65 protein-coding genes, 1 tRNA gene and 2 riboswitches (2 of these 68 cut by a window edge) are annotated in these 57671 nt (G+C 37.8%); of the genes, 27 read left to right on the top strand and 39 right to left on the bottom strand.

The features are described 5' to 3' along the window. The 14 genes from TEL01S_RS06645 to ftcD all read right to left on the bottom strand — a co-directional run. Positions 1-1669, bottom strand: the 5' portion of a protein-coding gene (locus TEL01S_RS06645; protein ID WP_012003329.1) for an amylo-alpha-1,6-glucosidase. Its footprint begins 41 nt before the window's first position; only the first 1669 of its 1710 coding nucleotides appear in the window; it begins with the start codon at positions 1667-1669; the stop codon falls past the left edge of the window. After that, complete coding sequence (locus tag TEL01S_RS06640) at positions 1666-2721, bottom strand: LacI family DNA-binding transcriptional regulator (RefSeq protein ID WP_028843947.1); 1056 nt, start codon at positions 2719-2721, stop codon at positions 1666-1668. Before TEL01S_RS06640 ends, TEL01S_RS06645 begins: the two co-directional genes overlap by 4 nt. Positions 2722-2800: 79 nt before the next feature. Continuing rightward, positions 2801-3616: a carbohydrate ABC transporter permease gene (locus TEL01S_RS06635; protein WP_028843948.1), complete on the bottom strand. Its 816-nt coding sequence runs from the start codon at positions 3614-3616 to the stop codon at positions 2801-2803. Between the two features lie 4 nt (positions 3617-3620). Then, positions 3621-4529: a carbohydrate ABC transporter permease gene (locus tag TEL01S_RS06630; RefSeq protein WP_028843949.1), complete on the bottom strand. Its 909-nt coding sequence runs from the start codon at positions 4527-4529 to the stop codon at positions 3621-3623. 51 nt (positions 4530-4580) lie between these two features. Then, positions 4581-5825: an ABC transporter substrate-binding protein gene (locus tag TEL01S_RS06625; protein WP_028843950.1), complete on the bottom strand. Its 1245-nt coding sequence runs from the start codon at positions 5823-5825 to the stop codon at positions 4581-4583. Between the two features lie 290 nt (positions 5826-6115). Next, positions 6116-6274, bottom strand: a complete 159-nt coding sequence (locus TEL01S_RS11040) for a hypothetical protein (RefSeq protein WP_012003324.1) — start codon at positions 6272-6274, stop codon at positions 6116-6118. A gap of 5 nt (positions 6275-6279) precedes the next feature. Continuing rightward, positions 6280-7650, bottom strand: a complete 1371-nt coding sequence (gene uxaC, locus TEL01S_RS06620) for a glucuronate isomerase (protein ID WP_028843951.1) — start codon at positions 7648-7650, stop codon at positions 6280-6282. Between the two features lie 2 nt (positions 7651-7652). Continuing rightward, entirely contained in the window at positions 7653-8723 is a 1071-nt protein-coding gene (locus TEL01S_RS06615; protein WP_012003322.1) for an alanine/ornithine racemase family PLP-dependent enzyme, read from the bottom strand. Positions 8724-8733: 10 nt separating this feature from the next. Continuing rightward, the gene (era, locus tag TEL01S_RS06610) at positions 8734-9624 is read right to left on the bottom strand and encodes a GTPase Era (RefSeq protein WP_028843952.1); all 891 of its coding nucleotides are present in this window, start codon (positions 9622-9624) and stop codon (positions 8734-8736) included. Between the two features lie 2 nt (positions 9625-9626). Further along, positions 9627-10016, bottom strand: a complete 390-nt coding sequence (gene cdd, locus TEL01S_RS06605; RefSeq protein ID WP_038051590.1) for a cytidine deaminase — start codon at positions 10014-10016, stop codon at positions 9627-9629. Then, positions 9997-11286 carry a hemolysin family protein gene (locus tag TEL01S_RS06600; protein WP_012003319.1) on the bottom strand — a complete coding sequence of 430 codons (1290 nt, stop codon included), beginning with the start codon at positions 11284-11286 and terminating at the stop codon, positions 9997-9999. The genes cdd and TEL01S_RS06600 overlap by 20 nt, the downstream gene beginning before the upstream one ends. Before the next feature lie 14 nt (positions 11287-11300). Next, entirely contained in the window at positions 11301-11759 is a 459-nt protein-coding gene (locus TEL01S_RS06595) for a 23S rRNA (pseudouridine(1915)-N(3))-methyltransferase RlmH (RefSeq protein ID WP_012003318.1), read from the bottom strand. Continuing rightward, positions 11749-12948, bottom strand: a complete 1200-nt coding sequence (hutI, locus tag TEL01S_RS06590; protein WP_012003317.1) for an imidazolonepropionase — start codon at positions 12946-12948, stop codon at positions 11749-11751. The genes TEL01S_RS06595 and hutI overlap by 11 nt, the downstream gene beginning before the upstream one ends. Then, complete coding sequence (ftcD, locus tag TEL01S_RS06585; protein ID WP_012003316.1) at positions 12941-13867, bottom strand: glutamate formimidoyltransferase; 927 nt, start codon at positions 13865-13867, stop codon at positions 12941-12943. Before ftcD ends, hutI begins: the two co-directional genes overlap by 8 nt. A 111-nt stretch (positions 13868-13978) precedes the next feature. On the opposite strand from ftcD, the gene TEL01S_RS06580 reads away from it, so the two are divergent. From TEL01S_RS06580 to TEL01S_RS06535, 10 genes are all read left to right on the top strand, one after another. Then, entirely contained in the window at positions 13979-14248 is a 270-nt protein-coding gene (locus tag TEL01S_RS06580; protein ID WP_038051591.1) for a type II toxin-antitoxin system prevent-host-death family antitoxin, read from the top strand. A 2-nt stretch (positions 14249-14250) separates the two neighbouring features. Then, on the top strand, positions 14251-15354 hold the full coding sequence (locus TEL01S_RS06575; RefSeq protein WP_028843953.1) for an ABC transporter ATP-binding protein: 1104 nt from the start codon (positions 14251-14253) through the stop codon (positions 15352-15354). A 91-nt stretch (positions 15355-15445) separates the two neighbouring features. Next, a complete protein-coding gene (locus tag TEL01S_RS06570; RefSeq protein WP_038051592.1) occupies positions 15446-16312 on the top strand; it encodes a decaprenyl-phosphate phosphoribosyltransferase in 867 nt (288 codons plus the stop codon). Continuing rightward, positions 16313-16657: a DMT family transporter gene (locus TEL01S_RS06565; protein ID WP_012003312.1), complete on the top strand. Its 345-nt coding sequence runs from the start codon at positions 16313-16315 to the stop codon at positions 16655-16657. A gap of 9 nt (positions 16658-16666) precedes the next feature. Next, the gene (locus tag TEL01S_RS06560; protein WP_028843955.1) at positions 16667-17749 is read left to right on the top strand and encodes a DUF362 domain-containing protein; all 1083 of its coding nucleotides are present in this window, start codon (positions 16667-16669) and stop codon (positions 17747-17749) included. After that, positions 17746-18987: a hypothetical protein gene (locus TEL01S_RS06555; protein ID WP_028843956.1), complete on the top strand. Its 1242-nt coding sequence runs from the start codon at positions 17746-17748 to the stop codon at positions 18985-18987. The genes TEL01S_RS06560 and TEL01S_RS06555 overlap by 4 nt, the downstream gene beginning before the upstream one ends. Further along, a riboswitch (cobalamin riboswitch) is annotated at positions 18986-19162 on the top strand. Its footprint overlaps the gene before it by 2 nt. Before the next feature lie 56 nt (positions 19163-19218). After that, a complete protein-coding gene (locus tag TEL01S_RS06550; RefSeq protein ID WP_012003309.1) occupies positions 19219-20112 on the top strand; it encodes an ABC transporter substrate-binding protein in 894 nt (297 codons plus the stop codon). Positions 20113-20114: 2 nt separating this feature from the next. After that, positions 20115-21101 (top strand): FecCD family ABC transporter permease, encoded by a 987-nt coding sequence (locus TEL01S_RS06545; protein ID WP_012003308.1) that lies wholly within the window; start codon positions 20115-20117, stop codon positions 21099-21101. Continuing rightward, positions 21094-21870: an ABC transporter ATP-binding protein gene (locus tag TEL01S_RS06540; protein WP_028843958.1), complete on the top strand. Its 777-nt coding sequence runs from the start codon at positions 21094-21096 to the stop codon at positions 21868-21870. The genes TEL01S_RS06545 and TEL01S_RS06540 overlap by 8 nt, the downstream gene beginning before the upstream one ends. A 78-nt stretch (positions 21871-21948) precedes the next feature. Continuing rightward, entirely contained in the window at positions 21949-23337 is a 1389-nt protein-coding gene (locus TEL01S_RS06535; RefSeq protein ID WP_028843959.1) for an MATE family efflux transporter, read from the top strand. On the opposite strand, the gene TEL01S_RS06530 is transcribed toward TEL01S_RS06535, so the two are convergent. From TEL01S_RS06530 to TEL01S_RS06520, 3 genes are all read right to left on the bottom strand, one after another. Continuing rightward, on the bottom strand, positions 23326-23652 hold the full coding sequence (locus TEL01S_RS06530) for a hypothetical protein (RefSeq protein ID WP_012003305.1): 327 nt from the start codon (positions 23650-23652) through the stop codon (positions 23326-23328). The genes TEL01S_RS06535 and TEL01S_RS06530 overlap by 12 nt on opposite strands. A 112-nt stretch (positions 23653-23764) precedes the next feature. Then, positions 23765-24739, bottom strand: a complete 975-nt coding sequence (locus TEL01S_RS06525) for an AfsR/SARP family transcriptional regulator (RefSeq protein WP_012003304.1) — start codon at positions 24737-24739, stop codon at positions 23765-23767. Positions 24740-24879: 140 nt separating this feature from the next. Continuing rightward, positions 24880-24967 (bottom strand) — tRNA-Leu (locus tag TEL01S_RS06520). 77 nt (positions 24968-25044) lie between these two features. On the opposite strand from TEL01S_RS06520, the gene TEL01S_RS06515 reads away from it, so the two are divergent. From TEL01S_RS06515 to lysA, 5 genes are all read left to right on the top strand, one after another. Further along, a complete protein-coding gene (locus TEL01S_RS06515) occupies positions 25045-25380 on the top strand; it encodes a carboxymuconolactone decarboxylase family protein (RefSeq protein ID WP_012003303.1) in 336 nt (111 codons plus the stop codon). Between the two features lie 311 nt (positions 25381-25691). Beyond that, positions 25692-26663 carry an ABC transporter substrate-binding protein gene (locus TEL01S_RS06510; RefSeq protein ID WP_012003302.1) on the top strand — a complete coding sequence of 324 codons (972 nt, stop codon included), beginning with the start codon at positions 25692-25694 and terminating at the stop codon, positions 26661-26663. Further along, entirely contained in the window at positions 26660-27622 is a 963-nt protein-coding gene (locus tag TEL01S_RS06505) for an ABC transporter permease (RefSeq protein ID WP_012003301.1), read from the top strand. The genes TEL01S_RS06510 and TEL01S_RS06505 overlap by 4 nt, the downstream gene beginning before the upstream one ends. Next, complete coding sequence (locus TEL01S_RS06500) at positions 27619-28368, top strand: ATP-binding cassette domain-containing protein (protein ID WP_012003300.1); 750 nt, start codon at positions 27619-27621, stop codon at positions 28366-28368. The genes TEL01S_RS06505 and TEL01S_RS06500 overlap by 4 nt, the downstream gene beginning before the upstream one ends. 11 nt (positions 28369-28379) lie before the next feature. Then, positions 28380-29528, top strand: coding sequence for a diaminopimelate decarboxylase (gene lysA, locus TEL01S_RS06495; RefSeq protein ID WP_012003299.1), 1149 nt, complete (start codon positions 28380-28382; stop codon positions 29526-29528). On the opposite strand, the gene TEL01S_RS06490 is transcribed toward lysA, so the two are convergent. Both TEL01S_RS06490 and TEL01S_RS06485 read right to left on the bottom strand, forming a co-directional pair. Continuing rightward, a complete protein-coding gene (locus TEL01S_RS06490; RefSeq protein WP_012003298.1) occupies positions 29515-29835 on the bottom strand; it encodes a YbjQ family protein in 321 nt (106 codons plus the stop codon). The two genes, lysA and TEL01S_RS06490, sit on opposite strands and share 14 nt — an antisense overlap. 20 nt (positions 29836-29855) lie before the next feature. Continuing rightward, complete coding sequence (locus tag TEL01S_RS06485; RefSeq protein ID WP_012003297.1) at positions 29856-30821, bottom strand: phospholipase C/P1 nuclease family protein; 966 nt, start codon at positions 30819-30821, stop codon at positions 29856-29858. Positions 30822-31398: 577 nt separating this feature from the next. Between TEL01S_RS06485 and pulA the strand changes: the two genes are divergently transcribed. Next, entirely contained in the window at positions 31399-33927 is a 2529-nt protein-coding gene (pulA, locus tag TEL01S_RS06480; RefSeq protein WP_028843960.1) for a type I pullulanase, read from the top strand. A 76-nt stretch (positions 33928-34003) separates the two neighbouring features. Further along, complete coding sequence (locus TEL01S_RS06475; RefSeq protein WP_012003295.1) at positions 34004-34609, top strand: HAD family hydrolase; 606 nt, start codon at positions 34004-34006, stop codon at positions 34607-34609. A gap of 14 nt (positions 34610-34623) precedes the next feature. On the opposite strand, the gene TEL01S_RS06470 is transcribed toward TEL01S_RS06475, so the two are convergent. The 5 genes from TEL01S_RS06470 to TEL01S_RS11160 are packed head-to-tail and all read right to left on the bottom strand — an operon-like array spanning position 34624 to position 37382. Further along, positions 34624-34866: a thioredoxin family protein gene (locus TEL01S_RS06470; RefSeq protein WP_012003294.1), complete on the bottom strand. Its 243-nt coding sequence runs from the start codon at positions 34864-34866 to the stop codon at positions 34624-34626. A 21-nt stretch (positions 34867-34887) separates the two neighbouring features. Then, positions 34888-35958, bottom strand: coding sequence for an ACR3 family arsenite efflux transporter (gene arsB / locus TEL01S_RS06465; protein WP_012003293.1), 1071 nt, complete (start codon positions 35956-35958; stop codon positions 34888-34890). Positions 35959-35975: 17 nt separating this feature from the next. Further along, complete coding sequence (locus tag TEL01S_RS06460) at positions 35976-37064, bottom strand: permease (protein ID WP_028843961.1); 1089 nt, start codon at positions 37062-37064, stop codon at positions 35976-35978. 16 nt (positions 37065-37080) lie between these two features. Beyond that, positions 37081-37284, bottom strand: a complete 204-nt coding sequence (locus tag TEL01S_RS10900) for an ArsR/SmtB family transcription factor (RefSeq protein ID WP_232504384.1) — start codon at positions 37282-37284, stop codon at positions 37081-37083. Then, complete coding sequence (locus TEL01S_RS11160; RefSeq protein ID WP_232504348.1) at positions 37245-37382, bottom strand: hypothetical protein; 138 nt, start codon at positions 37380-37382, stop codon at positions 37245-37247. The genes TEL01S_RS10900 and TEL01S_RS11160 overlap by 40 nt, the downstream gene beginning before the upstream one ends. A gap of 104 nt (positions 37383-37486) precedes the next feature. Here TEL01S_RS11160 and TEL01S_RS06455 point away from each other — a divergent pair, with 104 nt between their 5' ends. Further along, positions 37487-38155, top strand: coding sequence for a pyroglutamyl-peptidase I (locus tag TEL01S_RS06455; protein WP_028843962.1), 669 nt, complete (start codon positions 37487-37489; stop codon positions 38153-38155). A gap of 12 nt (positions 38156-38167) precedes the next feature. On the opposite strand, the gene TEL01S_RS10895 is transcribed toward TEL01S_RS06455, so the two are convergent. Beyond that, a complete protein-coding gene (locus TEL01S_RS10895; RefSeq protein ID WP_081706826.1) occupies positions 38168-39757 on the bottom strand; it encodes a sensor domain-containing diguanylate cyclase in 1590 nt (529 codons plus the stop codon). Between the two features lie 133 nt (positions 39758-39890). On the opposite strand from TEL01S_RS10895, the gene TEL01S_RS06440 reads away from it, so the two are divergent. After that, on the top strand, positions 39891-41270 hold the full coding sequence (locus TEL01S_RS06440) for a S41 family peptidase (protein ID WP_028843963.1): 1380 nt from the start codon (positions 39891-39893) through the stop codon (positions 41268-41270). A 5-nt stretch (positions 41271-41275) separates the two neighbouring features. Here TEL01S_RS06440 and TEL01S_RS06435 read toward each other — a convergent pair whose 3' ends face one another. Further along, a complete protein-coding gene (locus tag TEL01S_RS06435) occupies positions 41276-42145 on the bottom strand; it encodes a DMT family transporter (RefSeq protein WP_028843964.1) in 870 nt (289 codons plus the stop codon). 308 nt (positions 42146-42453) lie between these two features. Here TEL01S_RS06435 and isdE point away from each other — a divergent pair, with 308 nt between their 5' ends. The 8 genes from isdE (at position 42454) to TEL01S_RS06395 (ending at position 49300) form a co-directional block, all read left to right on the top strand. Beyond that, entirely contained in the window at positions 42454-43320 is an 867-nt protein-coding gene (gene isdE / locus TEL01S_RS06430; RefSeq protein ID WP_012003286.1) for a heme ABC transporter substrate-binding protein IsdE, read from the top strand. A gap of 9 nt (positions 43321-43329) precedes the next feature. After that, positions 43330-44304 (top strand): FecCD family ABC transporter permease, encoded by a 975-nt coding sequence (locus TEL01S_RS06425; RefSeq protein WP_012003285.1) that lies wholly within the window; start codon positions 43330-43332, stop codon positions 44302-44304. Continuing rightward, complete coding sequence (locus TEL01S_RS06420; protein WP_012003284.1) at positions 44301-45095, top strand: ABC transporter ATP-binding protein; 795 nt, start codon at positions 44301-44303, stop codon at positions 45093-45095. Before TEL01S_RS06425 ends, TEL01S_RS06420 begins: the two co-directional genes overlap by 4 nt. A 1-nt stretch (position 45096) precedes the next feature. Further along, a complete protein-coding gene (locus TEL01S_RS06415; RefSeq protein ID WP_012003283.1) occupies positions 45097-45624 on the top strand; it encodes a flavodoxin family protein in 528 nt (175 codons plus the stop codon). Next, positions 45614-46843 carry a coproporphyrinogen-III oxidase family protein gene (locus TEL01S_RS06410; RefSeq protein ID WP_051366200.1) on the top strand — a complete coding sequence of 410 codons (1230 nt, stop codon included), beginning with the start codon at positions 45614-45616 and terminating at the stop codon, positions 46841-46843. The genes TEL01S_RS06415 and TEL01S_RS06410 overlap by 11 nt, the downstream gene beginning before the upstream one ends. A 61-nt stretch (positions 46844-46904) precedes the next feature. Beyond that, on the top strand, positions 46905-47843 hold the full coding sequence (locus TEL01S_RS06405) for an L-lactate dehydrogenase (protein WP_028843966.1): 939 nt from the start codon (positions 46905-46907) through the stop codon (positions 47841-47843). Then, positions 47815-48540, top strand: coding sequence for an SDR family oxidoreductase (locus TEL01S_RS06400; RefSeq protein WP_028843967.1), 726 nt, complete (start codon positions 47815-47817; stop codon positions 48538-48540). Before TEL01S_RS06405 ends, TEL01S_RS06400 begins: the two co-directional genes overlap by 29 nt. Positions 48541-48553: 13 nt before the next feature. Beyond that, a complete protein-coding gene (locus TEL01S_RS06395; protein WP_051366199.1) occupies positions 48554-49300 on the top strand; it encodes a helical backbone metal receptor in 747 nt (248 codons plus the stop codon). A 17-nt stretch (positions 49301-49317) separates the two neighbouring features. Here TEL01S_RS06395 and TEL01S_RS06390 read toward each other — a convergent pair whose 3' ends face one another. The 13 genes from TEL01S_RS06390 to TEL01S_RS06335 all read right to left on the bottom strand — a co-directional run. After that, entirely contained in the window at positions 49318-49926 is a 609-nt protein-coding gene (locus tag TEL01S_RS06390; RefSeq protein ID WP_051366198.1) for a Dph6-related ATP pyrophosphatase, read from the bottom strand. A gap of 2 nt (positions 49927-49928) precedes the next feature. Next, positions 49929-50438, bottom strand: a complete 510-nt coding sequence (locus TEL01S_RS06385; protein ID WP_012003278.1) for a cob(I)yrinic acid a,c-diamide adenosyltransferase — start codon at positions 50436-50438, stop codon at positions 49929-49931. Next, the gene (locus tag TEL01S_RS06380; protein ID WP_051366196.1) at positions 50410-51459 is read right to left on the bottom strand and encodes an aminotransferase class I/II-fold pyridoxal phosphate-dependent enzyme; all 1050 of its coding nucleotides are present in this window, start codon (positions 51457-51459) and stop codon (positions 50410-50412) included. The genes TEL01S_RS06385 and TEL01S_RS06380 overlap by 29 nt, the downstream gene beginning before the upstream one ends. Then, the gene (gene cbiB, locus TEL01S_RS06375; RefSeq protein ID WP_228368999.1) at positions 51456-52352 is read right to left on the bottom strand and encodes an adenosylcobinamide-phosphate synthase CbiB; all 897 of its coding nucleotides are present in this window, start codon (positions 52350-52352) and stop codon (positions 51456-51458) included. Before cbiB ends, TEL01S_RS06380 begins: the two co-directional genes overlap by 4 nt. Next, a complete protein-coding gene (locus TEL01S_RS06370) occupies positions 52349-53062 on the bottom strand; it encodes an adenosylcobinamide-GDP ribazoletransferase (protein ID WP_012003275.1) in 714 nt (237 codons plus the stop codon). Before TEL01S_RS06370 ends, cbiB begins: the two co-directional genes overlap by 4 nt. Further along, positions 53059-53700 carry a cobamide remodeling phosphodiesterase CbiR gene (cbiR, locus tag TEL01S_RS06365; RefSeq protein ID WP_012003274.1) on the bottom strand — a complete coding sequence of 214 codons (642 nt, stop codon included), beginning with the start codon at positions 53698-53700 and terminating at the stop codon, positions 53059-53061. Before cbiR ends, TEL01S_RS06370 begins: the two co-directional genes overlap by 4 nt. After that, positions 53697-54203 carry a bifunctional adenosylcobinamide kinase/adenosylcobinamide-phosphate guanylyltransferase gene (locus TEL01S_RS06360; protein ID WP_012003273.1) on the bottom strand — a complete coding sequence of 169 codons (507 nt, stop codon included), beginning with the start codon at positions 54201-54203 and terminating at the stop codon, positions 53697-53699. The genes cbiR and TEL01S_RS06360 overlap by 4 nt, the downstream gene beginning before the upstream one ends. Beyond that, positions 54200-55243: a nicotinate-nucleotide--dimethylbenzimidazole phosphoribosyltransferase gene (gene cobT, locus TEL01S_RS06355; protein ID WP_028843968.1), complete on the bottom strand. Its 1044-nt coding sequence runs from the start codon at positions 55241-55243 to the stop codon at positions 54200-54202. Before cobT ends, TEL01S_RS06360 begins: the two co-directional genes overlap by 4 nt. Positions 55244-55642: 399 nt before the next feature. Beyond that, positions 55643-55810: riboswitch (cobalamin riboswitch) on the bottom strand. A 36-nt stretch (positions 55811-55846) separates the two neighbouring features. Further along, positions 55847-56251: an ABC transporter permease gene (locus tag TEL01S_RS11195; RefSeq protein WP_198407828.1), complete on the bottom strand. Its 405-nt coding sequence runs from the start codon at positions 56249-56251 to the stop codon at positions 55847-55849. Then, positions 56251-56601 carry an ABC transporter permease gene (locus TEL01S_RS11190; RefSeq protein ID WP_198407816.1) on the bottom strand — a complete coding sequence of 117 codons (351 nt, stop codon included), beginning with the start codon at positions 56599-56601 and terminating at the stop codon, positions 56251-56253. Before TEL01S_RS11190 ends, TEL01S_RS11195 begins: the two co-directional genes overlap by 1 nt. Continuing rightward, complete coding sequence (locus tag TEL01S_RS06345) at positions 56598-57329, bottom strand: ABC transporter ATP-binding protein (protein WP_028843969.1); 732 nt, start codon at positions 57327-57329, stop codon at positions 56598-56600. The genes TEL01S_RS11190 and TEL01S_RS06345 overlap by 4 nt, the downstream gene beginning before the upstream one ends. Further along, complete coding sequence (locus TEL01S_RS06340) at positions 57326-57553, bottom strand: AbrB/MazE/SpoVT family DNA-binding domain-containing protein (protein ID WP_012003269.1); 228 nt, start codon at positions 57551-57553, stop codon at positions 57326-57328. Before TEL01S_RS06340 ends, TEL01S_RS06345 begins: the two co-directional genes overlap by 4 nt. Before the next feature lie 58 nt (positions 57554-57611). Then, positions 57612-57671 carry the 3' portion of a radical SAM protein gene (locus TEL01S_RS06335; protein WP_028843970.1) on the bottom strand. It continues 1002 nt past the right edge of the window, so the window shows 60 of its 1062 coding nt (coding positions 1003-1062); the start codon falls outside the window, past its right edge; its stop codon occupies positions 57612-57614.

Genomic DNA, 57671 nt, shown 5'->3' with positions numbered 1-57671 from the left:
GAATAAGAAACACACTGGCAGTCCAGGTATGTGCTGGATCCCTAAGAGCTTTGCCGTTGAGAGCATCGAAGTTTTCTGCGAAACCTTCCTTTGCAACTAATTTTACGAACCGGCTTGATATTTGTTGGGCCAGGTGATGTTGCCCTATTCTTTCAAGACTATCGACAATAATCATCACAACTGGAGCCCATACTGGCCCACGCCAGTATCCATCACTTGTATAAAATGGACTATCTGGTTCTTCTGTTGAAAGCCCGTATGGAGTCATAAATTTCTTTATCCTTTGAATCATTTTCCCAAGAACTTTTCCTGGAAGTTTGTCTCCAATAACTATAGAAATCATGGGGAGTAAACTCATTGATTCGATTACCTTGTGGCTTCCAGAGGTCATAGGCATTAATTCGAAATCTCTCAGTGAATGATTCAACAATTTGCCGAGGAATCTTGAAGCATCTTCTTTCCATTTTATTGTTAGATCATCCCTGCCGATCTTTTCAGCCAGTTTTGATAAAACTTCCATTTGTTTTATCAAGAAAGCTGATAGATCTGGAGATTCAATTGGTGGTCTTTCAAGAAACACCGTGCTGTTATCCCAACCTGAATCGTTACCGTGGTTATATTGGGGAATGCCATCGTTGTCATAATCTCTGTAATTTAACCACCAACCGGTCCATTTTTCTAAGAACAGATAAATATCCTCAATTTTTAGTGAGAAATTTGATGGCAAGTTCGTCAAAAGTTTTTCAATTGTCCAACCATGTACAGGCGGTTTACTGAAATTCCAGTAACTTTCATGGTCGTTCACGAAATCAGGAAGGGCTCCTGACGAACTTTGGAAATCAAACATAAGTGCAAACTGATCCCACGAAAGTTCTGGATTCTTGTAACTGAGCGCTAAAGCATTAAAACAGTGATCCCAGCTCCAGATATCTGTCATCCAATTTTTTGACATGAGCATTGCTGGCCGTTTCAAATAACCATTTGGTTTAACAAAACTGGACCATAATATATAACCGGCAGTTTCGAAATGATCGCTTAATTCGGAAGGTAAGCTTGGCAATTTTTGTAAGAAAAGTTCAAATTCCTTCTTTACGACATCAGGCGAACATGATTTGCTGTGCTCCAGAATATCATTAATTATTTCTCTTTCGGCGGCTTCAAACAGAATTATCCTGAATTTACCATATTTCGGTGATACTTCTAAAATCACGTTTTCGCACTTTATCCCATTCCAGGGAGCATTGATTTTTATATTGCCGTGCTGTACTAATATCGAGATTTGAATTCCTTCATCGTAATAATTAAATAGCCACTCATTTTTTCCAACCGGTATTAAGAAATGGCCGCTTCCTTTTGCGGAGAACCTCACACCTGTTCCAAACCCTTCTATTAACAAAAACTCTGGCTTCGGCATAGATATTTTTGCGGTTCCTTTGTCATTCTGCACAAGAAGAATTTCTGGTGATGCCTGAATCTGAGACGGAATAACGTTTCCTCTGCTGTCAATTGTTTCTATTAAAAATAATTCCTTTTTTTTAAGCCGCCCGTGGAGGGACCTCAAGTAAAGTCCTTCTTCATAATTGTTTCCCCAGATTTTTTTTGTTATATAAGAGATTGAAAAATACGAACCAAATCTACTGAATGGTATACGAGTTAGATCGAGATTCATCTTATACCTCCTTTTATACCTCCTTTAGAACTTTCTCTCACGACAATTTTTACGTCAATGAGTTCTATTCTTGGATTCAGCTCTGGATGATTAATCCTCTCTAAAAGCATTTCAACAGCTTTGTAGCCGAGTTTATATTTGTCGAAAGTTATTGATGTAAGCTGTGGGGAAATCATTCGGGAAAACTCCAGATTGTCGTATCCAACAACAGCTATATCTTCCGGGATTCTAAGTCCACTTTCTTTTATAGCTTCTATAGCACCGTAAGCAGTCTCGTCATTATAACAAAAAAGTCCGTCAAATTGCGTTGTTTTCAATTTCTCTTTCAAAATCTCATAAGCAGATTGAGTACCGTATGATTTACTCATAAATTGTTTTTGTATAAATAACAATTCTTGCGAAAATTCAATATTATGATCTTGCAGGGCCCTTAGATAACCCTTAAATCTTTCATTGAGATTTTTTTCTATTTCGAAATTTGATGAGTGAAGCATAGCTATTTTTTTGCAACCAGATTCTATAAGATGTTTTGTTGCTATATATCCTCCTTTAAAATTGTTTGGAGAGACCACATCAAATTCTTCCGGTGGAAAAACTGTTCCGAATGCCACACAAAATTCTCTTATTTTGTACTTTCTCAAATCTTGGTGATTCAGGGCTAACATATTTGCTGCTATTATTAAGCCGTCTATTCTTTTTTTCATGAGAATCTCTATACTTCTTACCAGATCGTCACGTGAATCATTAATTAGATTTGTTATAAGCAACATGTAACCGAAATCTTCGGCAGCTTGATTCATTCCTTTGATAACTTGTTCATAAAACGGGTTAGATATATTCGAGCTTATAAAAGCGATAGTATTGGAGCCGGAAGTTCTCAAATTAGAAGCTGTTTCATTTTTTATATAACCAAGTTTTTCAGTGACTTCAAGAACTCTTTTTCTTGTTTCTTCACTGACATCAGGATGCCCATTAAGTGCCTTATGGACAGTAGTAACAGAAACTCCCAGCGCTTTAGCTATATCCTTTAGAGTTGCGTATCTTTTTTTCATGTTTGCACCTTCCTCATATATAGATTTCTGATTTCAATTCTATCGCTGATACTGCTTTATTCTGCAGAAAGAATAAGTATTAAGATTTCATACCAGTAATTGTTATTCCACCTATTATATGTTTCTGCCCAAGTGCAAAGACTATTAGCGAAGGTATTGTGACCATACATGTTGCTGCCATGAGATAATGCCAGGATGTGTAATACATACCTCTAAATGCATTCAACCCCAGAACGAGGGTGTATTTTTCTTCGGATTGGAGATATATCAACGGTCCAAAGAAATCTCCCCACGCTGACATAAATTGCAATATTACAACTGTTATGACAGCTGGTTTTGCAAGAGGAAAATAGATTTTGTAGAATATCTGAAAAATACTACAACCATCTATTTTAGCTGCTTCAAATAATTCTTTCGGGATACTTTTGAAAAATTGCCTGAGGAGAAATATAAAATAAGCTGATCCAAAAAATGAGGGAACCCATAAAGGTTTTAGTGTGTCTATCCATCCCAGTTTGCTGAACAGTATATATTGTGGAATCAATGTTGTGTAATATGGAACCATCATGGTTGATATCACTAAAATAAATAATTTATCCCTCCCTTTGAATTCAAGAGTTGCAAAAGCAAAAGCTGCTAAGGAAGATGATAGGACTATGCCTATAGTGCTCAAACCAGTTATAACAGCCGAGTTTTTTAGAAAAGTTAACCAGGGGAAAAGTTCCAAAACTTTCTTATAATTTGAAAAATTAAAATTCTCGGGAAGCAATTTCGGTGGGTATGAGAATATTTCATCCTCCCCACTTTTAAGAGAAGTGCTAAACATCCACATAAATGGCATAATAAAGATTATAGACAATAAAATGAGTGCAAGATATAGAAAAATGTTTTTCACATTTTCAACTCCTCTCGTAATAAACCCACTTATTAGAGGTTTTGAATATTATCAATGTGAGAGTGAAAATAATCAGTGTCAATACCCAAGACAATGAGGAAGCGTATCCCATGTTGAACCAGGACCATCCTTGTTCATAGAGATACAGACAATAAAACAAAGAAGCATTTGCAGGAGCTCCAAACCCTCTACCCCCTCCACCCATTATGTAAGCTTGAGCAAAAGTCTGGAGAGCTCCCATAACGTTTGTGATAAGCAGGAAGAATGTCGTAGGACTGAGAAATGGAATTGTAATGTGCCAGAACCTTTGCCAGCTATTTGCACCATCTACTTTTGCAGCATCCCAGTATACTTTTGGAATATCTTCTAAACTGGCAAGATATATTATCATGTTGGGCCCTGCTGTCCATGCATTCATAAAAGCTATTGCAGGGACAACCCACTTTGTACTATAAAGCCAATCTGGTCCTCTTACACCTATCTTGGCGAGCAAGAAATTAAGTATTCCGTATTCTGGATTGTATATCCAGATCCAGAGTGTCGCGGTTGCGACAACAGGAACTATTGAAGGTATATAGAAAATTGTCCTGAATACAGATGTACCTTTAACTTTTTGATACAGCAAGACTGCAAGAAACAATCCCACAACCAAGCCAACAGGAACACTTATCGCAGCGTAATAGAATGTTACCTTTAAAGAGTGGTAAAAAAGGGGATCTGCAAAAAGTTTTTTATAGTTTTCAATTCCAATCCATTTCATCTTATCAAATATGTGCCATTCATGAAAACTCAAGAATATAGAAAAAAGTATTGGTCCAGCTGTAAAAAGGCAAAATCCAATTAACCATGGCAATATGAATAAATATCCGGCTATGTTTTTCTTTCTGCGCCGCATAAAAAGATTATTAACCATAATAATAATCCGGTTGCCCTGAATAGAGCAACCGGACTCATACACCTCCTTTTATTTTCTACCCAAAGCTTTTTCAGACTCTTCGACAGCTTTGTTAAGAGCTTCTTCAACAGTAGCTTTTCTTAGCATAATTAGATCAAATGCATCTGCTATATACTGCTCGAATTTCTCGCTCCAATCAGATCTTTTGAGAAAAGAAGGATCTTCGACGGCATATGGAAGAAGTTTCAAAAATGTTCCTAAAATAGGATCTTCATACAATTTCATTTCCTCAGCTATCTTCATATCTATTGGAAAAGCCCAACCACCTTCCGCCATGGTTCTACCACCTTCTTTTGCTAAAAATCGTATTATATCCAGTGCTATTTCTTTGTTTTTAGAGTTTTTTGGAATGACCCAGGCCGAATTATGAATCATAACTTTGAGTTGTTTTCCTTCGGGATGAGGCGGAAAAACACATCCAAATTTTTTAGCTAAGTCTTGTATAGTGAGACTGGGATTTCTAGATCTCATGTAACCTATAAACCAGACTCCATCGTCTATCATGGCAACTTTTCCCGATTCAAACATTGCGTAGCTTCCACCAGAAGCTGAAATCAAAGATGGTGATGGAGAAACGCCGTCAATCAAATAAAGATTTGTTAGAAATTCTATCGCTTCAATTGTTTCTTTGCTATTAAGATAACCATTCATCGTACTTGTGTCAGGAGATAAATAGCTTCCGCCATTCATTCGAACATATCCTTCCCACTCATAAACGTAAGGTGTTACCAGAAAACCCCAGACTTTTTCTTCAGGGTGGGTGAGTTTTTTGGCTACTTCTCTAAATTCTTTCCAGGTCCAGTTGTTATCGGGGTATGGAACACCATACTTGTCGAAAACTTCCTTATTGAACCATATAACTCTCGTGGTCCAATCTTTCGGTATACCCCAAACGTGTCCGTTGTAGGAAACCCATTTAACCAACATTGGATCAATATTGCTAAGATCTACAAGATTTTCCAGTGGAGTTAAGACATCCAGCGAAGCTAATCTTGGATAGTCCCACCACATAAACAGATCAGGAGGAGTCCCGCCTGCCAGGCTTGTTATGATCTTGTCATCGTATCCCTGTGTGATGCTCTGAACATTGATTTTTACCTGAGGGTTCATTTGCTCGTACTTTGAGAAAACTTCTTTTACCCACTTTGCTCCTTCTGCTTCATCCCATGTAGCAGCTCTTAAAAAGGTTTTGCCGTGAAGTTGGGTGAAAAGAGCGACAGTTAAAACAATCGCGATGAAAACTTTTTTACTCACAGCAGCTCACCTCCGGTCTACGATATAGTAATCGTTTACTTAAACGTTTAAGTAAACGATTACCGTAATAAGTATAATCATTTAGTAAGTGAAAGTCAAGTCATATTTCATCTAAGATTAAAAATAGGGGGTATTTTCAGTCCTATCATAAAAAGGCTAAAAACGCTTGCTGAAATATTTAAATAATAATAGAAAGTTTCCAAGATTCACTTGAAGTGATCGTGGGTTTCTGAAAAATTGTGCACAGTCAGACCTGCTCAATGGAAAAATGCAAACCAGGGTTAGCGATATTATTTTTCTTTTGCTTTAGAGAGTTTTACAGCAACGTATTGCTCGTTTTTTTGCAAAATTGCATATCTGCTTTTTTTATCGAAAACTATTTCGACAAGCTCATAACCTTCTTTTACCTTTTTGGCTAATTTTTTCTTGTCTGATTCAGTGTATTCCATGAAATTCACCTCTTTCTCGAGAAAAACAGTTCCTTAGGCCTAAAATAGCAAAGCTCATTGCAAAGCTCTAAGGCTTCTTTGAATGGAATCTGTCCTCTATCTACCATTTCACCAACGACATCGCACAAAATTCTCCTGAACATTTCGGTACGTGAACCATACGACATAAGTTTGCGCGAATCCGTTACCATTCCTGCAAAATTACTCAGCAGATCCACAGATGCGATGTATTGCAGTTGAAATCTCATTCCAAATGGGCTGTCATTAAACCACCATGGCGCACCTAAAAAAATATTCTCAAAAGCGCGCGCTATGGTTGCAGCAACTGATAAATATGTCATATCCATACAATATATAATGATTTTTACTTTACCATCGAAAGCATTGAAAAATTCTTTCATCCCTCTTGCAATATCTACAAAGCCAGCCGAGATATCTCCACCACTGTCAGGACCAAGTGAATCAAAGAGTTTTTTCCTGTAATCTCTGTACGACCCTATATGGAGTTGCATCGTCCAGTTTTCTTTTGTGTTCATTTCTGCAAATTTATACATCATATAAGATTGAAAGATCATCAGATCTTCGTGTGATGCACTTTGTTTCATGGAATTGTCAAATATCTGGCTTGCTTTGTGTTTATCGACAGGTTCCAAAAATGGATTGAGCAAAGCATGGTCACTACAGACGCATCCCAGATCATTGAAATATCCGTGAGTTTTTTCGAGAGCGTTTAAAAAATCATCAAGATTGGATATATCCGTATTTGTTGACATTGAAAGCTTTTCGACATAATTTTTCCAATCTTTTGTATCTATTTTGCAGGCTTTGTCAGGCCTCCAGGTTGGCAAAATTCTGATGCTGGGAATTTTTTCACGGGCTAATTTGTGGTATACCAGATCCGAAGTAGGATCATCTGTTGTACACATTATTTCTACATTCATTTCTCTCAATATGTTTTGTGGCTTCATTTTATCTTCATTTAATATTTGTTTTGATCTGTACCATATTGTTTCAGCAGTTTGCCTGGATATTGTTTCGTTAATTCCAAATCGCCTTTTCAGATCTAAATGAACCCATTCGTATGTCGGATTGCCAGCAAATTTTGGAAAAACTTCTGCCAGGGCTATCCATTTTTCATAATTTGTAGCGTTTCCCGTTATCTTGTCTTCAGGTACTCCCCTTCTTCTCATCAATTCCCAGACATAATGATCCGTTGCCGCTTCGACTTCCCATATGTCATTCCATCCTTTGTTTTCAACAATCTCTTTTACATCACCATGATTGTGAGCATCAACTATTGGCAGATTTTTGACAGATTCATAAAGATCGAAAGCTGTTTTACTCGAAAGCAGATATCTCTCATCGAGAAATGCCATTTTTATTCCCCCCTGTATATCTTTTCAACGTGTGGGCAGGTCATGGCTCTAAGCAAAGCTGCATAGCTCAGTGTGAATTTCATCGTATCTCCAACATTGATTTGTCTTTGAACTTCTGTTATATCTACTATAGTGTGATCACTTGAGGCATGTATTACTTCTGCATTTTTATCTAAGGGTTTTAGATGCTTTGGCACTGTGTCCTGTTCACCGAGAGCAAGTATTGCCCTTTTTCTTAGTCCTTTGTCTACAAAAACAGGTTGTCTACCAAATGCATCCAGACCTGATTGTCCTTCCGGGACAGAAGGTTTGGTTTTCATTTCAATTACCTCAGCTTCCAAAACTACTGTTTTTTGTTCGAGCCAGTCAATTTTTCGATTGTTTGTCACATCTGTACCAAGCATTATAGCCTCGCCAACTCTGTATTGATTAACACCTTCAGGTAAATCGCTATGCTCAAGTAGCCTCAGCGCCGCTGTATTACCACCGGAAACAATTGGCAGATGCGTGTTCGTTCTCTGTTCTATTTTATCTCTTATGTAAACAAGCTTTGCCATATTTTCATTTGTTGGAAGTATGCCACCATAACAACCTAAATTTGTCCCAACACCTATTATTCTGGAAGTTTTGCAAATCTTTACGGCTTTACAGATCTCTTCCTCTGCTTGCTTGTACCACACGCCTTCTCTCAGATCCCCAACATCCACCATGTATATAAGGTTGACAGACTTTCCGGCATTCTTGCAAATTTCCTCAATTGCTTCCACAGTTTTCAATTCAGACACGAGAATATAGTCACACAGATCTACAATTTCTTCAAGTTGGCTGATAGCCGGTATTCTTAGCATCATAAAAGGCCTGTTAATGCCAGATTTGACCATCCTTTTAATATTTTCCACCCTTGACTCGCCTATGATATTCACACCAGCGTTTCTTATACATTGGGCAACTTGCGGATCTCCGAGACTAACTTTCGTCACGCCTATGAGTTCCACATTGTGTTTTGAACAAAGCGAAAGAACTTCTTTTGTGTTTTTCTCGAGTAATCTCAGATTTATGTACAATCTTGGCATGAGCAGCCTCCTATTCGATCTCGTCTTTCATTCCAATCTCATTTAATATTATGAAATCTTTGTCTCTCCAGTTCTTTTTCACTTTAACGTGAAGATCAAGGTAAACTTTTGAGCCAACGATTGACTCTATCTCTATTCTTGAAAGAGTACCTATTTGTTTGAGCATGTTTCCATTTTTACCTATTATTATTCCCTTTTGAGAGTTTCTTTCCACATAAATAGTTGCCGCCACATATAACAGATTGTTTTGTCGCTTTTCCATAGTATCTACTATAACAGCTACACAATGTGGTATTTCTTCTCTTGTAAACAGGAGCACTTTTTCTCTTATTATCTCAGCAATTTGAAATGAAATGGGACGATCAATCAGCATATTTTCTGGAAAATACATGGGACCTTCGGGCATACAATTTTTAATTGCCTGAAGAAGTTCTTCAATACCCTCATTTTTGACAACACTGGTGAAAAAAACCTTTGAAAAGCAGTCGCATTCACTCACAATTGTTTTTGCGAGAAATTCATAGTTTTTTGCCAAATCTATTTTGTTGATAACCAGAAAAGTTTCCGTTTTAGAAAGTTTAACGAGATCGCATATTCTTTTTTCTGGTTCGCCAAAACCCTTAGTTGCATCTACAACAAATAGTACAAGGTCCACACCTTTCATTGCCTGAATAGCTGCTTTGACCATAAATTCTCCAAGTCTATGCACTGGTTTATGTATACCCGGCGTATCTGTGAAGATTATCTGGTGATCTGAATCGGTGTAAATACATCTTATTTTATTTCTTGTTGTTTGGGGTTTTTCAGAAACAATGAGCACCTTTCTGCCAATAAAACTGTTTATCAGGCTTGATTTACCTGCATTTGGTCTGCCCACGAGGGTGACGAAGCCAGAGTTCAACATCACCACCTCTGAAATTTAAAAGCATGAGGCAATAAATCTGATACCTTTGTGGTAATGATATCACCGTTAGTGTTTGCCAGGACAACTTCAAAATCTCCAAACTCACTCATTACCTGCCTGCAAGCGCCACATGGGCTCACAGGTTGTGGAGTATCTGCAACAACAACAAGCTTTTCAATTTCTTCTCCAGATGCTATGGTACTGAATATAGCAACCCTCTCAGCGCATATGCTTAACCCATATGAAGCATTTTCAACATTGCACCCTGTAAATATCTTTCCGCTCTTTGATACAACAACAGCACCTACTCTGAAATTTGAATATGGCACATATGCCCTTTTCATAGCATCAATGGCCAGTTCTATCAATTCATCGTTGTTCAATTTCATCTCTCCTTTTTATGGTCATCAGGACTCGCTCAATTCTATTTTTCGTTGCTGCAACAATTTTGAAATGGAAAAGATCTACATCGACTTCTTCGCCAACCGATGGGATTCTTCTGAAGATCTCCAGCAGATATCCGGAGAGTGTTTCGTGTTCTGTCTCTTCAAAATCTACATCAAGTTCCCTTTCTATATCATTTATAGGAGTTGTTGCGTTTATCAAGTAGGTGTTTTCACTTATTTTTTTTATTCCACTGACTTCATCATGGTCGTACTCATCCATTATTTCTCCAATGAGTTCTTCTAAAATATCCTCTAACGTCACGATACCTGCTGTACCACCAAATTCATCTACTACTATTGCAATGTGTATTTTCTTTTCTTTAAAAATTTTCAGCAGAGTGCTCACATTCATAGTTTCTGGAACAAATAGCGGTTCTCTTATAATTTCTTTAACCTTTTTCTTGCTGAGTTCGTCTGTACCATGTTGCTGAATATAACCTACAATATCTTTGGCATAACAAACGCCAATTATGTTGTCTATATCTTCTCTGTAAACAGGTATTCTTGAGTATCCCTCTTCGTCTACTAACTCCATAAGGTCAAATAATGAAGCATTTTCTTCAATTGCAACAACATCTACACGAGGAGTCATTATCTCTCTTATCGTGGTTTCGCTCATTTGGAAAGTTCGTTCCACAATGAGCCCTTCCTGATGATCTATAGTACCTTTTTCTTCTCCCAGATTTACGGCTGTTATTATATCTTCAGATGTTATAAAAGGTGCATCTTCCATAGCTTCTCCACCAAAAAACTTTACTATTTTATTGCTGATGGCAAGAAGTAATTTGATCAGAGGGCCCAGGAGTTTTTCACACACCTTGAGCATTTTTTCCGCTCTCTGGTAAACCTTTTCTGAGTACTCTCTTGCGTATATCTTTGGTGTTATTTCTCCAAAAATTAGCACAAGGATAGTCGTAAAAACTGTGCCAATTAGAGCCACCAGATTTTCATTCAGATTCATGAACAGATTGATGAAAAGGATCGTTATTAGAGACGAAAACATGAGGTTTACGAAGTTGTTCATCACAAGAGAAGCTGTTAAAAGACGATTTACTTTGTGAATACTCTCTTTCTCATCTTTTTTCAGAAGTCTGAGCCTGCTCATCGACGTCAGCGCTGTTTCAGAGGCTGAAAACATTGCTGATAAAGCTAAAAGACCGATTATTGCGACAATCTGGAGTACGATTGAACCGCTACTGGCTGAGTCGTCCACTTCAATACCACCTCCTAATAATGATACTTCTGATTGTTTATGATCTTGAAAGCTCTGAATAACTGTTCCAAGAGAATTACCACTGCTAATTGATGTGTAAAGGTTAAATCAGAAAGCGATAAAAGTTCATTCGCCCTTTTTTTCAAAGATTCGTCTACTCCAAAAGGTCCGCCTATAACAAATACTATCGATGAATTAATCTGAATAAGCTGGTGAAAATGATTCGCAAAAGAAATAGAATCACAACTTCTCCCGGACTGATCTAAGAGGATAACATAATCAGATTCTTTTAATTGTGAAATTATACCTTCTGCTTCTTTTTTCAGAGATTTATCAAAATCTTTGTAACCTTTCGCATGCTTGATTTGAGTCAATTTAATTTCTGCAAAAGAGCTCAGCATTTTAATATACTCCTTGACAGCTGGCCTAATGTATTCTTTTAATTTTCCAATTACGACAATTTCAATTTTCAAAAATTTCTCCCCTTTTTATTACGTAATCGGGTTGTATACCTATCAGATAAGTTATTGTTTCCAAATCCGCATCGTTGTAAATTAGCAGATCTGCCTGCTTTCCAATCTCTACACTTCCAAGCCGATCAGATAACGAAAGTACGCATGCAGCATTTAGAGTAAAGGCAGTTAATATTTCCTGCGGTGTCATTTTCAAGTTCTTTACTGATATATTCATTACGAAAGATGGTTCGATCACCGCAGATGATCCTGGATTAAAATCACTTGCCAGTGAAACTATTGCGTTGCTATCAATTAATTTTCTGGCGGGGGCGTAGGACTCATTTATATAAAAACTCGTTGCTGGTAACAAAACAGCTATTGTATTGCTTTGAGAAATTGATTTTATTGAATCTTCGTCTATTTTAATTAGGTGCTCAGCTGAGATTGCACCAAGTTTTACAGCTAATTTTGTGGCCTGGGTGTTTTTTATTTCGTCAGCATGTACACGAACCTTATATCCTCTTTCCTTTGCTGCCATCAAATATTTCGATGCATGGTCAACATCAAAAGCCCCCTCATCACAAAAGATATCGACAAAAGTGCATCTATTTTTTATCAAGTCAAGCATAGATATCAGATCATTTACATAACTGTCCTGATCTTTCTCCTTTGGGACAGAATGTGCTCCCATGAACGTTGGAATAATCTCAGCTGGGCTCAATTTGTTCAGAACCTCGAGCACTTTAAGCTGTTTCAGTTCGTTTTCTGTATCCAATCCATAGCCTGTTTTCCCTTCTAAAGTAGTGACACCTTTTCTGAAAAGTCTGTTAATTAATTTAAGGTTGAACCGAACTAAATCATCAAAAGAAGCACTTCTGAGTTTCGAAACACTTTCATATATACCTCCACCTGAATTGTGAATCTGAAGATAAGACAACCCGGAGGATCTTCTTAGAAAATCGCTTTCTCTGTAACCATAGAAGGGTATGTGCGTGTGACAATCTATAAGTCCCGGGATCACAAGATCTCCATACAAATAGATGCCATTAAAATCTGGTCTTGAATGCGAAATATCGACTATCCTGTCATTTACAATATGAATGTACACATCTTCTTTTACAAAAAGGTTTGCCATTTCTCTGCCACGTTTTGGATTTATACCAAGCGGTGTATAGAGTTTCTTTGCGCGAATTACAACTTCATTCACTGAGCTTTGCACCTTCTTTTGCCAGAATTTCCAGGACACAACCTTCTATAACTCTGCTGGGGCTGAAATCATCAAGCTGCAGATAAAACTGAGCTGTATCAATTAAAGCTTGCATTGGAACCATGCCTATAATCTCTGTCCCCACAACTGGCACACCATATCTTGCAGCTTCTCTTCTTATAGTTTCCAAAACCCGGTACAGTGGACTTTTTCTGTAGTTCGTCATATTCATCGAAACCTGGACAATTCCTTTTTCCTTGAGGTCCACGGCTATGGCTTTTACATATCGATACCCGCCACTTATGTATCTGACAGCTTTTGCAATTTTTTCAGCTATCTCAATTTTATCGGTTCCGAGATTCACGTTAAAGGCAATCAAATACTCTCTTGCACCAACCGCAACAACTCCAGCTGTTGGATGAACATTTTCTGGACCAAAATCTGGTTTCCAGGAAGGATCTTTTATTTTTTCAAAAAAGCCTTCGAACTCTCCCTTTCTTATTTCAGAGAGATTCTCTCTATGTGGATTTGTCGCAGATTTCTCATACAAATAGACAGGTATTTTAAGTTCTTCACCTATTCTTTTAGCCAGTTTTTTAGACAAATCAACACACTCCGGCATATTTGTACCCATAACTGGGACCAGAGGAATCACGTCTGTCGCCCCCATTCTGGGATGTTCTCCCCTGTGATTGCGTAAATCTATCAGTTCAGCAGCTTTTTTAGTCATCTTGAACAGAACATCGAGCAATGGCTCTGGTGAGCCAACGAGTGTTACAACAGATCGGTTGTGATCGATATCCATAGACCAATCAAGTATCCAGACACCTTTAACCCCTTCGGCCTGAGAAATTATTTCTTTGACAACTTCTTCGCGTCTACCTTCGCTGAAATTTGGTACAGATTCTACGATTTTCACGTGATCACCTCCTGTTTTTACAAGAAAATTATATCATCATGAGCCGTGGTATTTTTGCAACTTGATTTTGCAGGTAAAAATGACTATAATTATGGTCAGGAGGATTTACAGTTGCGCAGTAAAAGAAGTGAGAAATTTTACAGCATAGCTCAGGCGAAGGCAAAATTATCCGAAGTTGTCAAAGAATCTCAAAAAGATGATGTTCTTATAACAAAAAATGGGGTGCCGTATGCAGCTTTAATCGGTTATGAGAGATACAGGAAGATATCCAAATTAATGGATGATCTCTATGATTTATATCTGCTCGAAGTAGGAGATCCATCAAAATTTGCCGAGATTAGTTCTGACAAAATGCTTGACGAAGATTTTGAGGAGGTGTAGAAATGGCTCAAGTAGATCTCGAGAAAGTCACAAAGGTGTATGACAACAAAGTAGTGGCAGTAAAAGAAGCAACCTTAACGGTACAGGACAAGGAATTTGTTGTTCTTCTTGGTCCTTCAGGATGTGGAAAAACAACAACACTTAGAATGATTGCGGGTCTTGAAGAAATCACTTCCGGAACTATCAAAATTGACGGGAAAGTTGTCAATGATGTCGAGCCAAAAGATAGAGACATCGCTATGGTTTTTCAGAATTATGCACTTTATCCGCATATGACAGTTTATGAAAACATGGCATTCGGTTTGAAGCTCAGGAAATTTCCAAAAGATGAGATTGAAAGAAGAGTTAAAGAAGCTGCCAAAATACTTGGTATAGAGCAGCTTCTTGACAGAAAACCAAGACAGCTTTCCGGTGGTCAAAGACAGCGTGTTGCCGTTGGAAGGGCAATCGTTAGAAATCCAAAAGTCTTTTTATTTGACGAACCTTTGTCAAACCTTGATGCAAAACTGAGAGTACAGATGAGAAGCGAATTGAAGAAGTTGCATCACAGGCTTAATGCAACAATTGTTTATGTTACTCACGATCAGGTTGAAGCTATGACAATGGCAAACAAAATAGTCGTTATGAAAGATGGCATAATCCAGCAGATAGGTTCTCCAAACGAGATATACAACATGCCGGCGAACATGTTTGTGGCCGGGTTCATAGGAAGCCCTGCTATGAATTTCATAAACGCAACCCTGGTAGCTGAAAATGGCGGGATCTGGGTTAAAACGACCGGTTTCAAAGTAAAAGTTGTTAAAGAACATGAACAAACGCTGGAAAAATGGATCGACAAAGAAGTTGTTTTTGGTATAAGACCTGAGAATATATTTGACAAACTTTTTGCGATGGCTCCTCAGCCAGAAAATACTATTCAAGGTACAGTAGATGTTGTTGAACCTCTTGGAAGCGAAACCTTGTTGCATGTTACTGCCGGGGAAGATTCTCTGGTCGCGAAAGTTGATCCAAGAACAAAGGCCCAGGAGGGTGAAAAAATAGATCTCGTTTTTGATATGAACACGATCCACGTGTTTGACAAAGAAACTCAGCAAGCCATAATTTGAAAGAAAATTGGCTTGAATTCATTAGACGGGGTTTTCCCCGTCTTTGTTTTGCTATAATATATCGTCACCCAACGACACGGGAGGTCCTTTTTTGAAAATTCTTCTAAAGTTGATAAGGCCAAAACACTGGATAAAAAATCTTTTTGTAGTTATTCCTATCGTTTTTGCAAAAAAGATATTTGACCCCGTTTTTCTGTCAAACTCATTTATCACATTCGCTGCTTTTTGCCTTCTGTCAAGCGGTGTATACATCATGAACGATATTAAAGATGCACCATTTGACAGATTGCATCCTGCAAAGAAAAATAGGCCTATTGCTTCGGGGCTGTTTGATGAAAAAAAAGCAAAATTATTGGTGTTTATTCTGATTATTCTTTCTCTTTCAATAGGATTTTTGCAGAATTTGTATGTTTTGATATGCCTTTGTTGCTATTTTTTATTGAATACTTTTTACACATTCAAGGGCAAAAGCATTCCTTTACTGGATGTATTGTTAATATCTACTGGCTTTGCGCTGAGAGTGATAGCTGGAAGTTATTCAATAGATTCCAGGCCATCTGGCTGGCTTGTAACAAGTGCGTTTTTCCTTGCTCTTTTCCTTGGATTTGGGAAAAGAAGAGGGGAAATAACAAAATATAACAATCATGGCCACAGATTTGTTTTGAAGTATTATGATGAGAATTTACTCGGTAATGTAATGATTTCAACAGGAACTGCAGCCATGGTTCTGTACTCACTTTACACACTTGACTCGAAAACAGTTGAGCAGTTCAGCACAGATAAACTTTATTACACTATTCCTTTCGTTGTTTATGGGATTTTCAGATACATTTTCTTGCTCCTGAAAAATGGTGAAGCTGAACCAACCGAGGTAATTTTGAAAGACAAAGGAATGATTCTTTCAATCTTTTTGTGGTTTGTATCGGTAGTTATCGTTCTGTATTTTGGAGGTAGTTAAATGAAACTCTTAATAGCTCTACTGACAAATTCGCTTGCCAACATTTTTGTAAAACTTGGCGCTTCTTCTTATCGAGAAACCGGGAGTTTTTCATCATTCTTTTTTCATTGTCTTAAAAACTTTTATATCTGGCTTGGCTTACTGTTCTTTGGCCTGTCTTTTGTATTTTACAGTTTGTCTTTAACGAAAACAAAACTCAGTACAGCTTACCCTATTATGACCGGCGCAGGCTTTATAATAGTTACTGTTGCTTCAATTCTACTGTTCAAGGAAAACATATCTTCCCTGAAAATTGTCGGCATTTTACTGATAGCTACTGGCATATGGCTTGTATCCGTAACGTGAGGTGATCAGATGAAGTCGAAAGTAGCCGTACTAAAAACTTCTGCCGAAACCGTACTGAACGACTATATTGAATTAGTCAAAATAGCCGACATAGAAAATACATTGGACAAGAAATGTACGACGATCTTGAAGGACAATATTTCATGGCATCTTCCTATGCCTTCAGCAAATACAACTCCCTGGCAGCTCGAAGGAACCATACAGGCGTTGAAGAAATTTGGTTTTCAGCAGATTGTGGCGGTTGAGAACAAAACTGTTGTCACCCGGCCAAAACATGGAGAAAAACTCAATAAATTTGATATCGTTTACTCAAAGTACAAAATCCCTGTTTTATACAACTTCGAGGAAAGAGATATGAAGTGGATTGATTACAAGCCAAAATCACAACTGAGAGCACTTGATAAGATATTTCCAGAGGGAATCAGATTACCCGATTATTTTTTTGGAAAAAATATAATTCATCTACCAACTATGAAATGCCACATATATACTACAACAACCGGTGCGATGAAAAATGCCTTTGGTGGGCTTTTAAACACAAAAAGGCACTATGCACATAGCTGGATACATGAGACGCTTGTTGACTTGCTCAAGATTCAAAAAGAAATCCACAGCGGTATTTTTGCCGTTATGGACGGAACAACAGCGGGCAATGGCCCTGGGCCAAGAACATTGAAACCTGTCAGAACAGATTTGATTCTGGCGAGTTCTGATCAGGTTGCTATAGACGCTGTTGCAGCAAAGATCATGGGATTTGATCCTATGCAAATTGATTATATAAGAATAGCCGACGAGGAAGGTTTAGGGAATGGAAAGCTCGAAAATATAGAGATTGTAGGGTATGATATTTCGAATTTGAAATATAAATTCGCAGTAGGAGATAATCTTGCAAGTAGAGTTGGCGACCTCTTGTGGTTTGGTCCTTTGAAGAGATTGCAAAAACTGTTTTTCAGAACACCTTTGGTTTACATCTTTGTTCTGGCTTCAGAAATTTACCATGATAAATTCTGGTGGAATTTCAAAGGCAAAAAAGTCTTTGAGGAATGGAAGAAAACAAGCCCATGGGGAAGATTGTGGGAGAGTTATGGATGAGAAAAATCATCGTCTTAATACTAACTGCTTTAGTGCTTGCCTACTTTGTAACATCGATAGGGTTTTGGTTAGTTGAAAATGTTTTCAGTTTAGGGGGGCGTTTTTTCTTTTATTATTCACATAACATGTATGTAGAAGGTAAAGGACCTGCTCCAAATCAGTACAGATTTGTACCATATCTGCTCGTTGAAAAATTTTTTAAACACATACCAATGCGCTGGTATTGCAGTCCATATCTTACTGTGAAAAGATGGGCCGGTTTTGACAACAATCCCAGCGCCGTGCTTGACAATAAACTGAATCTTGATTCGTATCTTTCTCTGGAAGATCGCGATAAACTTGCAAACGATGTTGGAGGCTTTATCAAAGAAAAATTGTTAGAGATTACCAATAATGTAATGACGACAAATATTCTGTTGAACATTGTAAATAACTTGGGTTGGAAAACTTGGTTTCAAGATCCTTTTGAGTTTGTGAGCAAATTAATTAAGCAGTTACCATATGAGTTCACTCAGGTTTTCGATGATAAGAGCGATTTGAACAAAGTCATTTATGGATATGCCACTATGCGTTTTTTTGCTACAATTGGTGTACTTCTGTTATTGTATTTTTGGATGAGAACTTTATGCAATGAGCTTGTTTCTTATCTTTCCATGTTTGCTTATTCCATATTCTTGGCATTCAGTTATGGTGATTTTCTCCAGCAGGAATTTCACGTCTCATTGCTGCTTTTTATTCTCGGTGTAATACTCATTTACAAAAGAAAACCGTGGTGGAGTATCTTCATACTTGTAGTAATTCAATCTTTTGTAAGAACAGATCACGCCTTTTTTATTGCTGTTATTTATGGTCTTTATAACTTCCCGTGGAATAAGGACAGAGTGCCCAAGATTGTTTCCGTAACAATTTTCCCCATTCTGATGACTTATCTTTTGGCGAAAGTGATATTTCCAAATGCTACTTACTACACACCACTGATCAGGATAAAAGATAACCTTTCTGATCCCTGGGCATGGGTTTACCCTGCGATATTTTTTGCTTTACCATTGATTTTCGTGCAGAAGATAAGAAAAATTGAGTTTTACAAAAAAACATGGAGCTGGATACTTCCATTCATTGCGATGAATGCACTGGTAGCTTTAACAAGAGAAGTTCGTTTATTCTTGCCTGTTGTGGCATATCTATTCCCGCTGTTGTTGAATGGGATATTTTCGTTGTATAATACAAACGAAAACTGAATAAGAAGCGTCGGAGGGTACCAAGAAGGTTTAATAGGGAAGCCGGTGAAAATCCGGCACGGGGACGCCACCGTGACCGGGGACGAAACCCACAGATACCACTGGCATTGCTGGGAAGGTGTGGGAAGTAGGATGATCCGGAAGTCGGGAGACCTGCCCTTCGATTAAGCTCGCCACTTTCTCCGAAACCGGGAAAGTGGTGAAAAATTTTGCAAACAGGGAGGTAAGGTTATGAGAAAACTGTTAAGTGTGATTCTTGTTTTGCTCATAGTAGCTTTTGTTTTAGCCTACCCAATAAGTGTTGTTGATGATGCTGGGAGAATCGTAACAATTCAATCGAAACCCGAAAGGATAATTTCCGCAGCCCCATCTGCAACGAAATTCGTGCAATATCTGGGGCTTTCTGACAAAATAGTTGGTGTCACAAATTGGGATGATTTTGAAGCCGAGAGAATAGGGGACCTTGTACCATTGAATGTGGAGAAAATCCTCAGCTTAAAGCCAGATATCGTTTTGATTTTTGGAGGTTTTCAACTTCCAGAAGTTACAAAGCTTGAAGAACAGAACATAACAGCTGTGGTTTTAAATGCTAATACTGTTCAGCAAATATTGAATGATCTGATCCTGGTTGGAAATGTTCTTGGTGAAGTGGAAAAAGCCAGAAAACTATCAAAAGAACTTGAAAACAAATATCTTTCTCTGGCAAAGAAAGCTTATGGCATACCGGTTGAGAAACGAGTAAAGGTTGCTTACCTCATGGATACTCCAGGGCCAGAAATTCGAGAAATATGGACCTGCGGCCAGGGATCATATCTGAATGATTTGATAACACTTGCTGGTGGAATTAATATTGCCGCTGGTTTTACAGGGCCGAATGGTTTCCTGCCTATATCTATAGAGTACATAGTTTCACAGGATCCAGATGTTTTTATTGTTGCAAACTATGTACCCGGTGCAGAAGATCAGGTGAAAGAAAAAATCATGTCTTACTCGCCTTTTAAATCTGTAAAAGCGGTGAAAAATGAAAGAATCTATGTTTACGATGGAAATCTTTTGAGCATGCCAGTTCCTCAACTTGTAGAATTTATTGAGCAAATATATATTGATTTTTACGGAGGTAGCTGATTTTGAAAATTTTTAAAATATTTTCGGCAATAATTCTACTTTTATTCGTTGCAATCGTTTCAACGATGTTTGGAGGAGTCCATATACCGTTTCGTGAAACAATTAAATCTTTTTTCACGGCAGATAGTGAATGGAAACAAATCATCTGGAACATAAGGTTTCCGAGAGTGTTGCTTTCAATAGTAGCCGGGGCAGGGTTGGCTGCTGTTGGAGGTGCGTTTCAGGGATTACTCAGAAACCCACTGGTTGATCCATATCTCCTTGGTGTCTCCTCCGGCGCTTCTTTTGGAGCAGTATTATCAATTTTTCTCGCCGATGCGTACAGTATTTCTTTGATCTATAAAACACCGTTGATCAGTTTTGTCTTCGCTTTGTTTGCTGCTATTATGACCATAGTTCTTTCTCGCAGAAATGGGACCACACCGATAACGGATTTGATTCTAAGTGGTGTTTTGATAAGTATTCTTTTTAGCTCGGCAACTGTAATGTTACTTATGCTTGTAAGGAAAAATATAACACATGCGTATGTATGGCTTTTTGGTACTCTGTCGGGAACTGGCTGGGATGATTTACCTGTACCATTGATGGCAACAGCTCTGTTTATTTTTCTGTCTGTGGGATTATCTGAACAATTGAATGTTATATCCCTTGGCGAAACGCAGGCGAAGATTTCTGGGGTGAATGTTGAATTTGTAAAATTTTTAATCTATATCGCGGGAAGCTTCACCACTGCAGCCATAGTTTCTGTAACGGGTGTCATTGGTTTTGTTGGGTTGATAACACCTCATATGACACGAAGGATTTTTGGAAGCGAGCACAAAACTCTGATAATCTCCAGTGCTTTAACAGGAGGAATATTTCTTTGCGTATGTGATGCCTTCGCGCGTTCGATTGTTAGACCGTCTGAGCTACCAATAGGTGTCATAACTGCATTTGTAGGAGCACCTGTTATGTTTACTATACTCAAAAGGAGTGGCTCAAATGGTTGATGTAGCATTGAAATCGGTTAGTTTCCGATACAATTCAAAACAGGGCCTTGTTTTAAATGGTACAACACTTTTTGTCGAACACGGAGAATTTGTTGGATTACTTGGACCAAATGGATCTGGAAAGACAACAATGCTCAGAATAATAGCTGGATTGTTTCCTGTTTCTGATGGTGAGGTTAAGGTATGCGGGATGAATCCTTTGAAAATAGGAAGAAAAAAGCTTGCAAAAATCGTTGGATTTGTTACACAGGATTTCATACCTATTTATGATTATACAGTCAAACAAATTGTTTTAAGTGGCCGATTGCCATACGCAAAAACATTTTTCTCCACGTGGACAGATAGAGATCTTGAGGCGGTGAAGGAAGCTCTGAGAAAAGTTGATGCAGAGAGATTTATTGAAAGATCTTTCCATGGCCTCAGTACCGGAGAGCAAAAACGTGTTGCGATGGCAAGAATACTTGCGCAGAATACACCCGTGATTTTACTTGATGAACCAACAGCACACTTGGACCCGGGGCATGTGGTAGAAATTAAAAACGTCTTGGCCCATCTTCATAAAGAAGGAAAAACAATAATTGCCGCTTTTCATGATGTGAATATAGCATCTGAACTGTGCACCAGGATAGTATTTATGAAAAGTGGTAAAATCCTCTTTGATGGCCCGCCCGAAAAAATTATCACCGAAAAAACTCTCGAATTGATTTATGATACCAAATTTCATGTAATAAAAAATCCCGAAACAGGAAAACTCATTGTGGTGTACTGATATATCTATTTTGTACGCTCTAAGAACTTTTTTGGTATAATCTATCGAAACAAAAAGCACACAGGGAGAGGCTGATTTGTGGAAGTAGAAACCAGAGGCACAAGGATTTTGAGGGGTAATCCCAAGAGAGCAATAATCAAATTGTCGTTGCCAATGATGCTTGCGATGCTTGTTCAGACTGTTTACAACCTTGCTGACGGTGTGTGGGTGGCAGGGCTTGGCCCAAAACCTCTTGCAGCGATTGGACTATTTTTCCCCATATTTATGGTTATTCTTTCCTTGGCAGCGGGGATAGGCGTGGGGGCAAGCTCGGTTGTAGCCAGAAAAATTGGGCAGAAAGACAAATCTGGAGCAGATGCGGCTGCAATGATTTCTCTAATACTTTCTTTGATTATAGGGGCTATATCAACAGTTGTTTCATTGTTTGTAGTTGAACCTGTTCTTCGGTTGATAGGAGCCAGTGGCGAAACATTGCAGCTGTGCTTGGAGTATGCAAAAGTGCTCTTATTCTCAACAACTTTGATGATGTTCAACAACGTAGCGAATGGCATCCTTAGAGGAGAAGGAGATGCCAAAAGAGCGATGTATGCTATAACTATAGGTTCTGTTTTGAACATAATTCTTGATCCATTGTTTATATATGTTTTCAAACTTGGTGTTGGAGGAGCTGCGTATGCCACGGTTTTGTCTATAGCTATTTCATCGGTTTTGATATCTTACTGGCTTTTCTTTAAAAAAAGTACTTATGTTTCTCTGAAGATCAGAGATTTTTCATATGATTCCCACATACTTAGAGATATACTCAAAATAGGCATACCAGCCTCGCTTGCGCAAATATCAATGTCTGTTGCTGTCTTTGTTTTAAATGTATTTGCAATTAGAGCTGGTGGAGATTACGGTGTGGCGGTTTTCACAAGTGGATGGCGTGTGATAAATTTTGGTACTGTCCCGTTAATTGGTATTGCTATGGCAGTAACTTCTGTAACAGGAGCTGCTTATGGTGAAAGAGATGGAAATAAACTGGATATAGCGCATTTGTTCGCCGTAAAATTTGGATTTTTCATCGGTCTTTTTGTTATGTTTGCTATTGCTGGATTGGCACCGTATATTGCTCTGGTGTTTACATATTCTGATGATGGATCGGCTTTGTACGGTGATCTTGTCGTTTCTTTGAGAATAATGAGTCTATTTCTTCCCGGAGTTCCATTTGGCATGTTCACATCATCGATGTTTCAAGGAATAGGGCACGGAGGTAAAAGCTTACTGGTGACAGTAATGAGAACGATCGTTATGCAACTGGTTTTTTCGTGGTTTTTTGTATTCTTTCTTCAAACAGGATTGAACGGTGTATGGTGGGGGATAGTTCTCGGGAATGCTACTTCTGCAATTATAACTTTTAGCTGGGGGAGGGCTATAGTAAAAGAAATTAAAAGATCATTTCATAATGAGAAAAAATTAACCCTGTAAACTGTGGCCGCTCATCATTTCTCTCTGTATTTTCAGAGCATTTTCGAGATCTGACTGACCTACAAGCTGTAAACGCAGGAGGATTTTACCAATAGCTGCCCTTGTAAGCATTCTTCTTTGAATTGCGAGCGCCTGCTCCAGCTCTTCCTGGGTAATTGCATCGAGTTGAAGTAAGATCTCTCCAAGTTTCATAGGTGGATAGATCTGTATAATCTTTCCTCCACATCTATGGCAATTTTTGTTTTTCTGATACTCCAGGGAAGCTGCAGAATAAGTTATTTCACCACACTTGAGACACCTGAATTTGTAAGCCACATCAATCCCCACCTGAAGATAAATTGAGAGTATATAAACACAAGTACAATTGTGACACCCATCTCTGAAAATTCATTTAATAAACATTAAAAATTCAGTGAAATTTGAACGCTCACCGAGCTTCTCGAAATGATATTCTTGTCTGAACAGAGCATTTATCGAGAATATTTGTAATTCTTCCGTAGATATTTTTTGCAGCCGCCTTTGGAATACCTTTTAAGAAAATCCCTACTTTGTTTTCACAAAGAAATACAATCTCGTCAGTATCCCTGACAGCCTTTTTCAGATCGTTTAATAGATCGTTTTTGTTTATGAGGCTATCAGTCCCCTCCACAACAATTAGCCATTTGTTATCCAGGTTTCCTGATACAATTTGCCCATAAAGCTGAGTAAGCTCTTTGGAAGGTTTTATCTGTAGTTCTTTTTCGAGGATAGCAGAGAATTCTTTATAAACTTTCACAGCGTCAGAAAGGTTGTTGTTTTTTATGTATGCTTTTATCAAGAGAAGAACAGCTTCTTCGTTCAATGGATCTTGAATCAGAGCAGATTTAGACAATTCTATCACATTATGTGGATGTCCTTCCTCAAGATATATTTTCCCCAGCTCTAACAAACCTTTGACAAAAAGATCTCTGTAGTGCTCTCTGAATTGGAGTGTCCAATCTTCGTACAAATTTTCCGCCATGAAATCCCCTTTGTAGAGGTCCAAAGCTTTCTCAAGCAGAGTTTTTCGTTCAGAAAGATCTTTTGAATTCAATGCCATTTGAATAAATTTTTCAAATTCGTCAGCATCTACAACTATTTCATTTTTTGGATCAAAACAATAGGTGTTATCATGGAACACTATTTTATTTTTGCCGACAATAGATCTAAGCATGTAAATAGTACTCTGCAAGTTTATCCTCGCGTATTTTTGATCCATATCCCGCCAGAAAAGATCGCATAGAATTTCTATGTGGATCGGTTTACGGCGAAATGCAACTAAATATTTCAAGAGATCCCTTGCTTTGCGAGATCTAATTTTGGAAAGATTTATTCTTTCGCGTTCTGAGATTATAGAGAACCCCCCAAGCGTCTTAATTTGCATTTTTCCCCTCCCTTCTTAATTTGAATTTTGTTATATGATTTTATTTTGATTGTTTTTTTATTATACCACGGAAAAAACATATCTTAATGAAGAATTGGATTTTGCAGGATTAAAGTCGTAGGAAGTTAAGAAGAAAAAACTGGTGCCGAGGGCGGGAGTTGAACCCGCACGAGGTCATCCCTCAACTGATTTTGAGTCAGTCGCGTCTGCCAGTTCCGCCACCTCGGCAGCCATGAAAAATTTTATCATACATTTTTATTTATAGCAAGATAGAGTGTATAATGAAAACAAAGGAGGTATATAAAATGGCGGAAATGAAGAAGAAAATTGAAGAACTTAGGAGCCAGCTTCAGAACCTCGTTGGAAAGGCTCCAGAGTTAGGTGAGTTTACCAAATATGTTCACACGGCGGAAAGTCCAAAAAAGCTGGATACAAAAACCAAGGAGTTAATTTCTTTGGGTATAGCTATCGCAGTAAGGTGCGAGCCGTGCATTGTCTGGCACGCTGAAGCTGCCGTTAAAGCTGGGGCTGACGAACAAGATATACTTGATACAATCAAAGTAGCAGTGTGCATGGGCGGAGGTCCTGCGTTGATGTATGCCTTGAAGGCTTATCAAGCAGCTCTGGAGTTTCTTGCGTGAAATTTAAACCCCCGAAAGGGGGTTAATATACCGAATTTTGACTATTAACCACTGGAGTATCTTGACAAACTTTTGTACTTTTGATATTATACATTAAAAATAATCTTTTTGGAGGATAACCGATGAGTAGATTCAAAGGTAGAAAGGTAGTTGCATTTGCATACGCTTATTGGTGGTTTAGGGGAATGCCCTCTTCTCAGATTCCCCTGATGCCACTTGCTACATAAACAGGGGGAATCTTAATAAAAAGAAGAGGGCATCCAGAAAGGATGCCCTCTTTTTTTAAAAACTTTCTCTGGAGGTGTTGGGGTATGAAAAAGTGGGTTTCCGCCATAATTGTTTTCCTTTCAGTCATCTGTTTATCTGTGGTAAAAGTAGGCATAACACAGATCGTCGATCATCCAGCTTTGAATGCAGTTTTTGATGGTGTCGTCAAAGCAATTGAGGATGCAGGTTTTAAGGTGGGCCAGGATGTTATTGTAGATAGGCAGAATGCTCAAGGAAATATGCAAAATGCTGTAGCTATAGCCAGAAAATTTGCCACTGAAAAAATGGATTTCATTGTGGCGATAGCAACTCCCTCAGCTCAGGCATGTGTTCAAGCTATAAGCGATAGACCCGTTGTATTTGCAGCAGTGACAGATCCTGTTGGGGCAGGGTTAATAAAGCAACTTGGCAGAAATGATTCAAATGTGGTTGGAATATCCGATATGGTTCCAGTCAGTACGCATTTAAAATTAATTAAAAAGGTATTTCCGGTTGCAAAAAAGATAGGTGTTATCTATAATCCTGGAGAACCAAATTCAGTGACGCTTACCAATATTGCGAAATCTTCTGCACTATCTCTTGAACTGACCATAATCGACATTCCTGGAACATCACCAAGTGAGATGATCAGCGCATTGAACAGCATAGGTCCTGATGTTGATGTTCTGTACATAGGAACAGATAATACAGCGGCATCTTCTATCGAAGCGATTGGTAATGTGGCTCTAAGACTGGGCAAGCCGATAGTGGCTGCCGACATAGATATAGCTCGTGGAGGAGGTGTCATAGGGTTTGGTTTCAACTATTTTCAGGTTGGTGTTGAGACAGGTCGGCTTCTGGTAGAACTGCTCAAAGGGGCTAACCCGCAAGATCTTGAATCTCATGTTGTCGGGCCGGAGTCATTGTTGCTTTATATAAACCTCGATCTTGCTCAAAAACTTGGTGTACAGATACCTGCAGATCTTGTTGAAAGAGCAGATATTCTTGTTGAAAAAGGTCAAGAGGTGCAGAAATGATACCGATAATTGAGCAGGGACTTTTGTTATCTTTGGCCGCCATGGGTGTATATATATCATTCCGCCTTGTTGATCTTCCAGATCTGACGCCCGACGGTTCCTACGTTCTTGGGGGAGCCGTTGCGGTTGTCCTTCTTCATGCCGGCCATGGGTGGGTTTTCTCAACAATAATTGCTGCGCTTTCCGCTGGCGCAGCAGGTGTTGTTGTTGCATTTATAACCACGAGATTCAAAATAAATTCGCTCCTTGCCTCTATTATGGTCATGACAGGTCTGTATTCTCTGAGCATAAGGGTTATGAACGCTCCTAATTTACCGGTACCAAAATTTGATACGGGAAAAGTTATGAGTTATGAGCAGGTCGTTGGAAAAACACCACTTGACGATATTCTTGGCGCTGGTGCAGATATCAAATTCGAGGGGACAGGGTTAAAAGCAGTAAAGATTCCCTTCACAAATGCCGCCGATGGACACGATTTACTTATTATAGCCGCGATTGTCCTTGTTTTAGTTTTTGTTAGCTGGCTTTTTTTAAGGACAGAATTTGGTATGATGTTTCGCGGTTATGGAAAAAATAGGTTTGCTGTTAAAGTACTGGGAGTAAATCCAGACCTGTTTGCATATGTTGGTCTGATAACCGGTAACATTTTCACGGGGCTTTCAGGTGCTCTATTTTCTATGTACAGCGGATTTGCGGACGTGAACATGGGAATAGGTACGGTTGTGGTTTGCCTCGCTGCTGTCATCTTGGGAGAAATAATTTTCGGGAGATTCGAGTTTATGTATGGGATTTTGTTTCCTGTAATTGGGGCATTATTGTACCAGATTTTACTGAGTTTAGCGATGAAGTACGGTTACCGCATAGGGTTCAAGCCAAGTGACATGAAGTTATTAACTGCATTGTTTGTAATAGCTGTGATTGCCGTGAGAAGGTTCAAAAAAAGTGAGGTGACGGTATGATAGAAATAGATAGTGTTACGGTCATCTATAATAAAGGCACTGTTGATGAAAAATTGGCTCTGCACGATATTTCTTTAAAGGTGTATGAAGGAGAATTCCTGGTTGTAGTAGGATCAAACGGTGCGGGAAAATCGACTTTACTCAAATTACTTGTTGGCGACGTGAAACCTTTCAAAGGGATATGCAAAGTTGCTGGCAGATTTGTAAAGCCAGAAAAAACTTTCAAGATGACGAGCATTGTTTGCCAAGATCCAAATCAGGGCGTTTTTCCAAATTTAACTGTTGAAGAAAATTTAATTCTATCCCGCAGAAAAGGTTTGCGAGGATTTGGTTTTGGAAAAATAGATCGGCAAAGCCTTGAATTGCTGGCATCTACCGAGATGGGGCTTGAAAAAGATTTGAAAAGAAAGGCTTCAAAACTCTCTGGTGGGCAGAAGCAGGCTCTGGCAATGGTTATGGCTGTTTCATCGAATCCAAAGTTGCTACTTCTCGACGAACATACGGCAGCACTTGATCCAAAAAGCACAGAAAAGATAATGGAGTTAACTGAAAGAATAAACAGAGAGCTTGGCACAACAATAATTATGATTACTCATGATATGAATCTTGCCGAGCAGTTTGGTACAGCTGTCTTGATCATGGAGGAAGGAAAGATATGTGCAAAAATTGATAAGTCGAAACAAAAAGTTATTGCATCTCAACTGAAAGCTATGATAAGATCTACGATGTTGACAACTACTGGATGAGGTGAATAATTTTGCAGACTGATCTTCTTAAACAGGCAGCAGATATCTATGGAACGCCCTTATATGTATATGATTTACCCTTCATCATAAAAAGAATAACTTCTCTGAAAGATCTTTTTTTCGATCTCGATTTTCGCATTGCCTATGCAATGAAAGCGAATTTCAATAGAGATCTTTTAAAAACTCTCAACAATTTTGGATTAATGATCGATGTTGTCTCTTATGGGGAATATTTGCATGCACGTTCGATTGGATTTGCTCCAGATAGAATTATTGTGAATGGAAATTGCAAAAAAGTCGATCAACTTAAAACTTATGTCAACAACGGCGTTTTTTCCATAAACCTTGACAGCTACGAAGAGTTACTGAGGCTTGAAAAGATCATAGATTCACAAACAAATATTTCTATAAGAGTAAACCCTGATGTTGATGCGAAAACTCACCCACATATTTCAACTGGTCTTAAAGAAAACAAATTTGGTGTGGATTTTGACACTGCTGCGGCAATGATACGCAGGATTGAAAAAAACAAATATTTAAAACTCATAGGTTTTCACTGCCATATTGGTTCTCAGATAACGGAGATTCAACCATATTTAGAGGCTATTACATCATTAATAGATTTTATAGAAAAAACAGGCATCGAAATAGAGATTTTGAATCTCGGCGGAGGATGGGGTATTGATTACGGAGACGGAAAATTCTTAGACCTGAACGAATACAGAAATAAGATTCTACCTTTACTGAAAAAAACTATGAAAACTGTTATTTTCGAACTTGGTAGATGGATCACTGCACCTGCTGGTTATTTAATTTCAAAAGTGGAATATGTTAAAAAAACCAGATATAAAATTTTTGTTGTTGTCGACACAGGTATGACTCATTTGATAAGGCCAGCTTTGTATGGTGCAAAACACAAAATAATACCTCTGTATCCATCAAATGACAGAAAAATGATTGTAGCAGATATTGTTGGACCAGCTTGCGAAAGTTCTGATGTTCTCAGAAAAGAATACAAATTACCAGAACCCGCTGAAGGCGAATTAATAACTATATGCGACGTTGGCGCATATGGTTTTGCAATGGCATCGGAATATAATCTTATCCCAAAACCGATAGAGGTTATCTGGGACGGAGAAAAATTCATCAAATCTTCTTGATTTTCACTGCTGTTCCATAAGCGAGTACCTCGGCTGCAGATTGCATTACTGATGAACTTCCAAATTTTATGCCAACTATTGCATCAGCACCGAGTTTTTCCGCCTCAGCGATCATTCTTTGAATCGCTATATTTCTCGCCTCTGTGAGAAGCTCTGTGTAAGATCTGATTTCCCCGCCTGCCAATGTTTTGAAAGCAGCTGCGATATCTTTTCCAAGGTGCTTGGAATGCACTGTATTACCCAGAACGATACCCAATGTCTCAATTATCTCATAACCTGCTATTTGTTCTGTTGTTGCAAGAACCAAATTGATCCCCTCCTATTTGTTTAAATTTCTCCAACCTCTTTCAAAAAATCAATCAGAAATCCTCTCGCAATTGAAGAAAAACGGGAAATTATTTCAACGGTCGTTTGCTTTAAAGTATAGAGTTCGTCTTTTCTGAATTTGAAATCGTCAAAATTCAAAATTCTGACTTTGAGCTCTTCTTCAAAATTTCTCTTCATTTCGTTACTCACAGTGTTTATATTGTTCAAGCCAAGCAGACGAACCTTTTGAATGAGCTGCCTCAAAGATCTAGATTTTTCCACAGGGGCACTAATGATAGCCTCAACGGTTTTTTCATCGGCGTTGTATAACAAATATGCCAGATAATCATCATAAGAATAATGAAGGTTTGTCAAAAACTGAGCCATCTGTTTATCTGAAAGGGCTTTCAATGTGTCCAAGAAGGTTGCTGGTGAATTGTGAAATGGCATTGAAAGATCTTCCAGATAATGGAGCGCTCTCGCCAGGAATCTATATCCCCAGTATCTATCACCATTTTTAAAGGCTTTCCGTGACATATCCACAAAATAGTAAAAACTTTGACTACCTTCAAAGAAATCCAGAATCAATAACTTATATTTCATATGTCTGACGCCCTGACTGTTTCCAATTATAGATTGCAAAGGGGAAAGGTTTAATCCTTCATCCATGCCAAGATCTGGTTCAACAGAGTATACTGTGAGAACTTGCCAGATGAAAACCTCTTTATTAACTGGCTTTGGATCTGGAGGATAAAAAATGGCATCTTCTGGAACAAAAGTGTTTATGAACTGGCCACAGTAATCGTCAAGTTTAAGGTAATCTGTGTTATAAACACGGTCTTCCTGATACGAATATGATGTGATGGCAATCTTTTCATCTGAATTTGGTAAGAAATCTTTCACAATCAGATATGTCAGAACTTCATGTGCAGACCACGAAAAAACAATAGAAGTTATTAATAGAAAAATCAGCCACAGCTTTTTCATAATAAATCCCCCTTGCAAATAGTGTATCATGAATTTCACAACTGAGTTTTTCAAAGTACATTTTTATGATAAATGTACTACCGATAGACCAAAGCTGTGGTGAACAGGATATCAAAAAGGGATCGGGCTATCAATACCAGAGTAAAGCTCGTGCAATCTATAATTGATTTTTATGTATCTGGTTCTTATGATTGTAGATTGGATGTGGCTATATATTTCCATTGTGATGCAAAAATGGATTGTAAGATTTCATTCTACCCGCAATTCTTATACACCATTTACATAGACACAAAAGATATAACGTTGATATCGAGGCTATCGAAGGAAATATTCTTCATGGTGCTGCCAGTGAACTTACCACCCACCTAAAGACTTCATCGACCGGGTTTGCTACCGGGGCTGTGTTTCCAATTAGCTCCAATCTCCACAGACATGAATTCGGACTGTTCCCGCCCTGCTCTTATTTATCGTATACCGAACCAGATATTTATCAACTGCTATTCATCCTTAAGAAGATGGAGGTGAACTGCAGAATCTTTAATCAAATGAGATTATAATTACCTGGGGGCATCGAGATATGAAGAAATCTTTATTTTTCATCATTGTAATTCTTTCTGCTGTAATTTTTGCTTCTACAACAGTTATTGTGCATTACCACAGGTTTGACGGTAACTACGAAGGCTGGAATTTGTGGATATGGCCTGTTGAGCCAATTTTCCAGGAAGGCAGAGCTTATAATTTCACCGAAAAAGATGATTTTGGTCTGAAAGCTGTTATTACTCTACCCATGAATTCGACAAAAGTTGGTATAATCATTAGATTAAGAGAGTGGGAGGAGAAAGATGTGGCAAAAGATAGATTTATAAATATAAAAGATAACGAGGAAGAAGTTTGGATTCTCCAGAATGTTGAAGAAATATACACCAGCAAACCAGACACAAGCCCAAGAGTATTTTTTGCAAAATTGGTAGATTTTTCAACAATAGAGGTTTACACAACAGATGCAATTGATCTGAATACTTATCTTGACAAAATAGTTGTCGGCATAGATGAGCAGACAGTATCCATTAGCAGTCTGGAAAAAGTCGACCCAACAGATATAACCAGGACAAATTACTTCAGAATAAAACTTTCCCAACCTTTGAAGGAAGAAAACCTCTCAAGAGATATTTTTCTACAGATAGATGGTTTTAAGAAATCAAGGGTTTATGCGGTAGAAGTTTTGGACGAGCTTTACTACGATGGCCCTCTGGGAACTTTTTATACACCGCAATACACAGAGTTTTATGTATGGACTCCGGTCAGCAAATCTGTCAAGTTGCTATTGTATCAGACAAGTGAGCAGGATCAGCCAGCATTTGTTGTTGATATGCAAAGAAATGAAAAAGGTGTTTGGTATACAAGACTTGATAAAGATTTAGATGGATGGTTTTACAGATATCGATACGAAAGTTACGGCAAAATCAGAGAAGGGGTAGACCCATATGCCAAGGCGCTGTCTTTACAGGGAAAATTCGGCGCGATCGTCGACATGAGAAAGGCAGATCCAGAAGATTGGCAACAGGATAGTTACGTAAAACTTGATTCTTATGTTGATGCAATAATCTATGAAATACACATAGCAGATATGACAGGCTCCTGGACGAGTAATGTGAAAAACAAATCGTCTTATCTTGGTTTGATAGAAGAAGGCACAATCGGTCCAAATGGCGTTACAACAGGGCTTGAACATATAAAAGAACTTGGTGTAACACATGTACATATTTTGCCAATCTACGATTTTTACACTGGTGATGAAGTGAAAAGAGACTTCGAAAATCAGTACAACTGGGGGTATGATCCTTATCATTACATGGTACCAGAAGGCTGCTACAGCTCAGATCCATCAAATCCAAAGACAAGAATCTATGAAGTAAAGAAAATGGTTCAGACATTTCACAAAAATGGTATAGGTGTGATAATGGATGTAGTTTTTCCACACACTTATGGTGTGGGAGAATTTTCTGTTTTTGATCAGGCAGTCCCATATTACTATTACAGGCTTGGAAAAATGGGGCAATACCTGAATGAAAGTAGTTGTGGCAATACAACAAACAGCGAAAGGCTCATGATGAGAAGATATATTCTTGATACAGTCGTTCACTGGGCTAAAGAATATCATGTAGATGGATTTAGGTTTGATCAGATGGGACTTATAGACCGAAAAACCATGGCAATGGTTGAAAAGACTTTAAGACAGATTAATCCAAGCGTGATTATATATGGCGAACCGTGGGGAGGCTGGGGGGTTCAACCAAGGTTTGGAAAATCACAACTTCTCGATTTGAGAATAGCTGTATTCAACGATGGAATAAGAGACGGTATAAGGGGCTCTGTTTTTGATCCAAAAGCAAAAGGGTTTGTTATGGGCTCTGTGGGGAAAGAAATCAAGATCAAAAGAGGAGTGGTTGGGAGTATTAACTATGACAACAAGTTGATTGCTGATTTTGCTTACAGTCCAGAACAAACTATCAACTATGTTGCATGTCATGATAATCACACACTCTGGGATAAAAATGTTCTGGCGGCAAAATCTGACAGAAGGGAATGGAGTGAAGAAGAATTAAAGTCAGCTCAAAAACTTGCAGCAGCTATATTACTCACTTCACAGGGTGTTCCTTTCTTTCACGCAGGCCAGGATTTTTGCAGGACCAAACAGTTCAATGAAAATTCGTACAATGCACCAATTTCTATAAATGCGCTCGACTATGAAAGGAAGGCGCAGTTCATAGATGTTTTCGAATACCACAAAGGATTGATAAAGCTCAGAAAATCACACCCTGCATTTAGATTGAGGACGGCAGATGATATAAGAAAACACATAACTTTCCTGGAATCACCGAAGAAGGTCGTTGCTTTTTTAATAAATGAACATGTTAACAATGACCCCTGGGAAGGGATCTTGGTGATCTTCAATGGAGATATCGTTGAACATGAATTGATTTTGCCCGATGGCGAATGGAATGTTGTCGTTGATAAAGAAAGAGCTGGTGTAGATCTTCTCTACAAACTCAGTGGGACAATAGAAATTCCGCCAATATCTGCAATGGTGATGTACGGGGAATGAGTTTGTTACTTCACAGTTCATAGCTTTTCAACTTTCATTATTCAAACTCTGATAATCTTTTCCTGGAGGGTAGATAATGCTCAAAAACATCGTGTTTGATCTTGGCAGGGTTCTTGTAAACTGGGAACCATATGAGTACATGTTGAAGCGTTTTCCAAAAGACGTGGCAGATAGATTGAACAGAGAGATATTTGAACACAAAGATTGGCAACTGATGGACAAAGGAGTTATTTCAGAAGATCAACTCTGGCAGAAAAAGCTTGAAGAACTCGCTGAATATGCGCAGTATGTTTTACATATGAAAGAAAAATCACCCCAGCTTTTGACTCCTATTGAACAGAACGTAAAGCTTCTGGATATTCTCAAAGAAAAAGGTTTCAAACTTTATGTTCTTTCCAATTTCAGTGAGAATAATTTTAAAATGATTTACGAAAAATATGATTTTTTCAAATTATTTGATGGAATGATAATATCTTCATATGTAAAAGCCGTTAAGCCAGAAAGAGAAATATACCTTAAATTGATAAATAAATACAACCTTGTTCCACAGGAAAGTCTTTTTATAGATGATAAACTGGAAAATATCCAAACGGCACAAGAGATTGGTTTTAAAACGATACACCTGCCGCATCACTGGCAATTGAAAGAAAAATTATTTGAGCTAAAGATAATGCAGGACTGAGCGTCCTGCATGAATTATCCTATTTGAATCAGTTTTTTTGCCTCTTCTAAGGTTGGAATTTTTCCAGAAAGCACTATTTTTCCATTTACAGCTATTGCAGGTGTTGAAACTACGCCTCGTGCAATTATTTCAGCTATATCTTCAACTTTTTCGATTACAGCATCAACATTCAGCTCTTCCAGAGCCATTCTCACAATTTTCTCTGTTTGCTTACATCTCGCACAGCCTTTACCCAGAATCTCAATTTTTTTCGCCATGATCGTGCTCCCTCCTCAAGATTAATCTTCTACTTCCTGCGGTTTTAATTCAATCTTATGTTTTTGAAAGACGGCTCTTGTCGCATTTGATATCGAAACAAGGCTTAGCATAACAGGGACTTCAACAAGTACGCCAACAACTGTCGCTAACACTGCACCAGAAGAAAGGCCGAATAGCGATATCGCAACAGCCACAGATAGTTCAAAAAAGTTACTTGCACCTATTAAGGCGGCTGGTGAAGCTATTGAATGCGGTACTTTCCAAAAATAGCTCCACAGATAGCCGATGGCAAATATCAAAAAGGTTTGAGTTATGAGCGGCACAGAAATTAGGGCGATGTGAAGATAATTTCTCATGATCACTTCACCTTGGAAAGAAAACAAGATTATAAGTGTCAACAGTAAACCGATTGTAGAAATTTTTGATAGTTTTGGAATGAGGATTTTGTTCAGATAGTTCATTCCCTTTGATTTTATAACTTGCTTTCTTGTCAATATTGCAGCTAAAAGCGGAAGCAAAACGTAAATCACAACCGAGAAAAAAAGTGTGTCAAACGGCACTGAGACATTGCCAATTTTCAATAAAAAAGATACAATTGGTGCAAATGCAAAAAAGATAACGATGTCATTTACCGCAACTTGAACCAGTGTATAAACTGGGTCGCCATCTGTCAGATAACTCCAGACAAAAACCATCGCTGTACACGGTGCAGCCCCCAGTAAAACGGCACCAGCTATATACTCTTCAGCGACACTTGCAGGCAAAAAATTTGCAAAGGCTATTTTTAAGAAAAAATATGAAATTATGTACATACTGAATGGTTTTATCAGCCAGTTTACAATTAAAGTTATAACAAGCCCTTTTGGTTCTCTTTTTACTTTTTTTATAGTTGTGAAATCTATTTTGAGCATCATAGGGTAAATCATCAACCATATAAGTACGGCTATGGGCAGTGAAACATGGGCATATTCAAATTTACTGAGAGTTTCAGGAACAGCAGGGAAGAATCTTCCAACAAATACTCCTGCCAGAATACACAAAGCTACCCAGATTGACAGATATTTTTCAAAGAAATTCATCTTTTTTTGCATAGATTGCCTCCTTTTTTCTATTTCAGCACGCCATATACCATGCCAAATACCGTTGAAAAAATTACCACAAGCGCAAAGTATGTGAACGCTTTTTTTCTGCCAAACAACTTTGTAATGACTATCATACTCGGCAAGCTTAAAGAATTTCCTGCCATGAGTAATGAAAGCGTAGGACCTTTGGCCATTCCAAGATTCATTAATGCCTGGACTATAGGCACTTCAGTCAATGTTGCAAAATACATGAACATGCCTATTACAGAAGCTGTCAGACTCGACAGAAAATTGTTTTTACCGAGCAATGCCGTGACAAACTGCTGTGGTAAAAGTTTTGTCAATACACCTGCAAAGAATACACCGATGAAAAGGTACGGCAGAATCTTTTTTGCAAAATCCCATGTTTCAAAGATCCATTGCTTTGTTTTATCTTTCTCAAATCCCAGAATAGCCATTAATAAAATAGATATTCCCAGTACAATCATTATGAAATATTTCACTAAATTATCAACAGCTACTCCATTAATTATTAAGAATCCCAACTGCAGAATGAAGAAAATAATGCCTTTTGAGCTATCTATATCTTTTTCAGAGATCTGAAATCCTCCCTCGCCTTTTTCTTGAAAAAGGATTTCCATTACCAGACCTATGAGTATAGCGGCTGTTATTGTTGAGATGAGCCTTGCCAGACCTAAATCCCACCCAAGGACTCTGGCTGTCAAAAATATAGCAGCGATATTTATAGCTGGCCCTGAGAACAAAAATGTCGTTGCAGGGCCTATTCCCGCGCCTTTTTTATAGATGCCCCCAAAAAGTGGCAGGATGGTGCACGAGCAAACTGCCAGAATCCCACCCGATATAGCTGCAACAGGATAAGAAATCATTTTTCTTGCATTCGGACCAAGCAATCTGAGCACCGATTCTTTTTTCAACATTACTGTAATAGTCCCAGCAATGAAAAATGCCGGAACAAGACATAGTAAAACATGTTCTCGCGCATATTCCTGAAGCAGATAAAAGCCATTGAGAATACTCTGGCTGACTATTGGAGAATCGAATGGTGCAAAATAAAACAGCAGAAAAACCGCAGCAATGAGAAAAAATTGCATCATTTTTCTCTCTCCCTTTTCATTTAGCACCGCAGGTTTTGACTGACATCTGGTAATCTTTTTTTGCATATTGTAGAACCGCTTTCAGAAATGCGTATTGCTTCAGAAACTGTTTGTTGAGCGAATAATATATAAAAGTTCCATCTTTTCTGATATCAACAACCCCAAGATGTCTTAACGTGTTCAGGTGCTGAGAAATATTTGGCTGAGATGTCCCGACGATTGCACATATTTGACAAACACAGAGTTTTCTAACAGCAGAGAAAGAATTTCCAGCTTGATCTGACTTGCAAGAATTCGAAATAATTCGTGAAGTTTCATATAACCACCTCTTTATATAAGTATCTACTTAATATATTTTCAAGCGCTTTACGAACCAATAAAATTGATTCTATTTTTGATTAAAACTGTGTACTTGCCAGTTATTGTTTGTTCATGTTAAACTCATAAATATGAGAATACTTATAACTGGATTTGAGCCTTTTGGCGGAGAAAAAATTAATCCAAGTCAGAAGATTCTGCGAAAAATAGGTAAGTTGAAATTTTTTTCGGGATTTTCAGTGAATTCTGTTCTCTTGCCCGTATCTTTCAAACGGTCTGTAGAAGTTTTGAAAAACCAATATGAGAATAATGTTTATGATTTTGTTCTCCATCTTGGGCAAGCTGGTAGCAGAACCTGTATCGTTTTGGAAGCGCTGGGTGTGAATTTAATGGACAGTAAAAATCCAGACAACGATGGATATACTGCAAACGAAGAACCAATTATGCCAGACGGCGCACTTGCTTACAGGACAAAGATCAACTTGAAAAAACTTTCGGAATATCTGTCAAGGAATAAAATTCCAAATGTTATCTCTTACCATGCAGGGCTCTATGTTTGCAATACAGTTAATTACTACTCTTTTTATTGCTCAGAAAGATATTCAAACCCTGCTGTTTCTCTATTTGTACATCTTCCTTTTTTACCGGAGCAGGTTGTTGAAAAAACTTTCTTGCCGGGATACAGAACGCCCAGCATGAGTTTGAATTTGCAGATTCGTGCGGTTGAAAAAATCATTGACTTTGTCTCAACACAAATAATTTCAAATTCTTAAACAACAAAAGATCTATTCACAGCCAACGACTCTGTTTCTTCCGGATTGTTTTGCTATGTACATCTTTTCATCAACACTAACAAGAAGTTCATCTATTGTTTCATGATTTTTCGCACTGCACACTCCTATGCTTACGGTAATTTTTATATTTTCTGCAAAACTGTAATTCTCTATCTCGGATCTAATTTTCTCAGCAAGAGTTATCGCACCTTTCTCGTCACTTTCAAGGGACAAAACCAGAAATTCTTCCCCGCCCCACCTTGAAACTATGTCTGATGCTCTCAGTGATTTTTTCAAAAGAGCCCCCAGTTCCTGAAGCACTTTATCTCCAATCTGATGACCATATGTATCGTTCACTTTTTTGAACCAATCTATATCTATCATAATCAGCGAAAACGGCCTTTGATAGCGCTTCCAGAGATAAAAAGCTTTCCTCATTTCCTCATCCATTTTGTAGCGGTTGAATAAACCAGTTAATTTATCGGTTATAGAAATTCTCTCAAGTTCCTCATTGATGGCTTTCAATTCTTGATTTTTTTTGTAAAGTTCTTTTCCAGTTAACCTGAATATGTCATCTGCTATAGTTCCTATTTCGTTATCGGGAAATTCAGATATTGATTGGCCGTTGAGTTTTCCTTCAATTACCCTGTTCACTCTTTCTTTCAGCATCAATAGAGGTATTACAATTTTCTTGCTGAACGAGTTGCTCATAAACCATCCCAAGATAGACGAGGCAATGATAAACAGCAAAATTGTCGTCCCCATCTGAGAGAAAATCGGTTTTGTGATTTCATCTTTGTTAACTACCGTTATCACAATCCAGCCAAGATTTTCAATGCGCGAATAGTAAGCAATCTTTTCGGTATTATTCAAACGGTACTCAAAGCTACCGTAGTTTTTCTCAAAGCTCAAGGATTTTTTCACAACATCCGATAAATTGTGGCGTAAATGCTGTTTATCATGATGAATAATAATCTGCTGGTCTTCTTTTATTACATAACTGTAAGAAGATCTGTACCTTTCGTCTGAGTCCCATAAAATATTTTCCAACTTCTCTAAGGATGTATCGATAGCCAGCACCTCTGTTATGTTATTCTCTTCATCAACAAGAGCTTTGCTAACCGAAACTAACCATTCTTTTGTTTTTATCTCCTGATAAGGTTCTCCCCAGGATATCTCTGGATATGATTCAATAGCAGCTGTGTACCAAGGCCGAATGGTTGGATCAAATCCCTCAGGGGGTTCATAATTGTTGATTAAAAGCATCCCATTTCTGTAGCCAGAATAAATATAATTGATATCACTGTCTGCTTTTTCGATCAGTCCATAAATCTCCAGAACATTCTGACGAGATTTCTCATCTAAATAAGGCGCAAGGCGAACGTCTCTAAGATGGCTTAAAAAGTCTATTGTCGTGTAGAATTTTTTGAAATAACCTTCGATGAAATAAGTGGCAGCTCTGTTTTTATGCCTTATCGTTTCGCGAGCTGAAGACATACCAGAAAAATAAAGAATAATCATCGATATAGAGCCAAATATTAAAACTACTACCACCGACAGGATTACGACGTTGATAAATAGATCTCTCTTTATGGAGTGCATTTAAACAACCTCCAGATTTATGTGTTTTTATTTTATCATTGCTATGTTATAAAACAGAAAAATTTTCTCGCGAATTTATAAATATAAAAATGATACAACAATTGTTGCCTGATAAATGAAAGCGGGTGATGGATTGATTAAAACAAGATGTATAGTTTTTTTCTACATTTTAGTGACAATCGCTATATTTGCACAAACAATCACTACTAACGAAATTTTGCAAGATGCCGGGTTTCTTTATCAAAAAATGAAAGACATTCACCCAAATATATTTCATACATTTTCTGAAATAGAAGCAGAAAAGGATTTTTCGAAGCTTATATCTTTTATCAGCACAAAACAAACCTGGGAACTTCGAGACATTTTCAGAATGTTTGCGCAGTTTGTTGCCCGATTCAAAGACGGGCATACTTACGTCTCTATCACAGATCAATTTTCTGAATATCTTATGAATGGTGGTAAAGTAGTCCCAATTTTTGTGTCTTTTGATGATGAACAGATAACTATCCTAACAGATGTCGAAGGAAAATTGAATCAGCCAGGTAAACTAATTTCTTTGAATGGTGTATCTGCCGGAGATTTAAAAGAAGAAATCTTGAAGATGGTGAGCTTTGAAAGAGCTTCTTTTGGCTATGCAAGAGCTTCTTTGTTATTTCATCTGTATTGCTGGGTAATCTTCGGTGAGCAAGAAAGTTTTACTGTTGAATTTCTAACACAGCAGGGTCAATTACAAAAAATAGAGCTTGAATCAGTGGATTTTGAAAAATACAGGGCTAAGAGAGAGCAGATGAATATGTCTGGCAAGCTCTGGGATTTTTCAATAATAGATGAAACAGCAGTTATGACAATTAATACATTCAGTTCAGCGTATGAAAAAGATCTAAAACAATTTATAAAGCAATCTTTTGAACAGATAAAGAAAGAAGATATCCAGAATTTGATAATAGATCTGAGAAAAAACGGTGGTGGAAGTTCAGAAATAGGTGAATATCTTTATTCTTTTATAAGCAATAAGCCTTACAGGGTTTATGCAGAAGTTCACGTTAAATATTCAGATGATACGGTTAAAACTTTAAAAATCTTCGACCCATTACTACTTTTTAGGGTTAAAGTACTCAATCAAAAAATTATTGTACACAGAAATGATTTCAAAAAGGTGAGAAGAAATGATCTTCTGTTCAATAAAAATGCCTATGTACTTGTCGGCCCAGGAACTTTCTCGGCCGCCGCTGATTTTGCTGCAATGGTGAAAGATTTGAAGGCAGCTACTGTAGTGGGAGAAGAAACAGGCGGGCTTGCTTCCTCTTATGGGGATGTTTTATCTTTTATTCTGCCAAATTCCAAACTCCAGCTTGGAGTATCGTTCAAATATTTTGTTCGGTGCGGTGGTTTTGATGACAAAAGAGGAGTGATACCAGATATAGCTGTACAGATACCCATCACAGATGATACAGATCAGCTCGTTCGAGCTGTGCTTGAAGCAGTCAAAAACACTCAAAGTGCTAAAAATTAGATTTTTCAACCGGAAGGCGAAACTTTTTGTCTTCTGATAGTTGTAACCAGAAGTGAGGAAATTATCAAAAGCATACCAAGAATTTGTTGTAGTCCAACCATCTCATTTCTAAAGGCTATACCTGCTATAACGGAAATAACAGTTGTGAGGTTTGAAAAAAGCGTGGTTACAATTGGAGAAGCTTTGTTGATCATGTAATTCAGAAGGAAAAATGCTCCAGCCGAAGACAATATACCCAGATAAATCCCTGAGCTTATTGTCTGGATGTTGAACTGTATTTCAAACTCACCTTTCATAATGCTCATGAGTGTGAAAAAAATAGCGCCTGTCATCATCATGAAAAAGGTTATTTCCTCGGGTGAAAATTGTTTCGAGAATTTTCTTGAATAGATACTGTACAGTGCGCCTGATAACACGGCAAAAAACATGAATATCTTTCCAAGAAGCGTTCCTTTTGAAAGGTCAAAACCTATTATCAATACAACACCCAGAAAGCCTGCCCCTACAAGTATATAGTGAAACAGGTCGCCTTTTTCTTTCAACATAAATGCAGCCAGAACGTTTACAACAACTGGAATAAGTGCGATGATCATCCCGGCTTCAGAGGAATTAATTCTTTGAACGCCGTATGTTTCGAAAATGAAGTAAAGCACCGGTTGAAATAATATCAGTGCGAAAAGTTTCCAGTATGGTTTTTTCCCGAGTTTGATCACACCAGATACCAGCAATATCATAAAAAATAAGAAAGCAATACAAAATCTGTAGGAAAGAAAAGTTAGCGGCGAGACATAATCAAGAGCGTTTTTCGTGAACAGAAATGAGAATCCAAAAATGATTGACACAAGAATGCCTGCAAAAATGACTTTTAGCTGCATACAGGACCTCCTTGATCTAACTGTGCACCCGAAAAATTCTGTAATCGTATTTTATTTTAAGATGTTGCTGAATCAAAAATACTGTTTTCATGCTTTTGATAATTTAATACAGCACTCGAGTAACTCGGGGCACATTGAAGAAAATCCTTTGTTGAAAGTGTTTTGGTAACTTTACTTTCAATGTTGACAATATATAGCCTAAGCTATATTATATAGATAGAGCTATATATAAGGGGGCGATAAATGTAAAGATGATATTGATTCACCAGTGGCTTACTTTGATTAACAGTTTTGAAGGAGGGTTGATAATGAAAAAGAATTTATCGATCTTGGTGAAAGCTTTTGCCGTGACATTTATTTTCTTAATAAATGTTTCTGTTTTTACAAGCACAACTTCATCCGATAGGCCAATGAGAATTATTGCAGGCACAGTTTCTGTAGCAGAAATTCTCTATCAGTTACATGCAGAAGTTATTGCCATTCCAACAACGGGCTATGAACTGCCGCAGGGGTATAAAGATTTGCCGAGAATCGGAAGTCCAATGAATCCAGATTTTGAAGTGATTTTGTCGTTGAAGCCGGATATTTATATTTCTGACGATTCATTAGAAAATTCGATAAAACCCAAACTCGAGGAAAGTGGAATAAAATTCAAATTTGTGAAACTGAGTTCACTGGATGATCTCAAAACAGCAATTTTAGAAATTGGTAGTCTTGTAGGAAAAGAAAATGAGGCAAACCAGATATTAGATGACATTAAAAAAAGAGAAGCAAAGATATTGAGCAAGATAACCACAAAGCGAAAACCGACAGTTATGATTATTTTTGGTGCCCCTGGAAGCTTTATGTTAGCAACTGAGCATTCTTTTGTTGGTTCACTTGTTAAAAAATTAGGAGCAAAAAATGTTGTAACTTCTCCTTCAGCGTACGTTCCAATAAATCTCGAATCCCTTATTTTGAAACAACCTGATTATATTTTAAGATTTTGTCATGCAAGTCCTGAAGCCGTCTGGAAAATGTTCGAAAAAGAATTTAAGGAAAATAAAATATGGCAAAGTTTTGAAGCAGTGAAAAAGGGGAATGTTTTTGATCTTGACAGCAATTACTTTGGAGTATCTGCAAATTTGCGTTCAATAGAAGCTCTGGAAATACTTGCGGAGCTTTTGTTTGAGTGAGGAGTATTCATGGATCGCTTTAGGATAAGATATATAGCTTTTGTCATTCTACTATCTGTGTTAGGAATTTCCATTTTTGTGTCACTCATTGCAGGAACAATCAGAATATCACTCGGAGAAATTTTTTCTGGTAGAGATTCTGAAAATTGGCCGATAATCTGCTATTTAAGATTGCCAAGAATCGTTATTGCAGCAATTGTTGGAGCAAATTTGGCAGTATCGGGGGTTTTGCTGCAATCTGTGATGCAAAACCCACTTGTTGATCCAGGAATAACAGGTGTCTCTTCTGGGGCAAGCATAATGGCTATTTTGATAATGCTGTATCTTCCAGACCATTATTATCTTTTACCTGTTGCGAGCTTTCTCGGCGGGCTTGTTGCAGCCGTGACAGTTTACCTGCTTGCCTGGAAAAAGGGATTGACTCCTGTAAGGGTTGTCTTAGCAGGTGTTGCAGTTAATGCCTTTTTGGGTGCTATCTCTTCTATGCTTGCAATATTGAATTCAGAAAAAATATCAGGAGTGCTGATGTGGTTAAATGGCAATATTTCAGGAAGAAGCTGGAAACATGTGGCAATTCTTTCTGTATATTCACCACCAATACTTATTTTATCGATATTACTTGCTAAGGCATGCAATTTAATATCTCTTGGCGATAGAAATGCTGTTAGCCTTGGAACTAACATAAACAGAGCGAGAATCATAATATCTTTGGTTGCAGTTTTCTTGGCGTCACTTTCAACAAGTGTTGTTGGAATAATAGGGTTCATCGGGCTTGTTGTTCCTCACATAAGTAGAATGATCATAGGATCCAACCACAAATATTTGATACCATTCAGTATGTTTATGGGAAGTTCTGTATTGGTCCTGGCTGATACTCTTTCAAGAACTATCACAAAACCTTACGAAATACCTGTCGGGATAACAATGTCTGTTTTCGGAGGGCCATTTTTCTTATATCTCCTTAGAAGGAGGATGCACAAATGATTCAACTGAGCAATCTCTCATTTGCGTATAATGGCAAGCCTTTTATAAACCAGATAGAATTACTTATCGAGAAAGCTAAAATAACCAGTATTATTGGGCCCAATGGATCAGGAAAATCAACTTTGTTGAACCTTATTGCTGGATTGTACAAACCTCATACGGGAAATGTTGTTATTGAGGGAAGCGATATTTTCAAAATAAGTAGAAAAGAGATAGCAAAGAAGCTCGCGATAGTTTTTCAGCAAAATTATGCCCCAGAAGATATTACTGTTAAAGAATTGGTTCAGTTCGGTAGAAATCCTCATAAGAAATACTTTGAATTGCTTAATGATGACGATGCAGGGGTTGTAGATTGGGCGTTGAGGGTGACAAACATGAACCACCTTTCCGACAGATATGTTTCGCAATTATCTGGTGGCGAAAGGCAAAGAGCATGGATAGCCATGGGGCTGGTGCAGAGCACTGGAATTCTTCTTTTGGACGAACCAACGACGTTTCTTGATATCAGGTATCAGATAGAAATACTCGAATTAATCAAGAAAATAAATGCAGATTGCAAATTAACAGTAGTTATGGTGCTGCATGATTTAAATCAGGCTATCAGATACAGTCACCGGATTATAGTCATGAACTCCGGCGAAATTGTAGCTAAGGGAGATCCCGGAGAGATAATCACTCCAGAGTTAATCAGAGAGGTGTATGGGGTAGAAGCGGAAAAAATATTTATACGTCACAGCGGCGATAAGATCATACAATTGCTTTTTAAAAGAGCTTTTCGGGAGGAGAGATAGAATGAAAATTTTACTGACTTATTCAAGTCTCACGGGAAATACTAAAAAAGTAGCTGATGGAATACATAAAGTACTGAAAAAATATGAAACAACGTATCTTGCCATGAATGAAATACACAGTAAAGATTTCATAGATCGGTTTGATATTGTAATAGTTGGATGCTGGGTAGATAAAGGAATGCCAAATAAGGAAGCATTAGATTTTATGAAGATGATAAAAAATAAAAAAGTAGGCTTGTTTGTCACGCTTGGTGCATATCCAGATTCCCAGCATGCCAAGGGAGCACTCCAGAGATGTGTTGAAAAAATAGAAGAAAACAGAAACATTGTTATAGCTAAATTCATATGTCAGGGTAAGATAAGTGAAAAACTCATCAATTTTTTTAAGACACTCCCACCAGATCATCCTCATGCATTGACTGAAGAAAAACTGAGAGGTTATGAAATGGCAGCAAAACATCCTGATGAAGAAGATATAAGGAAAGCCCAAGAAGTGTTTTCCAGGCCGGTGGAACTCTATGTACAGTAAAAGAATAAAATCGCACCACGGTGCGATGGCAGAAACAGATAATCTGGTAAAGAGGCATATATATTTGCATGATTATTTAAACGATCAGAATCTTGAAGGTAAGAAGTCTGTCATATATATACACGTACCGTTTTGTTTAAAGACGTGCACTTTTTGTTCTATGAACAGGTCTCAAGTGGCCCCTCCAGAAGATTATCACAGATTGATTTTGAAAGAAATACAAATGTACAGTAAATTCAGTTATATTGAAAAATCAACATTTGATGCTGTTTATTTTGGCGGAGGAACACCTACTACTCTTAGATCTGATGCCCTAAGGGAAATAATAGTCGCTGTAAAAGATAATTTCAATCTGACTCCTGATGCAGAAATTACTATCGAGACAAGCGTAACTGAGCTCAGCGACGATAAAATAGAACTTTTCAAACAAACAGGCGTAAATAGATTTAGCATAGGCGTTCAGACTTTTTCAGATATGGGCAGAAAAATTTTCAACCGCAGGGGATCGGGAGAGTGGGTGAAAGAAAGGTTGCAATTTTTGAAAAGGATGAATTTTGCAAGTGTGAATATAGACATAATCTATTCTTATCCTGGTCAATCTCTCGAGGAATTGAGAAAGGATCTAAGAACAATTTATGAACTTGATCTGGATGGTTTTTCGATGTATTCTCTAATGAATATGCCGGCGAGTAAGATAAAAAAAGAAGTTTCAGAAGAAACAGACCTCAAAAATTTCATGTGCATTTTAAAAATGAGCCGGGACAATGGGTATGATTTTCTGGAACTCACAAAGATGGTTAAAAGGGACAAATATAAATACATAGTGAACAGAAATAATGGTGAAGATACTCTTCCACTTGGTGCCGGTGCTGGGGGTAATTTTGGAAATGCTTTGATTATGAATCCGGTTGCAATACAAGCTTATGAAGAATCAGTTAAGAATTTTAATTCTCGAAAAGTCGTGGAAATGCATCCAATATACAAAGAATTCGTTATCCTAAAAGGAGCTATTCAGCATGGAAAAATACCTTTGAAAAATGCGTTGTTGCAAAAAAATGATAAAATTAAGCATTTTATGCAGTATTTAACCTCAAGTGGTTTGGCAGTATTTTCAGGTGATTCATTGATTCTAACTGATAGAGGATTTTACTGGGGCAATAATATTTCTCGGCGAATTTCGGAGATAGTTTTAGAATCGATTACGGTAAACGTGAGGTAATATATGATTGGTTAGCTGCGTGAAATGTAATGGTTTACATCTGAGATGTTGAGGTGAGTTCATGAAAGTATCTATTTTTGGTGCCGGGCGTGTTGGTATAAGTATTGCATATTCGCTATTGCATACAAAGATTGCCGATGAGATGGTAATAGTGGATATTGATATCAAAAGGGCAGAAGGTGAGGTCCTCGATCTTTATCACAGCACACCGTTTCTCAAAAGATGCAATATAATTGCAGGTAATCCTCATGATATTTTAAACAGCGATTTTGTAATCATAACAGCAGGCGCATCTCAATCTGCAGGTGAGAGCCGCCTGTCTTTGACAAAAAGAAATGTAAAAATTATCAGGCAAATAGCTGCTCAGATAAAGAAATATTCGCCAGATGCTATTGTTATAAATGTTTCAAACCCTGTCGATGTTCTTTCATACGTTTTATGGAAAGAGACAAAATTTAATTGGCGCAAAGTCATAGGTACCGGAACAATTCTGGACACGGCCAGATTCAGGGCTCTTGTTGCCAAGCAATGCGGCGTATCACCAATGAGTGTCCATGCTTATATAATAGGAGAGCATGGCGACAGTGAATTGCTTGTATGGAGCAATGCGACTATTGGCGGTGTAAGCATAAAAAGATTTTGCCAGTTCTGCACAAATAAAAACTGCACACCATTAGAGTCACTTTTTGAACAGACGAAGAATGCGGCATATGAGATCATAGAGAAAAAAGGCGCCACAAACCTTGCCATTGGGACTGCTACAGCTGCACTGGTTGAAAGCATATACAGAGATGAAAAACGTGTTTGGACTGTTTCGGTTTTTCAGGACAATCTTTATATAGGCTTCCCAGCCATTTTGGGAAAAAATGGAGTAGAAAAGCTTGTGCCTGTTAAACTAAACAGTGTGGAAAAAGAAGCTTTCGAAAGGTCAAAGGAGGTTATAAAAAAATATATCAAAGAAGGTGAAAAAAGTGAAAGAGAAGAGAGTAGCAGTAATTAGTGGTGGGGCTAAAAATATTGGCAAGGGAATAGCGCTCAATTTTTTAAACAATGGCTGGATGGTGGGTATTATTGATGTAGATGAACAGGCACTTAATGACTTTCCTGCCAAAAATGGTGTTTTTCTCTATCCAGGTGATGTTTCAGACGAATGTGTGGTGAAGGAATTCTATAGTCAATTAAAAGTGAAATTTGGCAGACTTGATGTCATTGTTAACAATGCGGCAATTGGTGGGTTCAAGAATTTTTTGCAACTTACTGCAGCTGAGTGGAGACGGGTTATTGATATTAATCTAACGGGTTATTTCTTAATGGCACGTTTCGGCACACCTCTGATACTGGAAAATCCCGGCAGAGGTGCGATCATAAATATCTCTTCTACCAGAGCGCTGATGTCTGAACCCGGTAACGAAGCATATAGTGCCTCGAAAGCCGGCATAATTGGGTTGACTCACGCACTGGCGAATTCTCTTGGGCCGAATGTCAGGGTTAACGCTATATGTCCTGGTTGGATTTTGCACGAAAACGAAAACATCAGCCAGCAGGAGCATCAGCAACATCTCACAGGCAGAGCGGGCACAATTGAAGATATAGCCAACTTGGTTCTTTTTTTGGCAGATGAAGACAGAAGTGGTTTTATAACTGGCCAGTATTTTGTGGTTGATGGAGGCATGACCAGAAAGATGATATATATTTAAGGAGTGTAAAACGATGAGGATTGTAAGTATGGTAAGCGGGTTTACTGAAGTACTTTTCGAGATAGGCGCTGGCGATCAGGTCGTGGGGGTTTCAAAGTACTGTTCAAGATATGTGAAAGATTTAAAAGCGGAAGTTGTAGGAGATTATATATTTGTGGACAAAAGAAAACTCAGGAACCTGAATCCCGATTTAATTTTACTCACAAGCGGTATTCAGGAAAGGTTATCAGAAGAGCTCAAAAAGGAAGGTTTTCCAGTTTTTGTTTTACCTTTACCGAGATCTATCAATGGAATATGGGAAAATATTATTTCTCTGGGGGGGTTAACAGGCAAATTGAAAGAAGCGAAGGAAATGGTTTACCATCATCAAGAAAAACTCTGGCATTTGGGATCGTTAAGGAAAAAACAACATCAATCTGTTTATGTTGAATTGTGGCTGGGAAAACATGTCAGAACGATAGGTGGGCTGACTTTCATAGACGATATTATTTATTTCTCAGGTGGTAAAAATATTTTCTCAAGCAGATGCGAGAGCTACATAGAACCCGATTTGGAAGTTGTCGAAATTATTAAACCAGAATTTGGAATTTTTTTCCATGAACCAGATTTTCCTGTTGATGTGGAAGAACTTTTGAAAACGAGAAATTGGAATTGGTTTAAAAAAGTGATCAAGATGAATATCGAGAGAGGAAAAAATATCATTCACGATGGTCCATCGGTTATTGAAACGATAGCATGGCTGAGCAATCAATTGTGCTGATTAAAACTGAAAAACTATTAAATATCTATCCGATCTTTAAATCCCGGACCATCGTAAACGATCGTATGATATTCTCCGTTTTCTCCGCAAATATCTATCCCCAGTTCGCTGGCAAGATCGATAAAATCATGATCTATTTCCCTTCCGAGTAGTTCTTCATAACCTTTTTTCACTGTTACGACCTTCGCTTTAAAACCGAGGGAGATGAATTCTTCTATTATTTCTTTTCTGTTCATCTTCCAGAGCGGTTCAAAAACTTTAACATCTACGCGTGAACATACTTTTATTACCCAGTTGAGATGTTCCTGAATATCTATATCTCCGAAAACACCTACCCCGCCCTTGAAGTGTTTTTCGAGAACCCCAGTGAATACCTCTTCATAGTTTTCCCAGCCAGCACACCCACAAAGAAATTTTACTCCCATACTTTTTGCCTGAGTTTCTATGATTTGTTTTTTTAAACCATGTGATCTTGTTCTTTTGCATGTTTCATCAAACATGGTGAAAATGTAATCTACACGTCTAAAATATTGTTTCGCCTTGTAAAATGCAAGGGCACTGTCTTTCCCTCCACTCCAGGATGAGAAAACAATACCTGGTGTCTCAAAATCACCGTTGTAGAACATGGTTAAAATTCTATACCCTTTCTCGCTGTTACTCCTTTTTGATAATAGTGTTTTATTTCAAGGATTTCAGAAACCAGATCTGCGTATTCTACAAATTCCTCTGGTGCATAACGACCTGTCAGTATAATCTCAGGTTTTTCATGACGATTTCTAAGTACTTGAAGTACTTCATCGACTGTGATCAATTTATAATATACAGCGATATTGATTTCATCAAGTACGATCACATCGAAAGTTCCTTCCATAATGTACTTTGAAACTTTTTCAAAGCCTTTTCTGGCAAGATCTATATCTTCTTGTGTGGGGGTATTTACTATAAAACAGTTTCTTCCATGCTGTTCAACAACGATGTTTGGAATATACTTTGATACATCAAGCTCGCTGTACTTCATACCCTTAACAAACTGGGCAATGTAGACACTCTTCCCTGCACAGGCCGCCCTGATAGCAAGGCCAAATGCCGCTGTTGTTTTGCCTTTTCCATTACCGGTATAAACGTGAATGTAACCCATAAGATTCCCTCCAATCTCTCAAAAGGTTTAACAGTTTTTCGTTTGATTGCTCATCTTTCAATCCAATCCTGACAAATTTTGGCATCTTGAAATCATACATTGTTCGTACGTGCATTTTATTGTGATGAAGAATTTGAAGGAATTTTTCGACATCGCCTATTTCGGCAACAAAATAGTTTGTGTTTGATATGAAATAAGTAAAATCTTCGAATTTTTTTCTTTCCCTTTCTGTATATTCAACCGTGTTTTTTTCAAAGCGATTCAACGCATATATATCTTCTCTCAACAGTGTTTCCAGAAACAAATATCCCATCGCTCCGACAGCCCATGGAGAGCGATAAGATTCGAATAAACTTTTGAAGTTCTTGCTCTTTACATATCCAGCTCTAATACCGGGTATTGAATAAAATTTTGTAAATGTTCTGATCAAAATGGTGTTTTCAAAATCAGACAAATCTACTCTATCCTTTTCCGGAATAAAATCCACAAATGCTTCGTCTATCACTAAGGTTGTTCTTTCGTCTATATTACGGTCAACAAATGAAGCAATATTCTTCTCATAATATCCCGTAGGATTATTGGGGTTTCCCAGGATAATAACTGTGTTTTTCCCCGATCTGTTTTTTCTTTTTAAATCTTTTATGTAGTTTTCAAGGATGCTGTAATCCAGTTTTCTGTTTTTATAATCCAGAATATCAACGAAATGAATCCTGTGTGCTTTGAATGATGCTATTCGCGCATACTCGCCGTAACTTGGGATTGGTATAATTACTTCTGAATCTTCCATCAAGGTAAATCCTATGATCTGAAGAGCTTCAGTTGCACCAGCCAGAATTACTGTGTTTTCACCATAACGCTTTGCAAATTTTTCTTCGAGCTGTTCAATATAAGTATATTTTCCACAATATTCGACAAGTTTGTTTGAAAACAATTTTTCAAAAAATGGCGGTTTTATAGGGTTGACCGATATGGAAAAATCTGTAAACTCTTCTCTGTTGATACCGCCATGAAAAATCTTCATGCCCGATCACCCAATAACTTCAGTATCAGAATTAATACAGCAATTATCAAAATCAAACTTACAACCTTAATATAAAGAATCAGTGCCCTTTTTAAATCTTCTTTTTGAGGTAATTGCCCATCAAATCTGTAATAACCTATTTTTTCAATACCTATCTGTAAAACACCTGCGAATGCGCTCATGGGGTAAGTAGCGTTGATTTTTATAGAACCGTATTTTTTGATATATTTCCACGCGTTTTTTGGGCTGAATAACAGGATAAGGAATGCTGTGATGCGAGCTGGAATAAAATTTAAAGCATCGTCTAATCTTGCACAGAACTTTCCAAACCACTCATATTTTTCAGAATGGTAGCCAAAAAGTGCATCGTATGTATTCGCAATTCTATAAATCAACGCACCATCAAGACCGAAAAGAATATAATAAAACAGTGGGGCGGTTATGCTGTCAGAAATGTTTTCAGAAAGGCTCTCTATAGCAGCAGAATAAAGATGTGGCTTGTCAAGTTTTTCTGTACCTCTGCTGACAATCATCGAAACAGATTTTCGCAATTTTGCAATATTGTCTGTGGAACATTTTCTAACATGTTCGTACAAGCCACGAATAGAAAATGTCGCTTTGAGTAAACAGGTTAATATTACATATTCTATTATTTTTGATTTAAGCGATATCCTCAAAAAAATTAACATGCAGCACCATACAGATATTTCAATCATTTCAGCACAGAGGCCAGATAAAAATCTGGTAGATTTGCTTTGCCCTTTGTTGTTAACGTATTTATCGAAAAGCTTACCTATCTTTCCCATGTAAGCAACTGGATGAATTATATTCGGGTACTCTCCAAGGAGAATATCAACAAATACCGCAAAAATCAACATTAATAGTCTACTCACAATTCAACACCAGCTATTGAAAGCAATATAAACATTTGTGACAACAAAGATGTACCGCCGATTACGTCTCCAGTTATTCCAGAGATCTTTTTTTCTGATATTATTTTTACAAATATCGCAGTCAGAAATGATACAAGGAAAGACAGAATAAATTTTACACACCCCAGGCAGAGCATTGGAGCTGAAAACAAGGCAGCTATCAAGGGAGTGTATTTGTAAGCAGGAAAAAACATGGCACCAAGGCCTGTATTTTTGGCTGGTTTTGAGATAGATATCAGTATACTCATAGAATATCTGCCAAAAACTGAACCAAATAAGAAGTCTGTCGGATCCAGATGAGAAAATAAATTATAAAATGCTATGACATAAAGGGTTCCATAAAAAACCGCGAATGGACCAACATTTCCTTTAGACATAATTAGAAGCCTTTTTTCTTTGTCTGATTGATTCAAAAATCCATCGAGCATATCTAAGAGTCCATCAAAATGGAAAAGGTCAAACAGGTAAAATCCAGCTGCAATCCCGGCTATTCTTATAAAGATGTTCTCACTCCATAGTGAGGTGAAAAAATAGATAAAGCCTGGAATGTACCCAACCAGGGTAAAATAAGAAGGTGCTTTTTTTATGTTTGTTTCAAAATTTTCGGTATTGTTGAGTTTGACCGGCAATCTCGAGATAAAAGAGAGAGCCGTTAGAAAATCATTCATCATTTGATTTCCCACCTATTGAGAAAGCTTTTAACCAGCGAGAGAGATTCAAGCATATCGTTTATGTCAAAAACCTCGATGCACCACAACCGAATTTTTTCGATTGAATCTCCAAAAATTTTTGATATCTTTATCAAGGTTTCCTCGTTTACTCTGAGATGGTCTTTCTGTTGGGAAACTCCCATCAAATGTATTTCATTGACATTTTTTAAAAATCCCGTGTCAAATTTTTTCCCCAGTAAGTGATGTCCTACGTCAAATGTCATTTTTTCGTGGTAGACTATTTTTTCTTTAAGGTTTTCCAGAGACATGTTTGATCCATTCAAAGACAGAAACACTTCAACTCCTTCGATAGGATGAAGCACATAATTCACTATTTTTAATTTCGAGATAGTAAAATACCTGTACGCACTGAAAACATTTTCTATTTTATCTGTAGGTAGGTGCACTGTATAAAGAAGACCATATTTTTCTGTCAGGTTATTCAATTTATCGATCTCTACATCGATGATATTTTGTGTTTCTTCATCCCATGTGTAAACAAGTAGTTCAACAAAATCAACATTCTGTGCCACGAGCCGTGCATTTTCATAATAAGTTCCGGGAAAAAGCCATGAAGTTGTCCCAATCATTCTTTTCATTTGATTCTCACCGAAATTCCTGAAATAACTACATACACTCTATCTGAGAAAGATGCTATTTTTGAGTTTATTTTTCCTAATGTTTCAGCATATTTTCTGGCAAGATTATTTTCAGGCACTATTGACCATCCCACTTCGTTGGTAACTATAACAATGTCTGATTTCATTGAACTGATTACACCGACAAAATCGGAAACATATTTTTCAACATCGACATTGTAATAGTAGAGATTTCCTAAGTATGTTGTAAGGCATTCGAACAAAATAACCTCGTAATTTTCGTCAATTTTTTTGAGAGTTCCTGCAATGTTAAGCGGTTCTTCAAATGTTTCAAATAAATTTCCTCGTTCTATTCGATGTTTTTCGATTTTTCTTCTCATGTCTTCGTCAAAAGGAACAGCTGTTGCCAGAAATGCCCGGTTTTTATAATTTTTACTCAGTATATATTTCAGTGCAAACGAGCTTTTCCCACATTTCATACCACCTGTTATCAAAGTAATCATTTTACCTGATCTACTCCTTTTGAAACCCCGGCACTTTCAAAAGTAGACATTTCCCCGATCATCTTTATTGCAGCTTCAATTATTGGAATCGACAGGACGGCACCTGTGCCTTCTCCAAGTCGCATATTAAGATCGAGAATTGGCCTGAGATTGAGCGCGTCAAGTATCACTTTATGACCTTTTACCATCGATCTATGGCCCGCAAACACATACCTGAGCACATTATGATCCATATTCCATGCAAGCAATAAACCAGCAGTTGTGGGAAAACCGTCGATCAAAACAGGAATTTTTTCCTCAGCTGATTTGAGAATGAATCCAGCCATCTGCCCAAAACAGAACCCCCCAACTTTTGCAAGTACATCTACGGGATCATTTTTATCAGGATTATTTATTTCTATGGCTTTCTGTATAGCTTTTCTTTTTCTTTTTAACCCATCTTTATCAATGAAAGTTCCAATATCTAATATTTCGTCTATGTCAAAACCAAACGATACCGCAATGGCTGAGGCGGTTGTCGTGTTTCCTATTCCCATATCCCCCACAACCAAAAGGTCAGCCCCACTTTCAATAGCTTCCTTTGCTATTTTTCTGCCATATTCGATGCATTTTTCCGCCTGTTCTCTGCTCATTGCCGGTCCTTTTGTAAAATCATTTGTTCCGTAGCCAATCTTTGCGTTTATAAAGTAATCATTTTTAACGTCAAAATCTCCGTCAATTCCTGCGTCAACAACATAAACTTTGGCTCCAACATGTCTTGAAAAAACATTAATTGCCGCCCCTCCATTGAGAAAATTAAGGACCATTTGGTAAGTTACCTGTTTTGGGTAAGCCGAAACTCCATTTGCTGCAACACCGTGATCAGCAGCAAAGATATAGACTCGTTTATCTTTCGGTAAATCAGGGATAATTTTTCCTTGAATGAGTCCAATTTTCAAAACGATGTCTTCAAGATAACCAAGGCTTTTGATTGGTTTTGTTAAATTGTTTAATCGCTCAAGTATTTGCTGTTTTAAAAATTCTTCTTCGATATTCATCATAAACCAGCGCAGGAGACTCCATCTTCTTCAAGATGGAAAGGAATGCGCTGTTCCCTCCTTTCCAATGAAATTACATAAACCACACAATCACTTCCAATCGTCTTTTGACGATAACTCAGGGATTATCCCTGCTAATTGCTCATCCCCGATGTTAGACAGGCTTGTTATGTGCAGATCACTGTCCCTACCCCTCAGGACTGTTTAGACCTGCACGACAGAGCCTGGAACTTGAGCAGCATCACAGGGTGTACCTGTCTAACGTAGCCACTTATGTGGCTGAGGGTAGTCAACTAAGCTTTTCAAGCCCCCGCTTCTACAAGCGGTGGGTAGTTGACTTCTTCACCCCATCTTTGAAGTGTCATGGTAAAAAATATTTTCCCGTAAAGCCCGAGCTTTCGGGAAAAAACTCTACTCAAAGCAGGTCTCCCGGCTTGCGGATCCTCCTACTTACCACGCCTTCCCGGCATAAGCCAGTGGCTTTTGATGTGGCTTTCGTCCCCGCTCACGGTTGCTGGGCAGCCCCGGAATCTCACCGGTGTTCCCTTGACATTGAGCAGTAAAATATTCTTTGTATTTATTTTATCACAGTATCTGAGTATTCTATCAGATATTCTTCATCTTTTCCTTAAACACAAGGATAGCTACTATAAATATGACAAGAGTATAAACTGTTACCCACCACAAATTGGAAAACGCTGAAGAATAATTACCATGAACAGCTGCTCTGGAAGCTTCAACAGCATGGACAAACGGCAAAAAGTTTGCGATGTTCTCAAATGTTTTCCCGAGTAATTTTATATCGAACCACACGCCACTCAACCATGCACTGATGTTTGTCAATAAAGCGCCACAGACAGCCCCAACCTGTTTGTCGTTGAAGATACTACCTGCGAGCAATCCAATTCCTATATCTATATAAAGAAATATTGTAGGGATGACAGTAAATAGTGCAAATAAAGTATTGAGGTTAAATCGAAATCCAAAAAATACGGATGAGGTAAAGGTTATTAAAACCTAAAGGTTATTAAAACCTGAATAAATGCTATAGGAACAAAAGGAAATGTATATCCGACGATAAAGTCAGTTGATGTGAGTGGCGATGCAAACAGACGCATCATGAAAGAACTGGCTCTGTCTTTGGCTATCAATGTTCCTGAAAACAATGAAAAAAAGGAAAGACCAAAAATTACTATACCTGGTGACAGGTTATTTATGTGAAACAAATTTGTTGGGACATTCAACTGAATTGCCGAAAGAAGAAGCAGCAGGATAATGGGAAAACCAACTCCAAAGAATAAATTAATGGGATCTCTCAAAATTTCTTTTGAGTTTCGTGATGAAAGCACCAGAAATTTCATGCTGCCCCCTCCTCAGTTGCGAGTTTTACGAAACCATCTTCAAATTTTTGTGCACCAGCAAGTTGCATTAATTGTGCAGCTGTTCCCTCTGCTTTCAGCTTTCCTTTGACTATTATTCCTATCTTATCGGCTAATGATTCTGCTTCTTCCATATAATGTGTTGTTAGAATCATCGTAATTCTTCTTTTGAGTTTTTTAATGATATTCCACAATTCACGCCTTGCTATAACATCAACACCGAGGGTCGGTTCATCAAGAAATAGCACCTGTGGATCTGGTATTAAAGCCATTGCAATGCTCAAACGCCTCTTCATCCCACCAGATAATGTTTTGCTTTTTGAAGTTGCTACTTCTTCAAGATTGAAAAGATCTATCATTTTTTCTGTTTTAATTCTTGCTTCCTTTTTTTCGAAACCGTAAATACGCGCAATCAATTCAAGGTTTTCTTTAACAGTGAGATTTGGTGCAACAGCATCTTCCTGAGGAGAAAGACTTATCTTTTTTTTCACAGATTGAGAATTTGAAACAACACTATCTCCAAGGATTCGTGCATCTCCTTTTGTTGGAGTGATAAGGCAAGAAAGCATTTTAATGGTAGTTGTCTTACCAGCTCCATTGATGCCGAGTAAAGCAAAAAGTTCACCCTGATCTATCGATAGATTTAGTGAATCCACGGCAATTTTTCCATCATAAACTTTTGTGAGATCGAAGGTTTCAATGGCTTTCATATTTTCTCCTCCCGCAACTCTTCTCTTGATATAATTTCTTCAAACATGCGGGTAAGTTTTTCATCAGTGATGATAGCTATACCACTTTTCTCATCGCCAACTACCATTAGAAGATCTCCTGGCTTGATTCCAAAAATATCTCTTGCTTTTTTAGGAATAACAATTTGTCCTTTAGGGCCAACTTTTACCATGCCAAAGATATGTTTTCCCTGAGGTTTTTCCATAATATCACCTCATTCTGTATAAAAAGTAGGAAAAGCATAAAAAGTATAACATGTATAACTAAGAAATGTCAAGTTTTGACACAATCTGCTTGAGCTCATTTTGATGTGATATCAGCGA

Source organism: Pseudothermotoga elfii DSM 9442 = NBRC 107921, assembly GCF_000504085.1.
In the GTDB taxonomy this organism is placed as follows: domain Bacteria; phylum Thermotogota; class Thermotogae; order Thermotogales; family DSM-5069; genus Pseudothermotoga_B; species Pseudothermotoga_B elfii.
The sequence above is the reverse complement of the archived record's forward strand: the minus strand, read 5'-3'. Positions and strand labels throughout refer to the sequence as shown.

Bases quoted from the DNA above. Each gene is read 5' to 3' on its own strand.
- TEL01S_RS06640 (WP_028843947.1), bottom strand. From the start codon at position 2,721: ATGAAAAAAAGATACGCAACTCTAAAGGATATAGCTAAAGCGCTGGGA.
- TEL01S_RS06630 (WP_028843949.1), bottom strand. From the start codon at position 4,529: ATGGTTAATAATCTTTTTATGCGGCGCAGAAAGAAAAACATAGCCGGA.
- TEL01S_RS11040 (WP_012003324.1), bottom strand. From the start codon at position 6,274: ATGGAATACACTGAATCAGACAAGAAAAAATTAGCCAAAAAGGTAAAA.
- uxaC (WP_028843951.1), bottom strand. From the start codon at position 7,650: ATGGCATTTCTCGATGAGAGATATCTGCTTTCGAGTAAAACAGCTTTC.
- TEL01S_RS06615 (WP_012003322.1), bottom strand. From the start codon at position 8,723: ATGCCAAGATTGTACATAAATCTGAGATTACTCGAGAAAAACACAAAA.
- cdd (WP_038051590.1), bottom strand. From the start codon at position 10,016: ATGAAATTGAACAACGATGAATTGATAGAACTGGCCATTGATGCTATG.
- TEL01S_RS06575 (WP_028843953.1), top strand. From the start codon at position 14,251: ATGGCTCAAGTAGATCTCGAGAAAGTCACAAAGGTGTATGACAACAAA.
- TEL01S_RS06565 (WP_012003312.1), top strand. From the start codon at position 16,313: ATGAAACTCTTAATAGCTCTACTGACAAATTCGCTTGCCAACATTTTT.
- TEL01S_RS06560 (WP_028843955.1), top strand. From the start codon at position 16,667: ATGAAGTCGAAAGTAGCCGTACTAAAAACTTCTGCCGAAACCGTACTG.
- TEL01S_RS06555 (WP_028843956.1), top strand. From the start codon at position 17,746: ATGAGAAAAATCATCGTCTTAATACTAACTGCTTTAGTGCTTGCCTAC.
- TEL01S_RS06550 (WP_012003309.1), top strand. From the start codon at position 19,219: ATGAGAAAACTGTTAAGTGTGATTCTTGTTTTGCTCATAGTAGCTTTT.
- TEL01S_RS06540 (WP_028843958.1), top strand. From the start codon at position 21,094: ATGGTTGATGTAGCATTGAAATCGGTTAGTTTCCGATACAATTCAAAA.
- TEL01S_RS06525 (WP_012003304.1), bottom strand. From the start codon at position 24,739: ATGCAAATTAAGACGCTTGGGGGGTTCTCTATAATCTCAGAACGCGAA.
- TEL01S_RS06515 (WP_012003303.1), top strand. From the start codon at position 25,045: ATGGCGGAAATGAAGAAGAAAATTGAAGAACTTAGGAGCCAGCTTCAG.
- TEL01S_RS06510 (WP_012003302.1), top strand. From the start codon at position 25,692: ATGAAAAAGTGGGTTTCCGCCATAATTGTTTTCCTTTCAGTCATCTGT.
- TEL01S_RS06505 (WP_012003301.1), top strand. From the start codon at position 26,660: ATGATACCGATAATTGAGCAGGGACTTTTGTTATCTTTGGCCGCCATG.
- TEL01S_RS06500 (WP_012003300.1), top strand. From the start codon at position 27,619: ATGATAGAAATAGATAGTGTTACGGTCATCTATAATAAAGGCACTGTT.
- TEL01S_RS06485 (WP_012003297.1), bottom strand. From the start codon at position 30,821: ATGAAAAAGCTGTGGCTGATTTTTCTATTAATAACTTCTATTGTTTTT.
- pulA (WP_028843960.1), top strand. From the start codon at position 31,399: ATGAAGAAATCTTTATTTTTCATCATTGTAATTCTTTCTGCTGTAATT.
- TEL01S_RS06475 (WP_012003295.1), top strand. From the start codon at position 34,004: ATGCTCAAAAACATCGTGTTTGATCTTGGCAGGGTTCTTGTAAACTGG.
- TEL01S_RS06470 (WP_012003294.1), bottom strand. From the start codon at position 34,866: ATGGCGAAAAAAATTGAGATTCTGGGTAAAGGCTGTGCGAGATGTAAG.
- arsB (WP_012003293.1), bottom strand. From the start codon at position 35,958: ATGCAAAAAAAGATGAATTTCTTTGAAAAATATCTGTCAATCTGGGTA.
- TEL01S_RS06460 (WP_028843961.1), bottom strand. From the start codon at position 37,064: ATGATGCAATTTTTTCTCATTGCTGCGGTTTTTCTGCTGTTTTATTTT.
- TEL01S_RS11160 (WP_232504348.1), bottom strand. From the start codon at position 37,382: ATGAAACTTCACGAATTATTTCGAATTCTTGCAAGTCAGATCAAGCTG.
- TEL01S_RS10895 (WP_081706826.1), bottom strand. From the start codon at position 39,757: ATGCACTCCATAAAGAGAGATCTATTTATCAACGTCGTAATCCTGTCG.
- TEL01S_RS06435 (WP_028843964.1), bottom strand. From the start codon at position 42,145: ATGCAGCTAAAAGTCATTTTTGCAGGCATTCTTGTGTCAATCATTTTT.
- isdE (WP_012003286.1), top strand. From the start codon at position 42,454: ATGAAAAAGAATTTATCGATCTTGGTGAAAGCTTTTGCCGTGACATTT.
- TEL01S_RS06425 (WP_012003285.1), top strand. From the start codon at position 43,330: ATGGATCGCTTTAGGATAAGATATATAGCTTTTGTCATTCTACTATCT.
- TEL01S_RS06420 (WP_012003284.1), top strand. From the start codon at position 44,301: ATGATTCAACTGAGCAATCTCTCATTTGCGTATAATGGCAAGCCTTTT.
- TEL01S_RS06415 (WP_012003283.1), top strand. From the start codon at position 45,097: ATGAAAATTTTACTGACTTATTCAAGTCTCACGGGAAATACTAAAAAA.
- TEL01S_RS06410 (WP_051366200.1), top strand. From the start codon at position 45,614: ATGTACAGTAAAAGAATAAAATCGCACCACGGTGCGATGGCAGAAACA.
- TEL01S_RS06405 (WP_028843966.1), top strand. From the start codon at position 46,905: ATGAAAGTATCTATTTTTGGTGCCGGGCGTGTTGGTATAAGTATTGCA.
- TEL01S_RS06395 (WP_051366199.1), top strand. From the start codon at position 48,554: ATGAGGATTGTAAGTATGGTAAGCGGGTTTACTGAAGTACTTTTCGAG.
- TEL01S_RS06390 (WP_051366198.1), bottom strand. From the start codon at position 49,926: ATGTTCTACAACGGTGATTTTGAGACACCAGGTATTGTTTTCTCATCC.
- TEL01S_RS06385 (WP_012003278.1), bottom strand. From the start codon at position 50,438: ATGGGTTACATTCACGTTTATACCGGTAATGGAAAAGGCAAAACAACA.
- TEL01S_RS06380 (WP_051366196.1), bottom strand. From the start codon at position 51,459: ATGAAGATTTTTCATGGCGGTATCAACAGAGAAGAGTTTACAGATTTT.
- TEL01S_RS06370 (WP_012003275.1), bottom strand. From the start codon at position 53,062: ATGATGAATGATTTTCTAACGGCTCTCTCTTTTATCTCGAGATTGCCG.
- cbiR (WP_012003274.1), bottom strand. From the start codon at position 53,700: ATGAAAAGAATGATTGGGACAACTTCATGGCTTTTTCCCGGAACTTAT.
- TEL01S_RS06360 (WP_012003273.1), bottom strand. From the start codon at position 54,203: ATGATTACTTTGATAACAGGTGGTATGAAATGTGGGAAAAGCTCGTTT.
- cobT (WP_028843968.1), bottom strand. From the start codon at position 55,243: ATGATGAATATCGAAGAAGAATTTTTAAAACAGCAAATACTTGAGCGA.
- TEL01S_RS11190 (WP_198407816.1), bottom strand. From the start codon at position 56,601: ATGAAATTTCTGGTGCTTTCATCACGAAACTCAAAAGAAATTTTGAGA.
- TEL01S_RS06345 (WP_028843969.1), bottom strand. From the start codon at position 57,329: ATGAAAGCCATTGAAACCTTCGATCTCACAAAAGTTTATGATGGAAAA.
- TEL01S_RS06340 (WP_012003269.1), bottom strand. From the start codon at position 57,553: ATGGAAAAACCTCAGGGAAAACATATCTTTGGCATGGTAAAAGTTGGC.